The following is a 47,784-nucleotide window of genomic DNA, read 5'->3' as shown; positions in this document are numbered from 1 at the left end:
CCGGTCCGGCGGGCGGCCCCGGCGGCGGCCCGCCCGCGCAACGCCCGGACCGGAACGCGCCGGCGGCCGGGCCCGGGGAGCCCCGGCTCAATCCCAAGTACCTCTTCGACACCTTTGTGATCGGCGCCTCGAACCGCTTCGCGCACGCCGCGGCGGTCGCGGTGGCCGAGGCCCCCGCCAAGGCGTACAACCCGCTCTTCATCTACGGCGAGTCAGGGCTGGGCAAGACGCACCTGCTGCATGCCATCGGGCACTACGCCCGCAGCCTCTACCCCGGCACCCGGGTGCGCTATGTGAGCTCGGAGGAGTTCACCAACGAGTTCATCAACTCCATCCGGGACGGCAAGGCGGACGCCTTCCGCAAGCGCTACCGGGACATGGACATCCTGCTGGTGGACGACGTGCAGTTCCTGGCCAGCAAGGAGTCCACCCAGGAGGAGTTCTTCCACACCTTCAACACCCTGCACAACGCCAACAAGCAGATCGTGCTCTCCTCGGACCGGCCGCCCAAGCAGCTGATCACCCTGGAGGACCGGCTGCGCAACCGCTTCGAGTGGGGCCTGATCACCGACGTCCAGCCGCCCGAGCTGGAGACCCGCATCGCGATCCTGCGCAAGAAGGCGGTGCAGGAGCAGCTCAACGCCCCGCCCGAGGTGCTGGAGTTCATCGCCTCCCGGATCTCCCGCAACATCCGCGAGCTGGAGGGCGCGCTGATCCGGGTGACGGCCTTCGCCAGCCTCAACCGGCAGCCGGTCGACCTGGCACTGACCGAGATCGTCCTCAAGGACCTGATCCCGGGCGGGGAGCACGCCACCCCGGAGATCACCGCCGAGGACATCACCGCGGCGGTGGCCGACTACTTCGGGCTCTCCGTGGAGGACCTGGCGGGCTCCTCGCGCAGCCGCATCCTGGTCACCGCCCGGCAGATCGCCATGTACCTGTGCCGGGAGCTGACCGACCTCTCGCTGCCCAAGATCGGCCAGGCCTTCGGCGGCCGGGACCACACCACGGTGATGCACGCGGACCGCAAGATCCGGGCCCTGATGGCCGAGCGGCGCTCCATCTACAACCAGGTCACCGAACTCACCAACCGCATCAAGAACGGCGTCGAGTCCGACCCCCGCGGCCGCTGAGCCCTCCGTCCCGCCTCCGCGGGAATCGAAAAGCCCCTGAGACAGCTCAGGGGCTTTGTTCGATTCCGGCCCGGTGCAGGGGAGTTGTCCACAGAATCCGCGGGACTCCGGTGTCCACACCCTGTGCACGGCCGGAGTTGTCCATAATCCCGTCCACAGGACGCTTCCCGGAGGGGCATCCTCGCAGGTGGACCCCCTGTGGATTTGTGGAGAACGGAGATCCACAGGCTGTGGACCGGCAGCGGTGCACGACCGGTCGTGCATGATGTTGTCCACGGCCCGGAGGGGGTTTCCCACAGGGAAGGCGGGGTTGTACACAGCCGGTCCACAGCTTTGTCCACTGTTCGGCAACGTGAAGCGCCCTCTCACCGGCCGGAGTGAAACAGCTCACACAGATGTGACGAGGAGCCTGTGGGCAACTCCCCGGATTCTGGGGACGAAGCTGTGGGCAACCTGGGGAAGGCTGGGGACAGGGTGTGGACAGCCGCTCGTCATCCACAGCACCCCCTGTTTCGTCCACTGCCCCACCCACAGGGCATGTGGACAAAAAACCGGCTGTGACCAGGGGAAACGGAGTTATCCACGGTTTCCACAGGCCCTACTACTACCACTACAGATAGAGAGCGCCCCGATCGATTCGAAGTGGGGGCTGTGCACAACTCGGCCCGGCCACGGCATACCCCTCCCGACGCGACTTGACTCCTCCGGGCCCTGTCTGTCAGCGGTGTGCGTCAGACTGGTCCCTGGCAATCCAGAGCAGCCAGCTACAGCAGGAGGCGGCCGACGTGAAGATCCGGGTGGAACGCGATGTGCTCGCGGAGGCGGTGGCATGGGCGGCACGAAGCCTGCCGGCACGCCCGCCGGTTCCGGTTCTCGCGGGCCTGCTGCTGAAGGCCGAGGACGGCACGCTCAGCCTCTCCGGCTTCGACTACGAGGTCTCGGCACGGGTCTCCGTCGAGGCCGAGGTCGAGGAGGAGGGCACGGTCCTGGTCTCCGGGCGGCTGCTGGCGGACATCTCCCGGGCGCTCCCGAACCGCCCCGTGGAGCTCTCCACCGACGGGGTGCGGGTCTCGCTGGTCTGCGGCTCCTCCCGGTTCACCCTGCACACCCTGCCGGTGGAGGAGTACCCGGCGCTGCCCGAGATGCCGGCCACCACCGGCACCGTGCCCGGTGAGGTCTTCGCCGCGGCCGTCGCCCAGGTGGCCATCGCGGCCGGCCGGGACGACACCCTGCCGGTGCTCACCGGTGTGCGGATCGAGATCGAGGGGGACACCGTCACCCTCGCCTCCACCGACCGCTACCGCTTCGCGGTCCGCGAGTTCCTGTGGAAGCCGGAGAGCCCGGACACCTCGGCGGTGGCCCTGGTCCCCGCCAAGACGCTGCTGGAGACCGCCAAGTCGCTCAGCGCCGGGGAGACGGTCAGCCTGGCGCTTTCCGGCGCCGGCAAGGGCGAGGGCCTGATCGGTTTCGAGGGGGCCGGCCGGCGCACCACCACCCGGCTGCTGGAGGGGGACCTGCCCAAGTACCGCACGCTCTTCCCCACCGAGTTCAACTCCGTGGCGGTGCTGGAGACCGCGCCGTTCGTGGAGGCGGTCAAGCGCGTGGCGCTGGTCGCCGAGCGCAACACCCCGGTCCGTCTCAGCTTCGAGCAGGGCGTGCTCACCCTGGAGGCCGGCTCCAGCGACGATGCACAGGCTGTGGAGAGGCTGGACGCCCAGCTCGAGGGCGAGGACATCTCCATCGCCTTCAACCCCGGCTTCCTGCTGGAGGGCCTGAGCGCCATCGACTCCCCGGCCGCCCAGCTCTCCTTCACCACCTCGACCAAGCCGGCGCTGCTCAGCGGGCGCCCGGCGGTGGATGCCGAGGCGGACGAGGCGTACAAGTACCTGATCATGCCGGTGCGGCTCAGCGGCTGACGCCCGGCCGCCGCTCCGGGCGCGTCTGAGCAGCGGAACCCCACAGGTGAGCACGGGTGCCGGGGCGTAGTCTCGAAGGCCGGGAGTGACCCGGTCCCGGGCCTTCCCGCACCCCGTCCGCACCCTCCGCAGCGCCGCGGCAGCCCCGGGCCGGAACGGCGAGCAGCCGCATGCGGCCCGCGGGCGGCGCGGCGCTGCGGAGGGTGCGCTCACCCCAAGGAACCACCAGAAAGGCCCGTTTTCCATGGAGCTCGGTCTCATCGGCCTCGGCAGGATGGGCGGCAACATGCGCGAACGCATCCGCCGCGCCGGCCACACCGTCCTCGGCTACGACCGCAACGCCGACCTCGCCGATGTCCACAGCCTGAAGGACCTGGTGGACGGGCTGGCCGCTCCGCGGGTGGTGTGGGTGATGGTCCCGGCCGGAGAGCCGACCCGCTCCACCATCGCCGAGCTGGCCGGTCTGCTCTCCCCCGGCGATGTGGTGGTCGACGGCGGAAACTCCCGCTGGACGGACGACGAGACCCATGCCGCCCTGCTGGCCGAGCGCGGCATCGGCTTCGTGGACTGCGGCGTCTCCGGCGGCGTCTGGGGCCTGGAGAACGGCTACGCCCTGATGTACGGCGGCGAGAGCGAGCACGTGGCCCGGGTGCAGCCGGTCTTCGACGCGCTCAAGCCGGAGGGCGAGTTCGGCGCGGTGCACGCCGGGCGGGCCGGCGCCGGCCACTTCGCCAAGATGGTGCACAACGGCATCGAGTACGCCATGATGCAGGCCTTCGCCGAGGGCTGGGAGCTGCTGGAGGCGGCCGGCCCGGTGACGGACGTCCGCGAGGTGTTCCGCTCCTGGCAGCAGGGGACGGTGATCCGCTCCTGGCTGCTGGACCTGGCCGTCCGGGCGCTGGACGACGACGAGCATCTGACCGCGCTGCGCGGTTACGCCCAGGACTCCGGTGAGGGACGCTGGACGGTGGAGGCGGCGATCGACCACGCGGTGCCGCTGCCGGCGATCACCGCCTCGCTGTTCGCCCGGTTCGCCTCCCGGCAGGACGACTCTCCGCAGATGAAGATGATCGCCGCACTGCGCAACCAGTTCGGCGGCCACGCGGTCACCTCGGCCGCTCCGGAAGGCGGCGCCGCCGGGGACGCCGGGGACGCCGGAGAGCGCTGACGGCGGACGGAACAGAGACGGACGGAACAGACCGGAAGGAGGCTGGAGGGGCACCGTGCATGTGACGCATCTGTCGCTCGCCGACTTCCGTTCCTATGCGCGGGCCGAGGTGCCCCTCGGCCCGGGGGTGTCGGCCTTCATCGGTCCCAACGGCCAGGGCAAGACCAATCTGGTCGAGGCGGTCGGCTATCTGGCCACCCTGGGCAGCCACCGGGTGGCGTCCGACGCCCCGCTGGTGCGGGCGGGCGCCGAGCGTGCGGTGATCAGGGCCGCCGTGGTGGAGGGCGAGCGGCGTCAGTCCGTGGAGCTGGAGCTGCTTCCCGGCCGGGCGAACCGGGCGCGGATCAACCGCTCCGCGCCGGTGCGCCCGCGCGAGGTGCTGGGCATCGTGCGGACGGTGCTGTTCGCCCCCGAGGATCTGAACCTGGTGAAGGGCGATCCCGACGGCCGCCGCCGGTTCCTGGACGAGCTGGTGATGGCCCGCGCGCCGCGGATGGCCGGGGTGCGCTCGGACTACGACCGGGTGCTGCGCCAGCGGAACACCCTGCTGAAGACGGCCGCCATGGCCCGGCGGCACGGCGGCCGCGCCATGGATCTGTCCACCCTGGACGTGTGGGACCAGCATCTGGCCAGGGCCGGGGCGGAGCTGCTGGCGCACCGGCTGTCGCTGGTGCAGGCGCTGGAGCCGCTGACCGGCAAGGCGTACGAGCAGGTCGCGCCGGGCGAGGGCCCGGTGGCAATGGAGTACCGGGTCTGCCCGCCACCCGGCTCCGGTGCCGAGGGGCAGGGCGCGGGGGCGGGCGGCCGGGCGCCGTACGGCGAGGCGCCGGCCGTGCTCCACGAGCGGCTGCTGGCCGCACTGCGCGAGGCCCGGCCCAAGGAGATCGAGCGCGGGGTGACACTGGTCGGCCCCCACCGGGACGACCTGCTGCTGCGGCTGGGGCAGTTGCCTGCCAAGGGCTATGCCAGCCACGGTGAGTCCTGGTCACTGGCGCTGGCGCTGCGACTGGCCAGTTATGCGCTGCTGCGCGACGAGGGCCCCGAGCCGGTGCTGGTGCTGGACGACGTCTTCGCCGAGCTGGACACGCGGCGGCGGGAGCGGCTGGCCGAACTGGTGGCGCCGGGGGAGCAGGTGATGGTGACGGCGGCGGTCGCCGAGGATGTGCCCGCGGTGCTCGCCGGCACCCGGTTCACCGTCTCCGGCGGCCGGGTGGAGCGCGGCGATGGCTGAGGAGGTTCCCGGGCCCCGGCGGCCGGCGCGGCCTCCGGGCGGACCCGCCGGGGCCCCCGGGGCCGGGCCCGGACCTGCCGGGAACAGCGCCGCCGGAGGACCGGGCGGCACGGGCGGCGGGCCCTCGGCGTCCGCGCCGCCGGCGGAGCCCAAGGAGCCGGGGAAGGCGGGGGAGGCGGGGGAGCAGCGGCTCTCCGGGGTGGATCTGGCCCGGGTGGCCTTGCGGGCGGCCAAGGAGCGGGCGCGGGAGCGCGGCACCGGGTCCCGGCAGACCGGGGTGCCCCGCCGCGGCGGGCGCCGCTCGGCGGCCGGGGCCGACGGCCGCGATCCGCTGCCGCTGGCCGCCGCGCTGGAGCGGCTGACCGCCGAGCGCGGCTGGGAGCTGCCGCTGGCGGTGGGCGGGGTGATGGGCCGCTGGCCGGAGATCGTGGGGGCCACCAATGCCGAGCACTGGCGGCCCGAGCACTTCGACGAGGAGTCCCGCACCCTGACCGTGCGCTGCGACTCCACGGCCTGGGCGACGCAGCTGCGGCTGCTCGCCCCGCAGGTGCTGGCCCGGCTCAACCAGGATCTGGGCCGGGGCGCGGTGAAGCTGATCCGCGTGACCGGCCCCGGCGGGCCGGGCGGTCCCGGCCGGGGCGCGGGCGGTGGTGGCGGTGGCCGGTGGCGGGCGCCCGGCAGCCGCGGCCCCGGCGACACCTACGGCTGACCCCTCCGCACCTTCTCCTTCGCGTCCTCCGGACCACAGCCGTGCCGGGCCGGAGGAGGCCGGAGGAGGCCGGAACGCGGTGGCCGGACCCTGCCGGGTGACCCTTGGGCCTGGTGTGACGAAATGTGACAGAGGTCACCCTCCGTGGGCTTGCCGGAGGGCTTCCGAGCGGCAACATCCGGGGCGCTGTGTGCCCCGCTGAGCGTTTCCGGGGCACCTCCCGCATATAGGGAGTCGGTCCATGCCGGTTCAGGGCAGCACATCGGCCGCCAGGCCCCCGCAAACCGGCATTGTGTCGGCGCGTACCGGTAGACTGGGCGGGACCGCCTCACTGCGGACCATGTCGAGCGACACGGCCACTCCGGGCTGCCCCGTCGGCGGAACCGGAGCAGGGCGTGCTGTGCCAGAAAGGGCGCTTCGTGGCCGATTCCGGCAATATCCATGAGACCAACCCTGCCGTTCCCGCCGGCTCTCCGGAGCCCTCCCGGGCGGCGGAAGCGGCAGCCGACTCCGCAGCGACCGCAGCGACCGCGGCAGACCAGGCCACCGCACCGGGCACGGAGCAGGCCGGTCCCGTCGGCGCCGGCGCGTACGACGCCAGCGCGATCACCGTGCTGGAGGGCCTGGACGCAGTCCGCAAGCGCCCCGGCATGTACATCGGGTCCACCGGTGAGCGCGGTCTCCACCACCTCGTCCAGGAAGTGGTGGACAACTCCGTCGACGAGGCGCTCGCCGGGTACGCCGACACCATCTCCGTGACGCTGCTGGCCGACGGCGGCGTCCGCGTGGTGGACAACGGCCGCGGTATCCCGGTCGGCATCGTGCCCTCCGAGGGCAAGCCGGCCGTCGAGGTGGTGCTCACCGTGCTGCACGCGGGCGGCAAGTTCGGCGGCGGCGGGTACGCCGTCTCCGGCGGTCTGCACGGCGTGGGCGTCTCCGTGGTGAACGCCCTGTCCACCAAGGTGGCGGTCGAGGTCCGGCGGGACGGCTACCGCTGGACCCAGGACTACAAGACGGGCGTGCCCACCGCTCCCCTGGCCCGGCACGAGGCCACCGAGGAGACCGGCACCTCGGTCACCTTCTGGGCCGACGGAAGCATCTTCGAGAGCACCGACTACTCCTTCGAGACGCTCTCCCGCCGCTTCCAGGAGATGGCCTTCCTCAACCGCGGGCTGACCATCTCCCTCACCGACGAGCGGGAGGCGGCCAAGCAGACCGCGGGCGCGGACACCACCGCCAGCGAGGACGACAACCAGCCCCGCTCGGTGACCTACCACTACGAGGGCGGCATCTCCGACTTCGTCCGCCACCTCAACTCCCGCAAGGGCGAGCCGGTGCACCCCTCGGTGATCGACTTCGCCGCCGAGGACAAGCAGCGGATGCTGTCGGTGGAGGTGGCCATGCAGTGGAACACCCAGTACACCGAGGGTGTCTACAGCTTCGCCAACACCATCCACACCCACGAGGGCGGCACCCACGAGGAGGGCTTCCGCGCCGCGCTGACCGCCCTGGTCAACCGCTACGCCCGGGAGCGGAAGCTGCTCCGCGAGAAGGACGACAACCTCACCGGCGAGGACGTCCGCGAGGGCCTGACCGCGATCATCTCGATCAAGGTGGGCGAGCCGCAGTTCGAGGGCCAGACCAAGACCAAGCTGGGCAACACCGAGGCCAAGACCTTCGTGCACAAGGTCGTCAACGACCGGCTCTCCGACTGGTTCGACCGCAACCCCACCGAGGCCGCGGACATCGTCCGCAAGGCCATCCAGGCCGCGACCGCCCGGGTGGCCGCCCGCAAGGCCCGCGACCTGACCCGCCGCAAGGGCCTGCTGGAGACCGCCTCGCTTCCCGGCAAGCTCAGCGACTGCCAGTCCAACGACCCCGCCAAGTGCGAGATCTTCATCGTGGAGGGCGACTCCGCGGGCGGCTCGGCCAAGTCCGGCCGCGATCCGCAGTACCAGGCCATCCTGCCCATCCGCGGCAAGATCCTGAACGTCGAGAAGGCCCGGATCGACAAGGTGCTGCAGAACACCGAGGTCCAGGCGCTGATCTCGGCCTTCGGCACCGGCATCCACGAGGACTTCGACATCACCAGGCTGCGCTATCACAAGATCATCCTGATGGCGGACGCGGATGTGGACGGCCAGCACATCAACACCCTGCTGCTCACCCTGCTGTTCCGCTTCATGCGCCCGCTGGTGGAGGCCGGGCACGTCTACCTCTCCCAGCCCCCGCTCTACAAGATCAAGTGGGGCCGGGACGAGCACGAGTACGCCTACTCCGACCGCGAGCGGGACAGCCTGATCGAGCTGGGCCGGCAGCAGGGCAGGCGGATCCGGGAGGACTCGATCCAGCGCTTCAAGGGTCTGGGCGAGATGAACGCCGAGGAGCTGCGGGTCACCACCATGGACCCGGCCCACCGGGTGCTGCGCCAGGTCACCCTGGACGATGCCGCCGCCGCCGACGACCTCTTCTCCATCCTCATGGGCGAGGACGTCGAGGCCCGGCGCTCCTTCATCCAGCGCAACGCCAAGGACGTCCGCTTCCTGGACATCTGACCGCGGCCCGCCGCACCCCGCCGCGCCGCCTCCACCGCCCCGCCCCGCCCCGTCCCGCCGACGAGCATGTCCTGAAAGGAACCGGACGCACACCATGGCCGAGGACAACACTCCCGCCACCCCGCCCGAGGAGCCCGCTCCCGTCGGGGACGCCGCGGAGCTGGCCCCCACCGCGGTCGCCGACGAGCTGGTGCACCGGATCGAGCCGGTCACCCTTGAGACCGAGATGCAGCGCTCCTATCTCGACTACGCGATGAGCGTGATCGTCTCCCGGGCGCTGCCGGACGTGCGGGACGGCCTCAAGCCCGTGCACCGCCGCGTGCTCTACGCCATGTACGACGGCGGCTACCGCCCGGAGAAGGGCTTCTACAAGTGCGCCCGCGTGGTGGGCGACGTGATGGGCTCCTACCACCCGCACGGCGACTCCTCCATCTACGACGCCCTGGTGCGGCTGGCCCAGTCCTGGGCCATGCGGATGCCGCTGGTGGACTCCAACGGCAACTTCGGCTCCCCGGGCAACGACCCGGCCGCCGCCATGCGGTACACCGAGTGCAAGATGGCCCCGCTGGCCATGGAGATGCTCCGGGACATCGACGAGGAGACCGTCGATTTCCAGGACAACTACGACGGCCGCAACCAGGAGCCGACGGTCCTGCCGTCCCGCATCCCCAACCTGCTGATCAACGGCTCCTCCGGGATCGCGGTCGGCATGGCCACCAACATCCCGCCGCACAACCTCCGCGAGGTGGCCTCCGGTATCCAGTGGTACCTGGAGCACCCCGAGGCCGCCCCCGAGGAGCTGCTGGAGGCCCTGGTCGAGCGGATCAAGGGCCCGGACTTCCCCACCGGCGCCCTGATCGTGGGCCGCAAGGGCATCGAGGAGGCCTACCGCACCGGCCGCGGCTCCATCACCATGCGCGCGGTGGTCGAGGTCGAGGAGATCCAGGGCCGCCAGTGCCTGGTGGTCACCGAGCTGCCCTACCAGGTCAACCCGGACAACCTCGCCCTGAAGATCGCCGACCTGGTCAAGGACGGCCGGGTCGCGGGCATCGCCGACGTCCGGGACGAGACCTCCTCCCGCACCGGCCAGCGGCTGGTGATCGTCCTCAAGCGGGACGCGGTCGCCAAGGTGGTGCTGAACAACCTCTACAAGCACACCGATCTGCAGACCAACTTCGGCGCCAACATGCTGGCCCTGGTGGACGGCGTGCCGCGCACCCTCTCGCTGGACGCCTTCATCCGCAACTGGGTCGCCCACCAGATCGACGTCATCGTGCGCCGCACCCGCTTCCGGCTGCGCAAGGCCGAGGAGCGGGCGCACATCCTGCGCGGCCTGCTCGCCGCGCTGGACGCCATCGACGAGGTCATCGCCCTGATCCGGCGCAGTGACACGGTGGACACCGCGCGCACCGGGCTGATGGAGCTGCTCTCCATCGACGAGATCCAGGCCAACGCCATCCTGGAGATGCAGCTGCGCCGGCTGGCCGCCCTGGAGCGGCAGAAGATCACCTCCGAGCACGACGAACTCCAGGCCAAGATCGCCGAGTACAACGCCATCCTGGCCTCCCCCGAGCGGCAGCGCGGCATCATCAGCGAGGAACTGGCCGCGATCGTGGAGAAGTTCGGCGACGACCGGCGCACCGAGCTGGTGCCCTTCGAGGGCGACATGTCCATCGAGGACCTGATCGCCGAGCGGGACATCGTGGTCACCGTCACCCGCGGCGGCTACATCAAGCGCACCAAGACCGACGACTACCGGGCGCAGAAGCGCGGCGGCAAGGGGGTGCGCGGCGCCAAGCTGCGCGAGGCCGACATCGTCGACCACTTCTTCATCTCCACCACCCACCACTGGCTGCTGTTCTTCACCGACAAGGGCCGCGTCTACCGGGCCAAGGCGTACGAGCTGCCCGAGGGCAGCCGGGACGCCCAGGGGCAGCATGTGGCCAATCTGCTGGCCTTCCAGCCGGACGAGCGGATCGCCCAGATCCTGGCCATCCGGGACTACGCGGCCGCGCCGTACCTGGTGCTGGCCACCAAGTCCGGCCTGGTGAAGAAGACCCCGCTGAAGGACTACGACTCACCGCGCTCCGGCGGCGTGATCGCCATCAATCTGCGCCAGATGGACGACGGGCGGGACGACGAGCTGATCGGCGCCGAGCTGGTCGGTCCGGACGACGACCTGCTGCTGATCAGCCGTAAGGCACAGTCCATCCGCTTCACGGCCTCGGACGAGGCGCTGCGCCCGATGGGCCGCGCCACCAGCGGCGTCAAGGGCATGTCCTTCCGCGAGGGCGACGAACTGCTCTCGATGAATGTGGTGCGGCCCGGCACTTTTGTGTTCACCGCGACCGACGGTGGGTATGCGAAGCGGACAAAGGTGGACGAATACCGAGTGCAGGGCCGTGGCGGTCTGGGCATCAAGGCGGCCCGGATCGTGGAGGACCGCGGCTCGCTGGTGGGCGCGCTGGTGGTCGAGGAAAGTGACGAGATCCTGGCCATCACGCTCGGCGGCGGGGTGATCCGCACGCGGGTCGACGAGATCCGCGAGACGGGTCGTGACACCATGGGCGTCCAGCTCATCAATCTGGGCAAGCGGGACGCCGTGGTCGGGGTGGCCCGGAACGCCGAGGCGGGCCGCGAGGCCGAGGAGGTCGAGGCCGCGGTCGAGGCCGCAGCCGAAGCCGAGGCCGCGGAGCCCGCCGCGGGCTCCGCCCCGGACACCGCCGGGGGACCGGCGGCCGGTGACGGAACCGGGGCTCCTGCCGCGGAGTCCTGACCTGCAGCCCCCGCCGCCGCTACTCTCAGCCTCATCACCACCATCAGCAGCAGAGCACAGCCAGCGACAGCATCAAGGAGCATGCCGTGAGTGGAGCCGCGGGCGTCCCCGGGGGCGGTACCGGACACGACGGTCGGGGTGCCGACCCGTCGGCCGCCGCCGCGGGCGGCGGCACCGGCACCGGCTCGGAAGACCGGCGAGCCCAGGACACGACCCGTGGGGGGTCCACCATGACCAGTGCCAGGCCGGTCGATCCGTACGCCCAGGGCGGCGGCTATCCGGACCAGCAGCAGGACCAGCGGTACCACCCGCCGCAGGCGTACCCGGCGCCGCCCGGTTCGCCCCCGCCGGGGGCCCCGCCCCGGGCCGACGAGACCACCCGGCTGCGGCCAGCGGGCCCGTCCGGCCCGGGTCCGGCGTCCGGTGGCGGTGGCGGCGGCGGTGCCGGAGGCTTCTCCCCCGGCGAGACCCTGGGGCACGGCGTGCGCCGCCCCCGCACCGGGGCACGCACGGTGCCCCGGGTGCGCAAGGCCCGGCTCCGGGTGGCCAAGGCCGATCCGTGGTCGGTGATGAAGGTCAGCTTCCTGCTCTCCATCGCGCTGGGCATCTGCACGGTGGTGGCGGTGGCGGTGCTGTGGATGGTGATGGACTCCATGGGCGTGTTCTCGGCCGTGGGCGGCACCATCAGCGAGGCCACCGGCACGGAGAACTCGGCGGGCTTCGACCTGGAGGCGTTCCTGTCGCTGTCCCGGGTGCTGGCGTTCACCGGCCTGATCGCCGCCATCGACGTGGTGCTGGCCACGGCGCTGGCCACCCTGGGGGCCTTCATGTACAACCTGTCGGCCGGCTTCGTCGGGGGCATCGAGGTCACCCTCGCCGAGGACGAATGACCGCGCCCCTGCCCGGGCCGGCTACCGATTTGGGCGCCGCCCCGGGCATGCGCTAACCTTTGTGAGCAGCAGCGCGGGGCTATAGCTCAGATGGTTAGAGCGCATCCCTGATAAGGATGAGGCCACAGGTTCANCACCCTCGCCGAGGACGAATGACCGCGCCCCTGCCCGGGCCGGCTACCGATTTGGGCGCCGCCCCGGGCATGCGCTAACCTTTGTGAGCAGCAGCGCGGGGCTATAGCTCAGATGGTTAGAGCGCATCCCTGATAAGGATGAGGCCACAGGTTCAAGTCCTGTTAGCCCCACATGCAAAAGAGCCCCCGGCCGGTACCGGCCGGGGGCTCTTGACATCCATTGCTGACATCAGCCGGGCGGTGCCGAACCCCGCAACAGGTCCGCCAGCAGCTCGGCCGCCGCTCGCTGGTCGTCGTCCACCACGTGTGTGTACACGTCCATGGTCATGCTGATCTGGCTGTGCCGGAGGATCGCCTGAGCCACCTTGGGGTGGACCTTCAGGAAGGCCAGCAGCGTCCCGCAGGTGTGGCGGGCCAGCCGGACCGTGACCCGGCGGACCGGGGCGTGGCCGACCAGCGTCTCGAAGCTGCGGGAGAAGCCGCGCGGCTCGATCGGCCCGCCGTGCCGCTCGGAGAAGATCACGTCCTCGTCCGGCTCCTGGTGCCAGCGCTGGCCGGCCTTCCGCTTCTCCTCTTCCTGTAGCCGCTTCCGCTCCCGCAGGGCGTCGGCGCAGAAGGCCGGCAGGGGGAGCGCGGCCTGTGAGGACTCGGTCTTGAGCTTCTTCAGGACGAGCTTGCCGTTCTCCCGCTGCACCTGCCGCACCGGGGTGAAGAGCTGGTTGTCGAAGTCCACGTCCTGCCAGCGGAGCCCCAGGATTTCGCTCCGGCGCAGTCCGAGCACCAGGAGCAGCACCAGGGCGGCATAGAGCCGGTGCTGCCGCGCGGTTCTCAGGAAGGTGACGGCCTCCTTCGCGGTCCAGGGTTTCCGCTCCCGTTTTTCCACCCTCGGCATGTCCACCAGTTCGGCGACGTTGCGGGTCACCAGCTCCTCCCGCCTGGCCCGGTTGAGCGCGTTGCGCAGCACGCGCAGCGTCTCGGCCCGGGTGGGTGCCGGCACCCCGTCCCGGTCCATCTCGGCGAGGGCGGTCCGGACCAGCCCGGGGGAGAGCTTGGGCAGCGACTTCTTTCCCAGGTAGGGCACCAGGTACAGCCGCACCTTGCCCTCGTATTTGGCGTAGGTGTTGTACTCGCAGTTCGGGCGGACGATCTGACGGATCCAGTAGTCCAGCCAGTCCCCGACCGTCCAGGCCCGGGAGGGCACGGGAATGCCGTTCCGCTCCTGGTTCTGGAGTTCCGCCAGTTTCTCCGCCACTTCGTCCCAGGTCCGGCCGTAGCGGTAGACCCTCTTGCGGATGCCGTCGGTATCGGTGACATAGGCGGCCCCCTGGAAGCGGCCGTCACTGCGCCTGGTGATGGTTCCCCCGCCATTGGGGCGACGCTTGGCCATCAGGCGGCTTCCTCCATGCGCTTGCGGATGTACGCGGCGACCGCTTCGGCGGGCACCCGACGAGCCCGGCCGATGGTGAAGCTGCGCAGCTCACCGGAGCGGATCAGGTCGTAGAGCTTCGGGCGGCTGATCTTCAGGGCCGCCATCGCTTCCGGGACGGTCAGCACCAGGACACCGGGCGCGGGCTGCACGGCACTCCCTTCGGGGCGACGGGTACGGAGGGGCGCCGCAGAAACCGCAGAATCCGCAGAAAGGTGCGGATGTGCGGTCTGAGCTGCGGCGAGGGGCTGGGACGGGTGGGGGCCGCGGAAACCGGCGGAAGTCCCGCGGAAATCGGCGGCCGGGGTGCCGCCGCCGGTCGGCCGGTATTTGTGCGGCGGTTCCGCGGCTTTCCGCGGCGGGGCGGCCACCGGACCGCGGGGCCGGTGTCGCCCCTGGTCGGCGGACATGCGGCGGGTTTTCCGCGGATTCTGCGGTTTGTGCGGCGGGCCGCTGTCGGCCCGGCGGGACGATGCGTGGCTCATCGGCCGTCCTCCGACAGGCTGGGGTGGAGTACGTAGCGGGGTGCCGGCGGCCGTCCGCGCCGACCGGTCCGGGCGGGCAGTTCCTCCCGGAGCCAGCCGTGTTCCGCCAGCAGTTGCACCGCCGGTTCGAGGTCGGCGACGGTGGGGAATTCGCTGCGGCTGAGCGTGGCGAACAGGTCCCGCCGGGTGACCTCCCGCCATCCGTGGGTGCGCAGCACGTCCAGCAGGCTGTGCGCGCGGTCGACGGTGGGGTCGGCGCCCATGGCGTCGAACGCGGCCAGGGCGTGGGCGGTGAAGTACTGCCCGATGGTGATGGCGGCCTGCATGGTGGCCTCGGAGACGGGCCGGGTGTGGCCGCCTTCGAGGTGTTCGGCCAGGTGCAGCAGGGCCGCGATGCGGGCCACCGCCCCGGCGAGTTTCCCGGCCCATTTGGTGATGTGGCCCAGGGCGCCGCGGGGGGCGAGCTGCGGCTCGATGCGCTCCTGGCAGGCGATCAGCGCGGCGTCGGCCTCCGGGCTGAGCTGGAGGACGGCCGGGTCCGTCCAGTCCGCCAGGGTCAGCGTCAGATCGATCACCTTGCTGCGGTAGGCGGCGGCCACCGCCTCGGGCACGGGCTCGGTGACGACCTTTCGGCGGCCGACCAGGGAGGCCGGGACGGAGTACAGGAAGCGGGCCAGGAAGCCGCGCCCGTCGAAGCCGCGGACCCGGGCGATGTCGTCCAGCACTTGCGGCTGTACGGACAGGCCCATGGTCAGCGCGGGGCGCTCGATGTACTCGCGGCGGCTTTGCCGGTTCACCCGGAGCCGGTCGCCGGCATGGCCCTTCAGGAAGGGCTCCATATTGGGGGCGCCGGAGTACCGCCCGGCGATGATGTCGAAGATGCCGCCCTCGGCGGACATCACCGAGATCCGTCCGCCCTGCTCGGCCATCAGGGAGGAGACAGTTTCCGCGGTGGAGTCGTCGGCGAGCAATTGCGGTTCGGCCGGGATGGTCACCGCTTCGGCCGCCTGAGCCAGCCCCACGGCCTCTTCGACCAGGACGTCTCGCTGTTCGCCGCTCGCTGCGGCGGCCTTGGCCGCTGCCTTGTCGGCGGCGGACTGTGCCAGGCGGGCGGTGAGCTGCGCTTCCACGATCTCCGCCCGCCGGGCGTCCCGTAGCCGCTGCTCGGCTTCGTACAGGGGACCGGTCACCGCGGCGAAGACGGCGCTCTTGCGGTTGGCGGGCGGCAGGGCGACCACCACGAACAGGTTCGTGGGCTCGCGCCAGCCGCCCCGGACGTGTACCACCGAGCGCCCGCCGGCGGCCGTGGCGAGCACCGCCAGGGCAACGCAGGCGGCCAGGTCCACCGGCGTCTGGGTCTCCTCGGCCACCGCGTCCACGTAGTCCCGCAGCCAGCCGGGCAGGGCGGCCGTGGGGAAGGCGGGCAGTTCCCGGCGGCGGGAGAGGGGGATGGGCTCCTCCCACGCCGGTTCGCCCGGCTGCTCCTCCTCCCCCGTCCACAGGTCCGGCCGGTCGCTGGGAAGGCTTTTCAGGTGGGGGTGTCCCGGCCTCACACCGCCTCCCTGGGACGGGCGGTGCGGATGGACCAGTTCAGGGCACTGCGCAGGGTGGAGCGGCACTCGTGCGGTTTGAGGCCAGCCGCCTGCCCAGCCGCCTGAAAAGCCTCCTCGACTTCGTGGCGCGCAATGTCGCCCCAGGCCACGAACCGTCCCATGGCCCGGGAGGCGGTGAACAGCCGGCGCTCCCGTTCCCCCTCCGGTGCCGACGCGATGGCCTGGCTCTCCCTCTCCAGCGCGACCCGGGCGACTCGCCCGGCGTTGCGCGGCGCGGTGATGACGGGCCGGGCCACAGACCGGCGAGGCGGGGTGAGGGCCGTCATCAGCCAGCCGGGCAGCATGGCGGGCGGTGCGTCGTTCAGGACCGTGTAGGGGCGGCCGTCGACCTGGCTGCCGGCGGCCACGACATATCCGCCGTGTGCCCGGGTGTCGACCTTCCAGCCGAGCTGCCCGCTGGTGTTCCGCAGCTCCGCCCCGGCGGGCGCCGCGAAGTAGAGGTGGACGCCACCCCGCCGGGTCCGCACGGTGTACGTGTCGGCCGGGAACTGCTCGCCGTGCCTCTCGCAGAGCACCGCGAACACGTCCATGCCGTCGCTGACTCCGGGCAGCGTCCACTCGTCCCGGGGCCGGTCCCCCGGCCCCTTGGGCACGTCCAGGTCGACCACGACCAGCCCGGCCGGGCCGGTGGCGATGCCGACGTTGTACGGCCGCTGTGCCCAGCAGGCTTCGATCAGCGTCCGGTCGGTGGTGGCGCGCTGCTCCGGCGTGCGGTGCCCGGCGGCACAGCGGCCGGCGCGCGGGCAGCGGTCCTCCGGGTGCCCGGCCGGGCGCTTCCCGCCGGGCCGCAGCGGGATCACGGGCCAGCCGCGCGCGGCGGCGGCCAGGGCAGCCGCCAGTAGCAGGCTGCGGCGGTGATGCGACATAGTGGGAGGTCTCCTGTTCCTTCGATGGGCATGGAGAACCGGGAGCAGCGGCCGATCCGGCCAAGGAAGAAGCCCGCTGCTCCCGGGCGAAGTCAGAACGGCGGCTTGCTGTCTTCGGCCTGCCCGGCCGGGGCGGGCCGGGGCCGCACGGGCGGCCGTCAGTCGTCGCTGCCGAGGTGGGCGAGCAGCGCGGGGAGGTCCCCACCGAGAGCGGACATGCGCTGCTGAATGGCCTGCCAGGATTCGGCGTCGATGGCCATCAGGGCGGCGGCAGCGGCGGCGGCGTCCCCGCGCCGGTGGGCGGTGAGCGCGTCGCGCAGCTCGCCCGCGGCCATGAGGCTGATCCGGTGGGACATCGGAACGTCTCCTAACTTCCGAGCTGGGAAAGGGCATCGGCGACCGGGCCGATGACGGCGTTGAGGGGTTCGGCCACCGCTGGCGTCTGGGCGGCGAGGAAGCCGAACAGGAAGACCGTCACGAAGGCGGCGGGACCAAGCGCGCGGAACTTCAGCAGCAGCACGGCCCCGGCCGCGAAGACGGCGAGCAGGGACAGGGTGATGACCACGGCGGTTCTCCGTTCCGGGAGGTGTCAGCGGCTCCCGGCGCGGTACAGCCGGAGCCAGGCGTTGTAGGCGCGGCGACCGAGGCGCAGGCGGCGGCCGGTGGCCCGGCAGCGGCGGCAGTCCTTGCCCCTGCGGAGCGCTCCCCGCCGGGTAGTGCGCAGGGCGAAGCCGAGCCCTTCGCAGGTGCGGCAGCGGCCGAGCGGGCTGATCGCACACAGCGCGATGTAACCGAGAGTGATGAAGGTGAGGAAGGCTATAGCGGCCAGTTCCGGGGGCATGGCAGGCTCCGATCCGGGGATTCCGGCGTTTCCGCAGGTGGGCTGCTATCGGCTAGATCGCTGGCCGGAGCCCATAGGGGGCGCTAGCGGAGGTGCTACCGGTAGCAGGCGCGCCTGCTACCGGCAGCGGGGCGACGGGCTATCCGTCGCCCTGGTTTCCCTCACGCTCCGCAATCGCCTTGAGGAGGTGTTCGCGGACGATGCCGCGTCGGGTGGTGCGCGTTCCGTCGTCGGTGGTCCCGGCCACGTCCCGCGCCCGGACGCCGAACGGCTTCAGTGCGGCGGTGACGCTGGCCGCTTCCCAGCCGCCGTAGACCTCCGGCCGCAGCTCGGCCAGGCGGGCGGCGATCCGCTCGTTCCACACCCGTTCCTCCCGGGCCGGGACGACGCTGAGGACATCGGCCAGCAGGTCGTAGGACGGCCCGGCCTGCGCGGCGCCTTCTCCCAGCGCGTGGCCGGACAGGGTGCCGGCGGCTTCCCGCAGCCGCCGGGCGCGCTGGCCGATCTCCTTGGTGGCGTTCATGTCCAGGTAGGCGACCCGGACCACGGCCGGCGCCGACGTGGCGCCGACCAGGTAGCCGTTGCCCGCGTCGGCTTCCGGGCGGAAGATCGTGGCCCGGATGCCGTTCTTGTAGGCGGACGTGCCCAGGATCATGTCGTTCTCCACCTGGCCGCCCACCCGCAGGCAGAACCGGATGGAGACGTTGCCGGACACCCCGGTGGGAAGGCTGTCCTTGTCGGGGCGCTGCGTGGCCAGCACCAGCGTCACCCCGAGAGCACGTCCCACCTTGATGACGAACTCCGCGTCCTCCCCGGCCTGCTTGCCGTGGGCGGCGTGAGCAAAGACGTTCTGACACTCGTCGAAGACCGCCACCAGCGGCCACAGCTCCAGCGAGCGGCGGTCTGCGATCTCCCGTGTGATCCGCTTGTCCGGACACAGATCCCTCGGCAGCCGTTTCATGGCCGCGGCCCGCCGCATCACCTCCTGGCGAAGCCGGGCCAGGGAGTCCGCGGCGTAGCCGATCGACTCGTCATCGATACCGGAGACGAACCGGTGGGAGACGTGCTCCAGCTCGTCCAGGTCGCCCGTGCCCTTGTTCTCGTGCAGCCACAGCTCCACCGAGGGATCGAGGGCGGCGCCGCAGGCCAGCACCCGCACGGCGGAGGTCTTGCCCTGTCCGGGCTGCGAACCGATCAGGATGTTGTGCTGCACCATCGGCACGGACTGCCCGCGCCCTCGCGGATCGATCCCGAACGGAATCCGGGCGAAGATGTCGTGCCGCCGGGCCTGCGCGAGCTGCCAGCGCACCGCGCCCGCCTTGGACAGGTCCCGGTCGCCCACCCACAGGACCAGCCGTCCTTCGTGCTCGGCGGCGTTCGCCTCGGGCCAGACACAGCCCAGCGGCCGGCGGAGCGCCGATGCCAGGCGCGGGCGGCGGTCCAGCACATCGGCCGGAGTGACGCCCGGCGGCAGGTCGATATCCGCCCGCCAGCCCGGACCCTCCCGCACGATCGGGGAGACGAACCGGATGCCGTCCCGGCCTTTGGCCACTTCGGAAGTGATCTGCGAGATGCCGATGGAGGCCATCGCCTTGACCACCATCTCCGAGGTGAGCCGGGGTGCGTCGGCCGTCTCCACAGCCCTGTGGACGACGGGTGCGTCCGCCGGGGCACCTGCCCAGCCGAGCACCGCCACGCAGGCGGCAGCGGCGGCCAGCAGCCAGCCGGGAGCCAGCACCCACAGCGCCAATGCCAGCCCGGCGCCGGCCACCGAGGCCAGCAGGAACAGCATGGTGCGCAGCCGTACCCGGTTGTTCCGCAGCCCGGTCAGCCGGATGTAGGCGGCGGCATCGCCCTTCTCCGCCGCCAGCCGCCGCAGCGGGGCGCCCTCGGCGTCCCGCAGCCACCGGCCCAGCGCCCCGGCCAGCCGGGCCAGGCCGGCCGGTGAGCGCAGCGCCAGCCGTCCGCCGTAGACCGGCACCCGGACCGCGTGGAAGGCGGTGACGTGCCAGGCGTAGCCGCCCAGCCAACCGGCCGCCTCGATCAGCCCTGCCCGCGAACGCGCCCACGCCGGAACGACCGGCCGCCGCCGTGCCTGGCGCAGCCGATCGAACAGCGACGGATCGGCCGGTGCGGGACCGTCCACCAGGGCGACTGGATCGGCCGATCCGATCGGCCCGCGCCCGGCCGATCGGTCCGGTGACGGATCGGCCGATCCATCGCCCGACGATCGGGTCTTCACCATCTCGATCCGATCGGCCGATCCATCGGCCCGCATGTCTGCTTCGAGTCGGGCGAACAGTTCCCGCTCCTCGTCGCCGTCTTCTTCGTGTTTCACTGAGGATCGCTCCCTGATCTGCTGGATTGGGGCAGCCGGGGTCCGGCCTCAGCCGCCAAGCACGCGGCCGGACCCCGACAGATTCGTGAGAGGGCGGGATGTCGCAGCAGCAGCTCCCAGGCCGCCGCCGCCCGGCCCTCCGGGGAAGTGCTAGGACGGGATCAGGAAGCGCTCCCGGCGGCTGCCAGTTCAGCCGGGGCGACCTCCCCGGCCGTGGCGTCCGGGGCGGCGCGTTCCGCGCGCAGCATCTCGCGCAGCGCACGGGCGCGGGCCGGGGCGATCCGGAGCGCTTCCCGAACGGCTTCGGCGGTGATCCGCGTCTCCGGCCAGTCGGCGGTGATCTGCCGCGCTTCCGCAAGCAGCTCCGCATCCGTGCGGCGCCCGCGTCCCTTGGCGCCTTTGCTCCTGGTCGTCCTGCCGGCGGCCGGACGCGGCCGGGACCGGTTCTCGGCACGACGGCGGCCGGTCGGCACGGCGGGAGTCGGGAGCCCGCCGCCATCGCAGATGACGGGCGCTGGAGTACCGGTGTCGGTGGCGGCCGGTTCGGGGTTGGCTTCGCCCAGCTTGAGCAGTACCCGGGTGGAGCGGGGCGCGCGGCGGCGCCAGGCGCGGCCGTAGGTCTCGCGCAGCTCGGCGCGGGCCAGCAGCCGTTCCCGTTCGCGGGCCAGGGCGGTGGTGTAGGAGGTGGTCTCCCACAGCACCATCCGCCGCCACAGCGCGAACGTCGACAGCGGTGCGAGCAGCCAGCGGGAGCGGCGGATGCGTTCCATGCGCCGGCCGGTCACCGCGCCGATCCGCACCGCGTACACATGCGCGGCGATCTCGGACAGCACCACCCACAACAGCGGCATGGTGCCGTGCGCGAGCTTGGCCGCGAAGGACGTGCCCGCGGCGATGTTCAGCCAGCAGGTGACGGCGGTCAGCGCCCAGGGCACGATGCGCACCCATGCAAGGCGCATGTCCATCCGGATCAGCAGCAGGTGCGCCAGGGTGAACACCGGGATGGCCACGTCGATCCCGACCGGCAGCATCCACGGGTGCGCGAACCCCCACGCGCGTGCGGCGGCCGACAGGGCTTCGAAGCTGGAGGCCAGCCCCAGCGCCCCGACCGCCACACCGGCCGCGATCGCCGCACCCAGCAGCCACCTTTCCCAGCGCCCGAGTGCCGGCGGGGCGAGCATCGTCCTTTCGCTCATGCCGTCCTCCCGAACCAGGCGGCGGCCGCCCAAGCCAGCAGCACACACACCGCCTTGGGCAGCCCGCATGAGGGGCACACGGACTCGCTGGACTCCACACGGCACCAGCCGTTCGGGCAGGGGCTCACGGCACCTCACCGCCTTCGGCGTAGCCGAGAGGGGACAGGGCGCTGTGGGCGTCGGAGAGGGAGGCGTGCAGCAGCTCCGCGTTCTCCGCCGACCAGGCCAGAGCGCCGCGCAGGGCGGCCAGCGTCCCGGGCAGCCGGGCCGGGTTGCCGGAGTCATGCCGCAGCCGCCCGGCGCGGTCCAGGTGGTCGATCAGGGCCTGTACCTGGCCCATGGCCTGCGGCAGACGAATGGCCAGCTCCGAAAGGGCTCCCACGATGGCGTAGGCATCCCCGGGAAGCTCGAACTCCGCCTCGGCATCCGGACGCAGAGTCGCGTGATTCAAGCTGCGGACCGCCTCGGCGGCAGTGTGCGCCAACGCCGCGGCGGTGGGCTTGCCGCTCATGCCGTCACCGCCTTCCGGCCGCGTGAGCGGCGGCGGTGGGCGGTGGTCCGGGGCGGCAGGCCGGCGGCCGGGGCCGTGACCACCGAGACGGCCACGCGGACCGCCCGGACGACCAGGCCGGGATCGTCGGCGATGATGTCGCGCGCCGCGTCCAGCCGCGCCGCGCGCTCCTCCCCGGTTTCGTCGGACTCACCGAGCCACAGCTCCGGCGGGGTGCCGAGAGCCAGCTCGATGAAGTCCTCATCGGAGACGGCCTGATGGCCGCCGATGAAGCACTTCACTCGGTCTCCTCGATGGGCGTGGAGAGCCGGGAGCGGCGGCCGATCCGGCCAAGGAAGCCCGCCGCGCCCGGAGCATTCGGAAGGAACGGTTCGCACACGCGGCGAGCTGGTGCGGTGCGGTCAAGCGGAGCCCGGGACTGACCGGCTCCCCTCACCGCCCGGACCACGGGGTCCGGGCGGATCAGGCAGCCGTCAGAGCTGCGGGTGGGGCCGTGCCGGCGGTTCCTGCGCGGTGCGCGGGCGCTCATGGCGCGGCGGGTTCGGCGGCCGGACGGGCAGGGGCGGCCGGCCCGGTTCCTGCTGTGCTTCGGGGCTCTCGGAGGCCATCGGGGTCAGCACCCCCGGCGCGAGGCGGCGTTCCGCTCGCTCTGCTCGTTGGCCTCCTTGACCTTGCGCGACAGTTCCTCCCGCTCGGCCTCGGTCAGCCGTGTGGCGGCGATACGATCCACTGAGGATCACTCCCTAGGTGCATAGGTGAGCTGGTCTCAGGCTCCGGCCGGGTGTTGGCGCACCCACCGGAGCCGTTTTCACTGTTCGGAGCCGGTCTGAGGGCTCCCCGTCACCGCCGGACGGACGGCCCGGCGGATCAGGCAGGCATCAGACCTGGTGTGCTCGCGCCTCTGGCGAGCCGGCCGCCTTATCAGCGGAGGCGACAACCCGTATGCAGCCGCGTGACGTGCGGCGTTCTCAAAGAGCACTGCTCCCGGCCGTGGGCGCGCGGACATGCCGCCTTCCCGGGCTTCCTCCGGTGCGCGACCCGCCATGCGAGTCATGTATTACTTGTCTCGCACGATGGCAGAGCCGGGCAGCGCTGTCAAACCGTCAGTTTGTGTCCGGCGTCCGTTTCCGCCCTCGTTCGAGGCTGTGACCAGCTTCGCAACTGCCGCTTGGACGTTGAACTTCGCTGCTGTACGGCTCGGGGACGAGTCGCTAGAGTGCTGAGTCGTCCCAGAACGTCCCGGCGCGGGAGGGCGTATGGCAAACGAACGGCTCCGCGGGGCCATCGTTGAGAGCGGCCTGACGCTGGACCAGGTGGCGGCCCGGCTCGGGGTGTCCCCGAAGACCGTTGAGCGCTGGGTCTCGGAGCCCAGGCGCAAGCCGTACCGGCGCTTCCAGTACGCCGTGGCCTCGATGCTCCGGCAGGAGGTCTCCTACCTCTGGCCGGACGAACGGACCGCCGGCGAGGTCACGGAGTCCAGCGCGTCCGAGCTGGTGAAGCTCTATCCGCACCGCTCGGTCGTCCCGCAGGACACCTGGACCAAGCTCTACGCCAGCGCCACCATGCACTTCGACGTGCTGGTGTATTCCGGCTTCTGGCTCACCGAGGACCCGCGCTTTCACCGCCTGGTCAGGGAGAAGTCGGCCGCCGGCGTTCCGGTGCGCTTCATGATGGGCGATCCGGAGTGCCCGGCCGTTGCTGTCCGGGGCGACGACGAAGGCATCGGCCCCGCCCTGGCGTCCAAGATCCGTAACGCCTTACTCAACTACGCCCCGCTGTTCGGCCTGCCCGGTGTCGAGTTCCGCCTGCACAGCACCACGCTCTACAACTCCATCTACCGCGCGGACAACGAGATGCTGGCCAACGGGCACATCTACGGCCTCGGGGCCTACATGGCGCCTGTGCTGCACCTCCAGCGCGTTCCCGGTGGGGAGCTGTTCGACAGCTACGCGGAAAGCCTGGAACGCATCTGGGACGGCGCCCGGCGGATCACCTCACCGACCGACCTGGAAGGCTGCGGCTCATGAGCCGTACCGACTACTACCGCGACCCGGACGCGCCCCGGGCGAACTCCGTCGTGCCCTCGGTCACCGCCGTGGTGCAGGACGACGAAGGGCGTCTGCTGCTGATCCACAAGACCGATAACGACCGGTGGGCACTGCCCGGCGGCGGCCACGACATCGGCGAGAGCATCGCGCAGACCGTGATCCGGGAAGTCGAGGAAGAGACCGGTATCCGGGTCACCGTCGAGGGCGTCATCGGCCTCTACACGGACCCGCAGCACGTCATGGCCTATGACGACGGCGAGGTGCGGCAGCAGTTCTCCATCTGCTTCCGGGCTCGGCCGGTCGGGGGCAGCGTGCGCACCAGCTCGGAGTCGAAAGAGGTCCGCTGGGTGGAGCCGGCGGACCTCGGCAAGCTGGACATCCACCCGTCCATGCGCCTGCGCATCACACACGGCCTGGACGAAGCACGCACCGAGCCCTACATCGGCTGACCGGCCTCCTGTGCCACGGCCATCCGGTCGGACACCCGCTCAACGGCGGCGTGGATCTCCGGAGCGGCGCGCTGAATGAAGCGGCCCACGACGGTGTCCGGGCCGTAGCGGTTCACAATCTCGGAGAGCCGGGCGCGGGAGGTGGTGACGTCCCCGTCCGGGGTGGTGGTCATGTCGCAGAAAATCATGGCGTCCACCAGCGTCGGGCTCTCCAACGCGAACTCGGACTCCAGGTCCTCCCGCAGCCCGCGTTCCTCGGCTTCCAGCAGCGCGCAGGAGTGATGCGCCACGAGCCGCACCACCCGCTCATCGAACGCCTCCTGGTCTCGCAGGAAGCGGGCACCGTCAAGGGGGTGGAAGCCGGTGGCGGCGATGCGGGGCGAATAGCCGATGTCATGCAGGACGGCGGCGGCCTCCATCAGGCCGGCGTCGTCTCCGAGGATCGGCCGGAGCCACTGGGCGCGTTTGGCCACTCCGAGGGAGTGCGACCAGCGCCGCGGCAGCGGCTCGGCCAGCAGCGCTTCAGCAAGGCCATACGCCCGCTCGGTGACATCCATGCCGGCCAGGCTACGAGTCCTCCGACTCATCCGGGAGAGCCCGCACCACCCGCCGCCGCCCCGGCCCCATGGCGATCAGCCCCTTCCCCTCCAACTGAGCAATTGCCGACCGCACCGCAGTCCTGGAAACTCCGAAACGCTCACAGAGCGTACTTTCCGATGGGAAGACATCACCTACTGTGAATTCCTCTTCAAGGAGTAGAATTGTTACCCTTTCCGTCAAGGGGCGGCGGTCTCCTGTTCCTGTCACGTACCAACCGGAACCTTGCACTGACTCGATGATGCCTTCAGCTTTCAGTGCTCGTAGAGCGCGTCCGACTGTACTTCGACTAACGCCGAAAATTTTCATCAGGCGGGTTTCGGATGGAAGAGCGTCCTTGATGGCACCTCCACTGATTTGTTGGCGCAGCGAATCCGAGACTCGCATGTAAGTGTCTCGTGGGCTTGTTGGCACGAATTACCCCTTCCGTGCTGAGTGCACTGTTCCTGAAAGTATCACCTTGTGTAAGAATGCTATCAGTCTTCACTCTCCTGCAATTCATCATCGCGAGAGTTGCCAGGGGGAACCGGATGATTAGCAAGCCAATCCTGCAACTCGCGATGGCGGAATTGGTAGGCGTTTCCGGAGATTCGCAGAAGGCCGATTTCTTGTGTGCAGGAGAGGAATTTAACGAGACGCACCGGTAGCTCTTGGTGCCCCCAGAGAAGGAAAGTGAAGTACCTACGAAAAGCAGCCGACGGCATGGCCAAGGCAGTCAACAATCCCATTGTTGACCCCGCCCATATTCCCGCTTCTGAGCCGCCTGCAGTACCGAACACCACACCGAAGGCAATGGCCACGGGCAACGCACCGAGTACCTGATTCGCCACGTCCGCGTTGATCACATTCCCGGGCCTGGCCACCGTTTCACCCGGTGCCTGTAGGCCATCCCTAATGCCACGGGAAAGTCCAATGAGGAGCATCCCTGAAACCAGGAATAGGAATTCTTTCGGAGTTACAGAAGGCGGCTCATCGACGGTCGATCCGATGATCATCGTAATTTGCAGCATCACGGCAAGGAGCACTCCGATCACTAGCCCTCCCTCCAGATTGTGTCGGAAGCGCAGACGACCGGCTCGGGTTCTCAAGTGGTGCCATCCTAGATACGTCGGATGTCGTGTGAGCGGCAAAGCTGAAACTAGCCCTCCTGCTAGTCCCGAGAAGAAACCCAGAAGACATTCGGAGAGTTCGAGATTGTCAATGGTGGAAATGAGCAGGGTCGGACTGCAGATGATAAGGCAGGCCGTCACCGCGTCAATTGCGCGGATGCGGCCTGACGGAGCCGCAGTCCATAGTTCATCCAGCCGGATATCCGCCCGGGGAGTCAAGCTGGAGGACTGGGTTGCGTAAGGTGACGGCTCCTTAAGGGATCTCGCGATCACGGAAAGCGCTACATGTATTTCGCGCGGAGTGTACGCCTCGGCGGAAGGATATGTTCTCTGTGCGGCCGAGATCAAGTGAGACAGAAGGTGGTCGTCAAGCTTTTCCTCGGAGTCATGTAGAAGAAGCTCACACGGATCACCAAAGTCCCGATAGATTGTGGCGATTAGCGATAGGCGTCATGGTGTACTAATCGCGCGCGCAAGCAGAGTCTCGGGATGCAACTCAAGGTATCCTGTAAATTCTCGAATGCGTTCTCGATTTCCGCACCTCTCGGCAAGATAGCTCTTCGCGTCGGGAATTTCCACCGGAGAAATCTTAATGTGGGCTGCTTCACGCAGGCGATTATCTGCCAATGCGTGGTATGCTTGCGATCGGCAAGTCAATACAAGTGCGCCCGCTGCGCGACCGATACCGTATCCGTTGAGTGCTTTTACTGCCGCGCGAGCTCGATGAGTTCTATGCTCGAATGGGGCTTGGGTTTCGGTACCTTTCACTGTGGGGTCCATTTCATCCAATCCATCAAGCACTGGAAGGATTAGATGGTGCTCCACCAATTCGCGGGCGGTATGCTTGGGCCATCTGTAGGTGTCGACGAGTTGCCTCACGATTAGATCATCAAGTGCTTCCATGTGTGGGTCCCAGTTCGCCAATGGAATCATTATTGGCACGGGGTCAGTTTCTTCACGCCGCTCTATCAGGGCTAGGAGCAACTCCAGTGCCAATACGGTCTTACCGGCGCCAGGAGCCCCAGTGATGACCATACGGGATGGTGTGATGGACCGAAAGTAGTTAGCGATTCCGTAAACGCCCGATTCCTCGTCGGGGAAGAGTTTCCCAATGGATTCCGGCACGGTGGCGGATAGTCCCGCTTCTGGGTGCAGCCTGTAGCCCAGGTTGATGCGTTGCCGATCTCCACCCACGAGACGTCGCCATTGTTCCCCTTCTAGGGTCTCAACCTGACGGGCCAGCCTCTCAGCAGATTCCCTGATGGAATTGGTGTCGCTGGGTGCATGAAGCGGCCACGCAGCCATGGCTGTTAGTGCGAGAGCAGCAACTCCCAAAGGGAGGCCAATTAGCGTCGCTACATCCGCCCCCGTCGGACCATGACGTAGTTGCGCTACAGCCCAGACTCCGGCCCCAGCGATGCAGAACATCCCAAAGACGGCCGTCCACCGCCGAAGTCTCCATCGTCCGTCGCGCCTCATGCGGCCATCATCGCAAGCCTGCTTCGATCATGGGTCAGTCGCGTCGCACGTTCTTTGAACAGCGTTGCGACGCTCCTGCTTCAAGGCCGACCAGTTGACATCAGTGGGTGACATCAACGGGGGGTGACGGGGGCTGATGGTGGGGGGTGGGTGTGGGGTGCGTATATAGAGGACAGGGGCGGCGTGCCGTGGTGGGGTGGTGTGGGTGGTTTGACCTGATAAGGATGAGGCCACAGGTTCAAGTCCTGTTAGCCCCACATGCAAAAGAGCCCCCGGCCGGTACCGGCCGGGGGNGGGGTGCGTATATAGAGGACAGGGGCGGCGTGCCGTGGTGGGGTGGTGTGGGTGGTTTGACCTGATAAGGATGAGGCCACAGGTTCAAGTCCTGTTAGCCCCACATGCAAAAGAGCCCCCGGCCGGTACCGGCCGGGGGTTTTCGTGTGTGGGGGGCCTGCTGCTTCTCCGCAGGATCGACGAGCGGCCGGTGGGCGCTGCGCGGTGGGCGGCCACGGCATGGGCGGGAGCATGCGCGCAGACCGTGGTGCGGGAGGCGGAGAATGGGGCACCCATGGCGTGGACGAAGCGCACACCGAGCGCGGCACCGGCCGGCCTCCGCGCAACGGCGGCGTGGATCTTCGGGCCGGTCTTCAGTTTCCGCGGCCGGAGAGGGCGTCGGCGACCGGGCCGATGACGGTGTTGAGCGGATCGGCCACCGCCGGTGTCTGGGCGGCGAAGAAGCCGAAGAAGAAGACTGTCAGGAAGGCGGCGGGCCCGAGCGCGCGGAACTTCAGCAGCAGTACGGCTCCGCAGCCGAAGACAGCGAGCAGGGAGAGCGAGACGATCACGGCAGTTCTCCGTTCCGGGAGGTCGCAGCGGCTCCCTGCGCGGTGCAGTCGGAGCCCGTACGGGCCGGCAGCGACCGCGTCCGCTGCCGGTAGCGGATCAACGGATGTCCGCGGTTCCCGTTTCGGTGCCGCCGGCTGCCGCTGTGCGCGGCTGTGCGCGGGGGCAGCGCGCGGGGCGCGCAAGCGGCGGTGAGGTTGCAACGGACCGGTATCATCGGCCGCCAAGAGGTCCCGACAAGTGGTCCGATCCGTCGAGGAAAAGAACGAGGTAGCGCGGTGAAGAAGCTCCTCCTGGTCGCGCTGGTGGCAGCGGGCGGCCTTCTGGTGTACCGGCAGATCCAGCAGGGCAAGGCCGAGCAGGACCTGTGGATGGACGCCACCGACCCCGTCCCGAGCGGTGCGGGCGGCGAGTGACGCCGGAGAGGTCTTCAGAGTTCTGTCCGCCTCCGGGCCCCTGACCTGGTTTCCGGTCGGGGGCCCGGAGGCGGTGCCGGGGGACGGAAGCCGGGGAACCCGGAGAAGGGGAAGGGCGCGGCATGGGCGGGGTGCGAGGTTCGCGTTCGCGGAGCGGGCTGGCGGCGGGGGTGTGCGTGCTGGCGCTGGCCGCCTCGGGCAGCGCCGCCCCGGCCTGGGCGGCCGAGGAGGAGTCCGGCGCGCCCGGCGCGGCGAGCTACCGGCCGGCGGAGGACGCGGTGGCGGTGGAGGGCACCGCCAGTACCGCGGACGCCCCCTACCTTGAGCCGGGCGGCATCTACACCGACAGCATCGAGCCGGGCGAGGAGCTCTACTACAGCGTGGTGCTGGACGACACCGGCTCCTACTTCGCCTCGGTGGTGGCCGCTCCGGAACCGGGCTCCGCGGTGGCGTACGGCGACGGCATCGCGGTGCAGTTCCACAGCACCGGCGGGGACAACTGCGTCGCCGAGCAGAGGTCGGCCTTCGGTTCGTCCGTGGCCGCCCGGCCGATCAGCGCCTGGTCCACCCGGATGATCGCCGAGGACCGTTCCTGCCAGACCGCCGGAACGTATCTGCTGCGGGTCTCCCGGGACAGCGACGAGGAGTCCGACCAGGCTGCCTGGCCCACCGAGATCCGGGTGATGCGGGAGCCGGCGGTCGCCGGCGGGCAGACCGCGGCGCCGCCGGAGAGCTCCTGGCTGACCGAGGTGCCCACGCCCCCCGCCGGCCAGGCCCGGGTGGTGACGGGCGGCACCGGCTTCAACGACGCCCAGCCGGTCGGGGAGGGCGTCTGGCGGGACGACATCGCGCCCGGCCAGACCTTGTTCTACCGGGTGCCGGTGGACTGGCACCAGCAGCTTGCGGTCACCGTGGAGCTGGGCAACGCTCCGTTCGCCGGGCAGGACTACGCGTACATCGGCGACGGGCTGCTGGTGGAGGTGTACAACCCGGCACGCGGGGAGGTGACCGGCTTCTCCCGGGCGTACACCGGCGATCCCCTCCGGGTGCAGGAGGTGCTGCCGCCGGCCGCCTACGACAACCGGACCGACGCGCCGAGCACGACGGCCGGCACCATGCGCTTCGCCGGCTGGCACTATCTGGCGGTCCATCTCAAGGACGACGTCGCGGAGCTCACCGAGGCCGGGACCATCGGGCTGCATCTGCGGATCTCGCTGGAGGGCGAACCGGCGGACGGACCGGTGTACGAGGAGGACCCTCGGGAGGCGGGCTTCGGGGTCACGGAGGAGGACCGGCAGCAGGCCGACGAGGGCAAGACGGACGAGGCGGTGGCCGCCGAGCAGCGCGGCGGCCGGGTGGCCCTGGGCGTGGGCTCGATCGGGGCGGGCGCGGCCCTGCTGCTGGCGCTGGGGCTGTGGACGCTGCTGGCCCGGCGCCGCAGGGCGCGGTGACGCCGGGGCGGTGATGCCGGCGTGGTGACGCCGGGGCGCTGACGGTCAGGCGGTGACCAGGGTCCAGACGCCGAAGGTGATCAGGGCCAGGGAGAGCAGCAGCATCGGCACGGCGGCGGCGAGCGGCGGCCCGGCCCGCCGGCCGGCGGCCGGTGAAGGTGCCGGTGCCGGTGAGGGTGTGGCGGGGGACGGTGCGGGTGTGGCGGGGGACGGCGGGGCCGCGGCCGTCGGCAGATAGGCGTCCGCCGTGCTGTGCGGCACGGCCGGTACGGCGGCAGCGGCGGACGGCCGGGGCGGGGCGAGGTGGAAGCTGCCGGTCTCGGACTCGGTGGCCGGCCCGGTGACGGCAGCGTTGACCGGGCCGTCCGGCCCGAAGCCGGCGGGCAGCGGCCCGAGCCGGTCGGTGACGGCGATCACCGGGGCGTCGCCCGGTGGCGGTCCGGGCAGTAGCTCGGCAGCCTGTGCGAGGGCCTTGCGGGCCCCTGTGGCAGTCCGGAAGCGGACACCCGGGTCCGGCTGCAGCAGGGCGCCCAGCACCTGCCACAGGGCCTCCGGGACGCCTTCCGGGGCGGGCGGCAGACCGGCCTGCCCGTGATCCGCGTAGCGCGCGAACAGCGCCTGGGCGTCGGGCTGCCGGCCCGTCAGCAGATACAGCCCGACCAGCCCGGTGGCGTAGAGGTCGGCCGGGAAGTCCGGCTCGGCGCCCAGCATCTGTTCCGGGGCGACGTAACCGGGGGTGCCCACCACGAAGTTGACCTCGGTGAGGCGGGGCTCGCCCTTGCGCATGGAGATGCCGAAGTCGGACAGCCGCACATGCGGGCGGCCCGTTCCGGTGGCCTCCAGCAGGATGTTGGCGGGCTTGATGTCGCGGTGCACGATGTTCTCGTCGTGCACCGCCTGGAGTCCGGACAGCAACTGGTCCAGCAGCCGGCAGACGTAGCCGGGGGGCAGCGCGCCCCACTCGCCGACCAGGTGGCTCAGCGAGCCGCCGCGCACCAGATCCATGGTGAACAGGACCTTGTCGTCGTCGGCGGCCCAGCTGCTCGGGGCGAGCACGTGCGGGTGGTCGATCCGCACCGCCTGCTCCCGCACGAAGCGGAGCAGGGCGTGCGCGTCGGACTGCTGGAGCACCTTGGCGGCCACATAACGGGTCCGGCGGTGGTCCCAGGCACGCCAGACCGCGCCCACGCCGCCTCGCCCGATCGGGTCGACCAGCTCATACCGCCCGGCGAAGATCTCACCCATCGAGCCTGTCCCCGTCCCCGTTCCGTCTCGTTCCGTCTCGTTCTGTTTCGTTCCGTTCTCTTCCGCAGTCCCGCGGTGTGCCGGCGGACCTCAGGTCTGGTGCTGTTCGTAGTGGGCCACGGCGTCGCGGGTGCGGGCCACGCCGTAGACCCGGAGAAACTCGGCCAGTTCCGGGTAGGTGTCGGCGAGCATCTTGGCGGCGCTCTGGATCTCGCCCGCGTCCGCGACCGAGCGCAGCAGCGCCTGGATCTCCCGCACCACCCGCTTGGTGGGGTTGGCCGGCACGGTCACCGGCCCCCCGGTGCGTATCGGCGCGGGGTGGTGGCTGAGCACGCTGCCGCCCGCCGAGCGGCGGATCTCCTCCATGGCGGTGGTGGCCTCGGCCGCGCTGATCCGGCCGTCGCGCACCTCCTGCGCCAGCTCCTGGAGGGCGCGGACCCGCTGCACCACGGCCGGGTTCCCGATCTTGGCGCGCTGGCCGCTCATGAGCTGGGAAAGCATCGGGGCGGAGAGGCCGAGCACCCCGGCCAGCCGGGCCTGATTGAGGCCCAGATCAGCGATGAGCCGCCGGAACAGCGTGCCCAGCGGCTCTCCGTACCAGGTGGTCTGCTGCTGTCTGGCCTTCTCGGCCGCCTCCTGCTGGGCTGCGTCCATGATTCCTCCCCGGCTCTCCCCTTGACTTCACGTGCTTCACGTGCGCGAAGTTGCGCGCCATCCTACGGAAACCGGCGTCCTTGCGGCGATACCGAGTTCGTCCCAGTTGGCCGTTGTCCGGGGGAACGGGTCCCGGCCGTGCGGCCCTGCCGGGGCCGCAACCCGTCCGGGGGCGGCAACCCGCTCGGAAGCAGGCCGCCGGATTGGGTACCCTAGGGCACGGCACGGGGCGTTAGCTCAGTTGGTAGAGCGCTGTCTTTGCATGGCAGATGTCAGGAGTTCGACTCTCCTACGCTCCACGGTCGTCAGGGGCCGTCTCCCGGACGGGAGACGGCCCCTGTGCCGTGTCCTGCCCGCCGGTCCGGAGGGCCCGGCGGGGCTGCGGCGGGGCTCCGGCTGGGCTGCGGAGGACGCCTGCCCCGCCCCGATGGGCCGGGCCGGTCCCGCCGGGGGTCAGTCCAGTTCGGGGGGCGGCGTGCGGTTCTCGTCCACCGGGACGGTCCGGTCGAGTTCGCCCCACACGATGTACCGGTACTTCGAGGTGCGGATCGGGGTGCAGGTGGTCAGGGTGATGTAGCGGCCGGCCTCGGTGGCGCCGGACTCCTCCGGGACCGGGTCCAGCACCGCGGTGTTGAACCGGGAGGTCTCCGGCAGGATCGCGTAGACCTTGTACACGTACCAGGTGTCCTTGGTCTCGAAGACGATCGGATCGCCTTCCCGGAGCTTGTGGATGTTGTGGAAGCGGGCGCCGTGGCCGTCGCGGTGCGCGGCCAGGGAGAAGTTCCCCTCCTCGTCCCAGGGCATGGCGGATTCGACCGGCTCGCCGTTGTAGTAGCCGGCGACGCCGCCGTTGAGGACGTCGTCGTCGGTGCCCTCCTTGACCAGGATGTCGGTGCGGGTCATGGCCGGGATGTGCAGGAAACCCAGGCCGTCGGCGGGGTCGAAGACCGGCGGCGCCTCCTCGTCCCGGCCGCCCGGCTCGTCGTCCCGCTGCTCCTGGCGCTCCCAGATGTCGCGGACGGCGTCGCTGTCCCGCGCGGCCTCGCGGTCGGCGATCACATTGGTCCACCACAGGGAGTAGACGACGAACAGGGCCAGCACCACACCGGCGGTGATCAGCAGCTCGCCGAAGAGGCTGACGGCGCCGGCGACGATGCGCACCGTGCGGGACGGCCGGCGGCGGGCGGGGGCGTCGGACCGTTTCTGCTCGCTCTCCCCGTCCGGTTCGCCGGGCCGGCCCCGCCCGTCCCGTTCCTGGTCCTCGCCGGCGGCGGACGCCTCGCGGTCGGACTCAGTTGACGAGGGCATCCGGCTCCCCTTCGCTGCGCGGGTGTTCCTCCACCAGCTCTCCCCAGACGATCAGCCGGTAGGTGGAGGTGAACTCCGGCGTGCAGGTGGTCAGCGTGACGTAGCGGCCGGGGGCGGTGAAACCGCCCTGGGTGGGAATGGGATCGAGCACCTGGATATTACGCGGTGAGGTCTGGTCCAGGCGGCTGCGCATCTCGTAGATGTAGTAGACGTCCTTGGTCTCGATGATGATCGGGTCCCCGGGCTGCATCTTGTTGATGTAGCGGAACGGCTCGCCCTTGGTGTTGCGGTGCCCGGCCAGGCCGACGTTGCCCTCCTCGTCCCAGGGCATGGCGGTGGGCAGGCCGTCCTCCTCGCCGTAGTGGCCGACCATGCCGCGGTCCAGCACGCCCTCGGGGTCGATGCCCTCGGCGATCGGCACCCGCACGTCGAGCGTGGGCAGGTGGAGGAGGGCGAAGCCCTCGCCGGGGGAGAAGGCGGCGGGCTGCTGGTCCTCGGAATCCCCCTCCTGGCCGCCGTTCCGCGCCGAGTCCTCCCACTGCTCGGCAAGGCTGTCGGCCTCCTTGCTGGCGAAGGCCCGGGCCTGCACGTTGGTCCACCACAGCTGGTAGGCGACGAAGAGCATCAGCAGGACGCCGAAGGTCATCATCAGTTCGCCGACCACGTTGGCAATCTTGTTCATCCGGGTGGACTTGCGGGCCTTCTCGGCCTTGCGGCGGGCCACCCGGCCGCCCGGCACGGGTGAGGCCGGGGCGGAGGAGCCGGACCGGGAGGCGGAGGAAGCGGAGGAAGCTGAGGAGGCGGCGGCACCGGCGGCACCGGCGGAGCGCCGGGCGAGGTCGTCGGGGCGGCGCAGGCCGATGGTCTCCGGGTCGTACTCGTCCTCGAAGTCGGTGTAGGAGGAGAGCAGGGAGGCAGCCGCGGGACCGGCCGTGCTGCCGCCGGCCGCGGGCTCCGGCTCAGGCTGCGGCTGCGGCTCCGGGGCGGTGGCGGCCCGGCCCACCGGGGTGAGGAGCTCGGTGGCCGGGCCGGGCTCCTCCGGCGGGCCGGCCTCGTAGGAGTATTCGCGGTACGCGGCGCCGTCGGATATCGGGGGCGGGTCGTACGACTGCCCGTCCCGGCCGGGAGGGCGGTACTCCGGCAGCGGGTCGTTGAGCGGATCGTCCATGGACTGGATCGCCGCCTCGAACGCGCCCGGAGCGGCGTAGGGGTCCTCCCCGGACCCCCAGGCCGCCGCCCCTGTCTCCTCCGGGCGCTGCGGGGTCACGCCGCCGGCTCCAGCCGGCCGGGACGTCCGGGCCGGTCGGAGTGGCCCGAGTGGCCCGAGTGGCCGACCACCGGGGCCAGGCCGTCCGAGCGGGGCACGGCTTCCGGGTCGCCGCACACGGCCAGCCAGTTGGCGAGCATCCGGTGGCCGCCCTCGGTGAGTACCGACTCGGGATGGAACTGCACGCCCTCGACGGACAGTGTGCGGTGGCGCAGGCCCATCACCACCTCGCCGGTGCGCGCGGTCACCGTGAGGTCGGCGGGCAGGGTGGGTTCCACCGCGGCCAGCGAGTGGTAGCGGGTGACGGTCAGCGGGCTGGGCAGCCCGGCGAAGACGCCCTCGCCGTTGTGGTCCACCGGGGAGGTCTTGCCGTGCAGCAGCTCGGGGGCGCGGCCGACCACGCCGCCGTACGCCACCGCCATGGCCTGCATGCCCAGGCAGACGCCGAAGACGGGGGTGCCGGACGCGGCGCAGTGCCGCACCATGTCGATGCACACCCCGGCGTCCTCCGGGACGCCGGGGCCGGGCGAGAGCAGCACGCCGTCGAAGCCCCCGGCCGCGACGTGGTCCGTGCCGACCGCGTCGTTGCGGAGCACCTCGCAGTCCGCACCGAGCTGGTAGAGGTACTGGACGAGGTTGTAGACAAAGCTGTCGTAGTTGTCCACGACCAGAATCCGCGCGCCCATCAGCCTGCCGCTCCCTGCTGCTCGCCGCCGCTGCCGGCCTCGCCGTCGACGGTCACGTCACCGAACGGCAGCAGCGGTTCGGCCCAGGGAAAGACCCAGGTGAACAGGGCGTACACCACTCCGAGGAGCAGAACGAGGGAGATCAGCGCGCGCACCGGCGTATTGCCCGGCAGGTGCCGCCAGATCCAGCCGTACATGCCGACGCTTCCTTCTCTCGTCTCCCGACTGCCGCGTACCGCCCCAGGGTACGATGCGCGGCCCCCGCCCCGGGGTACAGCGGGCGCGAATGCGCGCCCCGTCACGCTCCCGAGCGCCGGCTCGTCACTACCCGCCCGGTTCCGGTCAGTACCGGCCAGGTCCCGGTCATTCCCCGATCAGGGCACGGCCAGTCCACGGCCAGGGCATGGTCAGTCCTTGCTCCCGACGCCGGTCCCGTCCGCTCCGGCGGGCTCGGCGTACTGGAGCTCCACGCTGCCGGTGTAGCCGGGCACGGTGACCTCGGAGTGTTCCTCCACCTCCCAGCCGAGCCCGTACGCCTCGACATAGCGCTTGTAGATGCGGATCGCGTCGGACTCCTCCATGGCCTGCTTCAGGGCCTCCCGGTCGCCCACGGCGGTGATCACGTAGGGCGGGGAGTAGAGCTGGCCCTGGAGGATCAGGGTGTTGCCCACGCAGCGCACGGCGCTGGTGGATATCAGGCGCTGGTCCATGATGCGGATGCCCTCGGCGCCGCCCGCCCACAGCGCGTTGACCACCGACTGCAGGTCCTGCTGGTGGATCACCAGGTCGTCCGGGCTGGGCTCGGGCGCCCAGGAGACCAGCGGCACGGCGTCCGGCGGGGCGTCGTCCAGGGTGACGGTCAGGCCCTCTCCGGTGAGCTCGTGCAGCCCGGCGGCCCGCTCCACCGCTGCGAGCCGCTCCTGCTCGGCCGGGTCCAGGGAATGGTCCTGCTCGCGGAGCTGTTGTACCTCGGCGCGGAGTTCGGCGGCGGACGCCTCCTGCCGGGCGTTCTCCTGGCCGCGCTCGCGGATCAGATCGGACAGCCGCAGCAGTGGATCGTCCTTGCGGATGTTGCTTCCCTGCGAGACGCTGCAACTTGTCCAGAAAATCAGCCCGGCCAGCACAAACACGCCCGCGGTGCCGAGCTGCGCGGGACGGATCCGGAAGCCGGTCACCGCACCCTGCTCCCTTCATCGACCATGGAAGCACTACGCTAACGGACGATCCCCGCACCTTGTCCCGCTGCGCCTGGTGCGCAGCACCTCGTCAGGAGAACCCGTCGTGCCGATTTCCCGGATCCGAAAGAAGAAGGACGGTACCCCGGCCAACCGGTCGGCTGCACAGAAGCAGGGCGGCGAGAAGCGGACGCCGACCAAGCTCGACATGGTGGGCGGCCGTCGCTGGGTGGCACCGCTGATGCTCGCGCTCTTCGTCCTGGGGCTGTGCTGGATCGTGGTGTTCTACATCACGCAGGGCGATCTGCCGGTGAAGGCGCTGGGCAACTGGAACATCGTGGTGGGCTTCGGCTTCATCGCGGGCGGGTTCGTGGTCTCCACGCAGTGGAAGTGACGTCCGGCCGGCTGCCGCAGCCCGGCGGGGGCGGCCCGGCGGAGTTATCCACAGCTCGCAGGAACATCACAAGATCTGTGGATAACTCGCTGCGGCCCGGGCTTCGGCGGCTCTCGGCCGCACCCCTGTTCGCCTGGGGAAATGCGGCCCGAACAGGGGTCCGGCCGACGCCGTGAACCTTGTGCACAAGATCCGCCACCGGCTGTGGAAAACTCCGCCTCTGACCTGCACGGCAGACCCCCGGAAGCGGAGCGGGGGCCACCGCTCGCGGCAGGCGGGGGGCCGCGGGAGGCGCCGCCGCCGGAGCGGCCGGTGCCGGGCGGCTCACGGAAGCAGCTGCGAGGTCCGGACCACGCACATGACCACGATCGCGGCCACCACCAGTGCGCAGACCAGGAACTGGACCAGGGTGCGCCCGCGGCGCGGTGCGTGCACCAGCCCGGCGGTGATCACCGCGCCGGCCGCCAGTCCGCCCAGGTGCGCCTGCCAGGCGATGTTGAGCCCGGGCATGAAGGTGATCACCAGGTTGACCGCGAGCAGGGCCAGGATCGGCCGCATGTCCGCGCGCATCCGCCGCACCAGCACCGCGATCCCGCCGAACAGCCCGTAGACGCCGCCGGAGGCGCCGAGCGCGTAGACGTTCGGCTCGGCCAGCAGATACTGCAGGGCGCTGCCGGCCAGCGCGGAGACCAGGAACAGGGCGGCGAACCGGATCCGCCCCAGCATCGCCTCCAGACTGCCGCCGAGCACCCACAGCGCCAGCATGTTGAAGCCGATGTGCCAGAACTGCTCGTGCAGGAACGCGGCGGTGATCATCCGGTACCACTCGCCGTCCGCCACGCCGATCGTCTCGAAGGCCTCGGTCCGCGCGAAACCGATCATCGCCAGCTCGGTGACCAGCCGGTCGCCGGTGGCCAGCACGGCCAGGAACACCGCCAGATTGATGCCGACCAGGATCTTGATGACCAGCCGCTGGTCGGACCGGACGGTGCCGCCGGCCAGGGTGCGCGGCCGGGGTGCCCGGCCCGCACCGCGCACGCACTGCGGGCACTGGTAGCCCACCGCCGCGTCGATCATGCACTCGGGGCAGATGGGGCGCTCGCACCGGGTGCAGCGGATGCCGGTCTCCCGGCCCGGGTGCCGGTAGCAGACGGCCAGTCCCGGGGGCGGTCCCTGCTGTTCCTGCTGCGCCATGACCGTCCTCTTTCCGGTGTCCGGCAGATGCCCGTACCAACGCGACAATACGAAGTCCCCCCGATCCTACGGACCGGGGGGACCGGGAGCTCCCGTGCGGCGGGCCCGGGGGGCGGAGGGGCCTTTCCGGGCCCGTTGTCGGGGCCGCAGACCGGGCCGCAGACCGGGCCGGGGCCCGGGCTCAGCCCTGGGTGCGCTCGATGGTGACCGACTCGATCACCACGTCCTGCACCGGGCGGTCGGTGCGCGGGTTGGTGGAGACGCCGGCGATGGCGTCCACCACCTTCTGGCCGGCCTCGTCCGCCACCTCGCCGAAGATGGTGTGCTTGCCGTTCAGCCAGGTGGTCGGCGAGACCGTGATGAAGAACTGGGAGCCGTTGGTGCCGGGACCGGCGTTGGCCATCGCCAGCAGATACGGCCGGGTGAACGCGAGGTCCGGGTGGATCTCGTCGCCGAAGGTGTAGCCCGGGCCGCCGGTGCCGTTGCCCAGCGGATCGCCGCCCTGGATCATGAAGCCGCTGATCACGCGGTGGAACACGGTGCCGTCGTAGAGCCGGGCGGTGGTCTTCCGGCCGGTCGAGGGGTCGGTCCACTCCCGGGCACCCTCGGCCAGCTCGGTGAAGTTCCGCACCGTCTTGGGGGCGTGGTCCGGGAAGAGCCGGATCCGGATGGCGCCGTGGTTGGTGTTGAGAGTGGCGTGGAGCTGCTCGGCCACGTCGTCCCTTCCGTTGTGAGCGTGGAGCGAGCCTGATGATCGACTCGTTCGTCCGTGACGATCACCGATCCTGCCATGCCGCCGCGACACGCCGCGCCCCGGATGCCCGGATTCGCGTGCCCATCGGCCGGGAACGCGGCATGATTTGCGTACGAGTGGATAAAACCAGACAGAGTATGGCAGACCGCCACCAACGGAAGGATCGAACGTGACCCGCAACGGACGTGTCCGCGCGGCGACCGGGAGTGCCAGGGAGAACATGTGGCGCGCGGCGCAGGTGGTGGGGCCCTACGCCGTGACCGCCAGGGACACCGCGACCCACTACGCCCACCAGGCCGGTGCCTACCTCAGGCCGCGCGCCCAGCGGATGGCTCTCCAGGCCCGGACGAACTACGACATGCATCTCGCACCACGGATGGGACAGATGCGCGCCTCCCTGCCGGAGGGCATGGACCAGGCCGCCACCCGGGCGGCGGAGCGCGCCCGGATCGCCGCCCGGCGGGCGCGGGAGGCGGCCGGCCCCCGGATCGACTACGCGCGCACCGCCATGGGCCCGGCCCGGGAGGAGGCCGCGGCCCGCTCGGCCGCCGCCATGGCGGCCTTCCGGGGCGGGGTGACGGCACAGGAGATCACCCGGCTGGCGCGGCGCAAGCAGCGCCGTGCCCGGGCCGGCCGGGTGGTGAAGTGGCTGGGCCTGGGCACGCTGGTGTCGGGCGGCGCGCTGGCCGCCTGGCGGTGGTGGGAGCGGCAGACCAACCCCGACTGGCTGGTCGAGCCCGCGCCGCCCACCGAGGTGGTCGAGGTGACCGAGGAGAGCGAGATGGTGGACGGGGTGCCGATGGAGCGCCGCGGCAGCTCCGAGGACGAGCCCCAGAGCTGAGCCGGGACCGGCGGCACACCCCGCGGACCGTGGCCACCCTCCCCGGACGGCCACACGGGTGAGGGCCGGGAACCCCGACGGGTTCCCGGCCCTCACGGCCTTCCGGACGGACCCGCGGACGGACCCGCGGACCGGCTAGTCGCCGATGCCGCCGGTGATGAAGCCGTTCTCGCCGCCTCCGTCACCGCCTCCGCCGCCGTCGCCGCCGGAGTCGCCCCCGCCGTCGCCCCCGCCGTTGTTGTTGCCGCCGTTGTTGTTGCCCTGGCTGCCGCCCGAGTCCCGCAGCTGGGTGAACACGACGATCTGATCACCGGGCTTGACCGTGGAACCGGCCGGCGGGTTGGTGCCGGTCACCACGGCGTCGTCCCCGGCCGGACCCTGGATGGTCACCGAGAGCCCCGCGGCCTGCAGCTCCTCGCTCGCCTGCGAGGGCAGGTACTGGTTGTAGTCCTTGAGCTGGAACTCCTGGGACTGCGGCGAGGGCTTGGCGACCTTCAGGTGGACCGTGCTGCCCGGCTTGATCTTCTCGCCGGTCAGCGGCTCCTGGGCGATGACCTCGTTCTCCGGCCGGGAGTCGTCGGTGACCTCCTCGGTGGTGACGGTGAAGTTGTACGGGTCGGCCTCCAGCTTCGCCCTGGCCTCGTCGAGCGGCATGCCGTTCACCCCGGGCATGTCCACGGTCGCCTCGGCGATGGCCACCGTCAGGGTGATCGTCTGGCCGGAGTCCCGCTCCAGCTCCGTGCCGGCCGGCGGGTCCATGGCCAGCACCGTGCCCGGGGCCTCGTCGTCGGTCTCCTCTTCCTTCTTCTCGACCTCGAAGCCCATCCCCCGCAGCTCGGTCGAGGCCTCGTCGAAGGTCTCGCCGACCAGGTCCGGCAGCGTCACCGGCCCCTCGCCCTCGGACATGATGAGGTCGATGACGGTGCCCTCTTCCACCCGCTCCCCCGCCTCGGGGTCGCTGCGGCAGACCGTGCCCTCCGGCTGGTCGCAGGTATCGCTGCCGGCCTCCCGGACGGACAGGCCGACCCGCTCCGCGCTCTGCTCGGCCTCCTCCAGCGTCTCCCCCGCGAACTGCGGCACGGTGCGCAGGGTGTCCGCCTCGCCCGCGAACAGGGCCCGGCCGATGAAGATCGCGCCGACCAGCACCAGGATGCCGGCCAGCACCAGCAGCACGGTCGAGGTGTGGTTCCGCTTCGGCTGCCGGCGGTCCGCACGGCCCCCGTAGCCGTCGTCGTAGTCGTCGTCGTACCGGTCGCCGCCGTAGCCGCCGCCCGCGGAGGGCATCATCGCGGTGGCCGGGCCGCCGCCCTGCGGACGCAGCGCCTGGGTGGGGGCGTCATAGCCGCCGTAGCCCACCGCGCCCATGGCCGCGGTGGCCGCCACCGGCCGGCCCTCCAGAAACGCCTCGATGTCCGCGCGCATCTCGTCGGCCGACTGATAGCGGTAATCCGGATCCTTGACCAGCGCCTTCATCACGATGGCGTCGATCTCCGGCGGAATCTCCGGATCGAAGACGCTGGGCGGCTGCGGCTCCTCCCGGACATGCTGGTACGCCACCGCGACCGGGGAGTCCCCGACGAACGGCGGACGCTGCGCCAGCAGCTCGTACAGCAGGCAGCCGGAGGAGTACAGGTCCGAGCGGTGGTCCACGGTCTCGCCCTTGGCCTGCTCCGGGGAGAGGTACTGGGCGGTGCCGATCACCGCGGCGGTCTGGGTCATGGTCATGCCGGAGTCGCCCATGGCCNCCCTTGGCCTGCTCCGGGGAGAGGTACTGGGCGGTGCCGATCACCGCGGCGGTCTGGGTCATGGTCATGCCGGAGTCGCCCATGGCCCGGGCGATGCCGAAGTCCATCACCTTGACCTGGCCGTTCCGCGTGAGCATCACGTTGGCCGGCTTGATGTCCCGGTGCACGATGCCGTTGCGGTGCGAGTACTCCAGCGCCTGGAGGATGCCGATGCACATCTCCACGGCCCGCTCGGGCAGCAGCTTGCGCCCGGTGTGCAGCAGCTCCCGCAGGGTGGAGCCGTCCACGTACTCCATCACGATGTAGGGGACGGAGATCCCGTCGATGTAGTCCTCGCCGGTGTCGTACACGGCGACGATCGCGGGGTGGTTCAGGGACGCCGCGGACTGTGCCTCGCGGCGGAACCGGGCCTGGAACGTGGGGTCACGGGCGAGATCGGCACGCAGCGTCTTGACCGCCACCGTGCGGCCCAGCCGCGTGTCATGGGCGATATACACCTCGGCCATGCCGCCGCGGCCGAGCACCTGGCCCAGCTCGTACCGCCCGCCAAGGCGACGCGGCTCATCCATGATTTCCAGCCCTCTCCCTATGTCCCGCTGGTCCCGGCCTCCTCAGCCGGGCGGGGGGTCTGCGCGGGCCAGGGTGGCCCGGGCCTACGGTACCCGGCCCGGTCAGGAGCACCCGGCCCCGGTGCCCTCGCCGATACCCAACCGGTATGGGCGCCGGGTGGGGTGGCGGCTGCCCTGCGCCTGCCCCGCGCGGCACACGGCAGTCACCGGTTAGACGTGTGAGCTTCCTCTCCGGTTGCCCCTGTCATGCGCGGGGTGTGTGAACCTTCGCGGACCGTGCCCCGCGCGCTCACTTCGCGTCCTCCAGCACCGCCTCCATCACGGCCCTGGCGATCGGGGCGGCCAGGCCGCCGCCGGAGATCTGGTCGCGCTCGTCGCTGCCGTCCTCCACCACGACCGCCACCGCGACCGGCGACTCGTCGTCCACGATCGCGTACGAGATGAACCAGGCGTAGGGGAGTCCGGAGTTGTCCTCGCCGTGCTGCGCGGTACCGGTCTTGCCGCCGACCCGCACGCCGTCGATCCGGGCGTTGCCGCCGGTGCCGTCCTCCACCACGCTCTCCATGGCGTCCTGCAGCGCCTGCGCGGTCTCCGGCGACATCGCCCGGCGGAACTCGGTGGCGTCGTGCTGCTCCACCACGTTCAGATTGGGCGCCACCAGCTGCTCCACCATGTACGGCTCCATCAGCGAGCCGTTGTTGGCGACCGCGGCGGCCACCATGGCCATCTGCAGCGGGGTGGCCTGCACCGACGCCTGGCCGATGCCGGCCATGGCGTTCTGCGGCCGGTCCGCCTCCGGGTAGGCGCTGGCCAGCGCCCGGACCGGGACGAACAGCTCCTCGTTGAAGCCGAACCGCTCGGCGGCCTCGATCATCTTCTCGTTGCGCAGATCGTCGCTGATGCCGGCGAAGACGGTGTTGCAGGACCACATCAGGGCCTCGCGGATGCTCGCCTCCTCGCACTTGCCCTTGATCTGGTTGTCCAGCTCCTGGCCGTCGGTCTGGGGCAGCAGGTAGGGCTCGGGGTAGTCCGTCTCCTCGTCGACGTCGTCGACGAGGGAGCCGTCCTCCAGGGCCGCGGCCGCGGTGACCACCTTGAAGGTGGAGCCGGGCGGGTAGGTCTCGCGCAGCGCCCGGTTGAGCATGGGCTCGTCCGGGTTCTGCTCCTTCTGCAGCGCCTCCCACGCCTCGCCGTCCTCGCTGGACAGCCCGGCGAAGCTGCCCGGGTCGTAGGACGGCTTGGAGACCAGGGCCAGGATGGCGCCGGTACGCGGGTCGATGGCGGCCACCGCGCCGGTCTTGTCGCCCATCGCCTCCCAGGCGGCGCGCTGGGCGTCCGCGTTCAGCGTGGTGACCACATTGCCGCCGGTGCGGTCCTTGCCGGTGAGCATGTCGATGGTGCGGCTGAAGAACAGCCGGTCGTCGTCACCGGTGAGGATGGAGTCGTAGACGCCCTCCAGCAGGCTGGTGCCGAACGCCTGGGAGGCGAAGCCGGTCACCGGCGCCCACATCGGGCCGTCGGTGTAGGTGCGGCGGTACTTGAACAGCGCGCCGTCGGTCTCCTCGGAGCCGGTGATCGGCTCGTCCTCGACGATGATGTCACCGCGCGGGTTGGCGTAGCGGGCGATGTCCACCCGCTTGTTGTTGGGGTCGGTCTGCAGTTCTTCCGCCTGGACGAACTGCACCCAGTTGACCCGCAGCAGCAGGGCCAGGATCAGCAGGCCGCAGAAGACGGCCACGCGTCGCATCGGCTTGTTCACGGTCGGACCACCTGGGTCGGTTCGGCGTCGGCGGGGTTCGACGGCTGCGGTGCCGGCCGTCGGGCGGTGTCGCTGATGCGCAGCAGGAGCGCGACGAGCGCCCAGTTGGCGATCACCGAGGAGCCGCCCTGGGCCAGGAACGGCATGGTCATGCCGGTGAGCGGGATCAGGCCGGTGACGCCGCCCGCCACCACGAAGACCTGGAGTGCGAAGGTGCCGCTCAGCCCGATGGCGAGCAGCTTCCCGAACGGGTCACGGGCGGCCAGCGCGGTGCGCAGTCCGCGCTCGATCAGCAGCGCGTAGAGCATCAGCACGGCCATCAGGCCGACCAGGCCCAGCTCCTCGCCCACGGTGGCCAGGATGTAGTCGCTCTTGGTGGCGATGCCGCCGATCAGCCAGGAGTAGCCCTGGCCCAGGCCGGTTCCCAGCATGCCGCCGGAGCCGAAGGAGTACATCACCTGGGCGCTCTCCTTGACGCCGCCGTTGGGCGCCAGGGCCAGCGGGTCCAGCCAGTTGTCCACCCGCTCGCCGACATGGGCGTTGACGCTGGCCACCGCGATGGCGCCGGTGGCGGAGAGCAGCAGGCCGAAGACGATCCAGCTGGTCCGCTCGGTGGCGACGTAGAGCATCACCACGAAGACGCCGAAGAACAGCAGCGACATGCCCAGGTCGGTCTCGAAGACCAGGATCATCAGGCTGACCGCCCAGACCACCAGGATCGGCCCGAGGTCCCGGCCGCGCGGCCAGTGCAGGCCCAGGAAGCGGCGGCTGGCCAGGGCCAGGGCATCCCGCTTGACCATGAGGTAGCCGGCGAAGAACACCGCGATGATGATCTTGGCGAACTCGCCGGGCTGCAGAGTGCCCACGCCCGGGATGCGGACCCAGATCCGGGCGCCGTTGACCTCGCCGAAGAACAGCGGGGAGATCAGCAGCACCATCGCCACCAGCATGGAGATATAGGTGTAGCGCTGCAGGATGCGGTGGTCCTTGAGGAAGATCAGCACGCCCAGGAACAGCACCACGCCCAGCGCGGACCAGATCAGCTGGCCGGGGGCCAGCTCGCCGCCGAGCTCCGGGGTGGTGACCCGCGGCTCCTGGTCCAGCCGCCAGATCAGCACCAGGCCCAGCCCGTTGAGCAGGGTGGCCAGCGGCAGCATCAGCGGGTCGGCGTAGGGCGCCCAGCGCCGCACCACCAGGTGCGCGACGCCGGCGATCGCGGCCAGGCCGAGGCCGTAGCCGATCATGCCGGCCGGCAGCTCGTCGTGCTTGGCCAGGCCGGCGTTGGCATAGGCCAGCACGGGCACGAGCACGGCGAAGACCAGCATGGCGAGTTCGGTGTTCCGCCTGCTGGGCGGGGCGAAGGTGCCCACGGTGGTGTTGCCGGTGGTGCTGATACCGCTCATGGCTGGTTCCGGCCGTCCGTGCCGTCCCGGGCCGTCACTGGGCCGCGGTCGGGCACTCGGCCGCGAGTTCCTCCTGTTCCTCGGTGAGAGCCGGCAGATCGCGGGCGGCCGGCTCCTCGGAGTTGGCACCGGAGGTCCCGCTGCCGTCGTCCGGCTGCTCCGCGGCGGGGTCCCCCGGCTGTCCGGTCTCGTTCTGCTCGTTCTGCTCGTTCTGCTCGTTCTGCGGCGGGTTCTCGCTCTGCAGGTCCTCGGCCGGGGCCTGTTCGCCCTGCTCGGCGTCCTGCCGCTCCCGGAGCCGGTCGGCCAGGTCGCAGGCCACTTCCGCACGGAGCTCGGAGACCTTCTTCTCGGCCTCCGGCAGGCCGCCGACCGAGATGGTCTTCTCCAGCTCGGTCTTCTTGAAGTCCTTCAGCAGCTCCAGCTTGAGCTCCGGGTACCGCAGGTGGACCTCGCGCAGCGACAGCGGGCCGAGATCCTGGCTCAGCCCCCGGTAGATGGCGACATGGTCGTCCTCCACCCCGATGTAGTACTGGCTCTGCGTCCAGCGGTAGCCGGCGAAGCCGCCAGCGCCGAGCAGCGCCAGGGCCACCAGGATCAGCAGTGAGCGGCCCAGCCAGCGGCGGCGCGGCCGCTGCGGGTAGGGCTCGTCGTGGTAGGCGCCGAAGGTGCCCAGCACCCCGTCGTCCTCGCCGCCGCCGGACGGCGGAGCGGCCGGCTGGTGCTGGGCGCGCAGCTCGGCGGCCCGGGCGGCCGGGGTCAGCGGGTGCTGGCCGGTGGTCTGCGGCCCCTGCACCTCGGCGACCGCGCCGACGATCTGCGGGTTGTCGTGCAGCTGGGTGGCCAGGGTGTCGCCCTCGCCGTAGCCGGTGTCGACGACATCGGCCACGATGCAGGTGATGTTGTCCGGACCGCCGCCGCGCAGCGCCAGCTCGATCAGGTCCCGCACGGTGTCCTGCGGAGGTTGGAAGGCACCCAGGGTGTGTTCCAGGGTCTCGTGGCTGACCACCCCGGACAGGCCGTCCGAGCAGATCAGATAGCGGTCCCCGGCGCGCACCTCGCGGATGGACAGGTCGGCCTCGACGTGGTCGGCGCTGCCCAGGGCGCGCATCAGCAGGGAGCGCTGCGGGTGGGTGGTGGCCTCCTCCTCGGTGATCCGGCCCTCGTCCACCAGGCGCTGCACCCAGGTGTGGTCCTGGGTGATCTGGGTGAGCATGCCGTCGCGCAGCAGATAGGCGCGGGAGTCGCCGATGTGCACCAGGCCCAGGCGCTGGCCGGTCCACAGCAGGGCGGTCAGGGTGGTGCCCATGCCGTCGAGCTGCGGATCCTCTTCCACCATGGCGCGCAGCCGGGCGTTGGCGTGCTGGGCGGAGCTGCCCAGGGAGGTCAGGACGTCGGAACCGGGGATGTCCTCGTCGAGCCGGACCAGGGTGGAGATGACCTCGGAGCTGGCCACTTCGCCGGCCGCCTGGCCGCCCATGCCGTCGGCGACGGCCAGCAGCCGGGGACCGGCGTAGCCGGAGTCCTCGTTGTGGTCACGGATCAGACCCGTGTGGGATCCGGCGGCGAATCGCAGTGCCAGGGTCATGCTCGCCTCGCCCATGGGTTCAGGGGAACTCCGGGAATTCCGCACGGTGCCCGCCCTCCGGTCGTCATGTCGGTCCGACCCTACTTCCGCAGCTCGATGACCGTCTTGCCGATCCGGATCGCCGAGCCCGGCGGGATCGGGGTCGGGACGGTCAGCCGGGAGCGGTCCAGATAGGTGCCGTTGGTGGATCCCAGGTCCTCGATGATCCACTGGCCGTCGCGGTCCGGGTAGATGCGTGCATGCCGGCCGGAGGCGTAGTCGTCGTCGAGCACGATGGTGGAGTCGTGGGCACGGCCGAGCGTGATGGTCTGACCCTGGAGCGCGACCGTGGTGCCGGTGAGCGAGCCCTCGGTGATCACCAGCTTGGTGGGCGCGCCGCGGCGCTGGCGGCCGCCGCGGGCCGGGGCCTGCTGCCGGCCGCGCTGCGGCTGCCGGTCACGGGCGTCCGCAGCGCGGCGGGCGGTGGCGCGCTGGGTGACCCGGGTGCCGAACAGGTCGCTGCGGATGACCTGGACGGCGACGATCACGAACAGCCAGAGCACGGCGAGAAAGCCGAGCCGCATGACGGTCAGGGTCAGCTCTGACATTGCCCCCGATTCACCCCTCGGCTTGCCGGTAGATAACAGTGGTGGAGCCCACGATGATCCGCGAGCCGTCGCGGAGCGTAGCGCGTTTGGTGGGCATTCCGTCCACCACGATGCCGTTCGTCGATCCCAGGTCCCGGATCGTTACCGGTTCGGTGACCTGGATCTCGCAGTGCCGCCGGGAGACCCCGGGGTCGTCGATGCGCACATCCGCCTCGGTGGAGCGGCCCAGTACCAGGCTGGGCCGGGAGATCTGGTGGCGGGTGCCGTTGATCTCCACCCAGCGGCGGATCCGGCCGGAGGTGCCGTAGCGGGCGGCACCGGGGTAGGCCGGTGCTCCGGCGCCCGGGGCCGGGGCGGCGGGCTGCGGCGGATAGCCGTATCCCCCGGCGGCGGGCGCGGCGGGAGCCGCGGGGCCGGGCGGGGAGGGGGGCGCGGCGG

At 70.9% G+C, this 47,784-nt stretch carries 44 protein-coding genes, 3 tRNA genes and 1 pseudogene; 17 read left to right on the top strand and 31 right to left on the bottom strand.

Features of this window, described 5'->3' with window-relative positions; genetic code table 11:
• The 10 genes from dnaA to GQS09_RS06535 all read left to right on the top strand — a co-directional run.
• On the top strand, positions 1-1,133 hold a 1,133-nt coding region (dnaA, locus tag GQS09_RS06580), incomplete at its 5' end, for a chromosomal replication initiator protein DnaA (RefSeq protein WP_165985036.1).
• Between the two features lie 785 nt (positions 1,134-1,918).
• Positions 1,919-3,049: a DNA polymerase III subunit beta gene (gene dnaN / locus GQS09_RS06575; protein WP_165985035.1), complete on the top strand. Its 1,131-nt coding sequence runs from the start codon at positions 1,919-1,921 to the stop codon at positions 3,047-3,049.
• An 85-nt stretch (positions 3,050-3,134) separates the two neighbouring features.
• Positions 3,135-4,217, top strand: coding sequence for a phosphogluconate dehydrogenase (NAD(+)-dependent, decarboxylating) (gnd, locus tag GQS09_RS06570; protein WP_399552430.1), 1,083 nt, complete (start codon positions 3,135-3,137; stop codon positions 4,215-4,217).
• Between the two features lie 55 nt (positions 4,218-4,272).
• Entirely contained in the window at positions 4,273-5,448 is a 1,176-nt protein-coding gene (recF, locus tag GQS09_RS06565) for a DNA replication/repair protein RecF (protein ID WP_165985033.1), read from the top strand.
• Positions 5,441-6,157 (top strand): DUF721 domain-containing protein, encoded by a 717-nt coding sequence (locus GQS09_RS06560; protein ID WP_165985032.1) that lies wholly within the window; start codon positions 5,441-5,443, stop codon positions 6,155-6,157. The genes recF and GQS09_RS06560 overlap by 8 nt, the downstream gene beginning before the upstream one ends.
• A gap of 395 nt (positions 6,158-6,552) precedes the next feature.
• The gene (gene gyrB / locus GQS09_RS06555) at positions 6,553-8,712 is read left to right on the top strand and encodes a DNA topoisomerase (ATP-hydrolyzing) subunit B (RefSeq protein WP_165985031.1); all 2,160 of its coding nucleotides are present in this window, start codon (positions 6,553-6,555) and stop codon (positions 8,710-8,712) included.
• Between the two features lie 94 nt (positions 8,713-8,806).
• Positions 8,807-11,488: a DNA gyrase subunit A gene (gene gyrA / locus GQS09_RS06550; RefSeq protein WP_165985030.1), complete on the top strand. Its 2,682-nt coding sequence runs from the start codon at positions 8,807-8,809 to the stop codon at positions 11,486-11,488.
• 86 nt (positions 11,489-11,574) lie between these two features.
• Positions 11,575-12,378: a DUF3566 domain-containing protein gene (locus GQS09_RS06545; RefSeq protein ID WP_399552428.1), complete on the top strand. Its 804-nt coding sequence runs from the start codon at positions 11,575-11,577 to the stop codon at positions 12,376-12,378.
• A gap of 77 nt (positions 12,379-12,455) precedes the next feature.
• Positions 12,456-12,554 (top strand) — tRNA-Ile (locus GQS09_RS06540).
• Between the two features lie 55 nt (positions 12,555-12,609).
• Positions 12,610-12,683: transfer RNA gene (locus GQS09_RS06535), tRNA-Ile, on the top strand.
• A 58-nt stretch (positions 12,684-12,741) separates the two neighbouring features.
• Here the strand turns inward: GQS09_RS06535 and GQS09_RS06530 are convergent.
• From GQS09_RS06530 to GQS09_RS06480, 11 genes are all read right to left on the bottom strand, one after another.
• A complete protein-coding gene (locus GQS09_RS06530) occupies positions 12,742-13,899 on the bottom strand; it encodes a site-specific integrase (RefSeq protein WP_165985028.1) in 1,158 nt (385 codons plus the stop codon).
• On the bottom strand, positions 13,899-14,090 hold the full coding sequence (locus GQS09_RS29140; protein ID WP_313896015.1) for a helix-turn-helix domain-containing protein: 192 nt from the start codon (positions 14,088-14,090) through the stop codon (positions 13,899-13,901). The genes GQS09_RS06530 and GQS09_RS29140 overlap by 1 nt, the downstream gene beginning before the upstream one ends.
• 329 nt (positions 14,091-14,419) lie before the next feature.
• A complete protein-coding gene (locus GQS09_RS06520) occupies positions 14,420-15,976 on the bottom strand; it encodes a YfjI family protein (RefSeq protein WP_313896014.1) in 1,557 nt (518 codons plus the stop codon).
• Positions 15,973-16,902, bottom strand: a complete 930-nt coding sequence (locus GQS09_RS06515) for a bifunctional DNA primase/polymerase (protein WP_165985026.1) — start codon at positions 16,900-16,902, stop codon at positions 15,973-15,975. Before GQS09_RS06515 ends, GQS09_RS06520 begins: the two co-directional genes overlap by 4 nt.
• 158 nt (positions 16,903-17,060) lie before the next feature.
• Entirely contained in the window at positions 17,061-17,258 is a 198-nt protein-coding gene (locus GQS09_RS06510; RefSeq protein WP_165985025.1) for a hypothetical protein, read from the bottom strand.
• Positions 17,259-17,269: 11 nt separating this feature from the next.
• Positions 17,270-17,467: a hypothetical protein gene (locus GQS09_RS06505; protein WP_165985024.1), complete on the bottom strand. Its 198-nt coding sequence runs from the start codon at positions 17,465-17,467 to the stop codon at positions 17,270-17,272.
• Between the two features lie 24 nt (positions 17,468-17,491).
• Positions 17,492-17,743, bottom strand: coding sequence for a hypothetical protein (locus tag GQS09_RS06500; RefSeq protein ID WP_165985023.1), 252 nt, complete (start codon positions 17,741-17,743; stop codon positions 17,492-17,494).
• 139 nt (positions 17,744-17,882) lie between these two features.
• A complete protein-coding gene (locus GQS09_RS06495) occupies positions 17,883-20,081 on the bottom strand; it encodes an FtsK/SpoIIIE domain-containing protein (RefSeq protein ID WP_313896013.1) in 2,199 nt (732 codons plus the stop codon).
• 161 nt (positions 20,082-20,242) lie between these two features.
• Positions 20,243-21,277 (bottom strand): DUF2637 domain-containing protein, encoded by a 1,035-nt coding sequence (locus GQS09_RS06490; RefSeq protein ID WP_165985022.1) that lies wholly within the window; start codon positions 21,275-21,277, stop codon positions 20,243-20,245.
• Positions 21,278-21,401: 124 nt separating this feature from the next.
• Entirely contained in the window at positions 21,402-21,788 is a 387-nt protein-coding gene (locus tag GQS09_RS06485; RefSeq protein ID WP_165985021.1) for a hypothetical protein, read from the bottom strand.
• Complete coding sequence (locus GQS09_RS06480) at positions 21,785-22,069, bottom strand: hypothetical protein (RefSeq protein WP_165984999.1); 285 nt, start codon at positions 22,067-22,069, stop codon at positions 21,785-21,787. Before GQS09_RS06480 ends, GQS09_RS06485 begins: the two co-directional genes overlap by 4 nt.
• Positions 22,070-23,044: 975 nt before the next feature.
• Between GQS09_RS06480 and GQS09_RS06475 the strand changes: the two genes are divergently transcribed.
• On the top strand, positions 23,045-23,815 hold the full coding sequence (locus GQS09_RS06475) for a helix-turn-helix domain-containing protein (protein WP_165985020.1): 771 nt from the start codon (positions 23,045-23,047) through the stop codon (positions 23,813-23,815).
• Positions 23,812-24,285, top strand: a complete 474-nt coding sequence (locus tag GQS09_RS06470; RefSeq protein WP_165985019.1) for an NUDIX domain-containing protein — start codon at positions 23,812-23,814, stop codon at positions 24,283-24,285. Before GQS09_RS06475 ends, GQS09_RS06470 begins: the two co-directional genes overlap by 4 nt.
• Here the strand turns inward: GQS09_RS06470 and GQS09_RS06465 are convergent.
• From GQS09_RS06465 to GQS09_RS06445, 5 genes are all read right to left on the bottom strand, one after another.
• A complete protein-coding gene (locus tag GQS09_RS06465; protein ID WP_207957527.1) occupies positions 24,273-24,842 on the bottom strand; it encodes an HD domain-containing protein in 570 nt (189 codons plus the stop codon). The genes GQS09_RS06470 and GQS09_RS06465 overlap by 13 nt on opposite strands.
• A gap of 10 nt (positions 24,843-24,852) precedes the next feature.
• Positions 24,853-25,269: a GntR family transcriptional regulator gene (locus tag GQS09_RS06460; protein WP_207957526.1), complete on the bottom strand. Its 417-nt coding sequence runs from the start codon at positions 25,267-25,269 to the stop codon at positions 24,853-24,855.
• Between the two features lie 89 nt (positions 25,270-25,358).
• On the bottom strand, positions 25,359-25,916 hold the full coding sequence (locus tag GQS09_RS06455) for a hypothetical protein (RefSeq protein WP_165985017.1): 558 nt from the start codon (positions 25,914-25,916) through the stop codon (positions 25,359-25,361).
• Between the two features lie 525 nt (positions 25,917-26,441).
• Positions 26,442-27,296 carry an NACHT domain-containing protein gene (locus GQS09_RS06450; RefSeq protein WP_165985016.1) on the bottom strand — a complete coding sequence of 285 codons (855 nt, stop codon included), beginning with the start codon at positions 27,294-27,296 and terminating at the stop codon, positions 26,442-26,444.
• 821 nt (positions 27,297-28,117) lie between these two features.
• Complete coding sequence (locus GQS09_RS06445; RefSeq protein WP_165985015.1) at positions 28,118-28,315, bottom strand: hypothetical protein; 198 nt, start codon at positions 28,313-28,315, stop codon at positions 28,118-28,120.
• Between the two features lie 276 nt (positions 28,316-28,591).
• Between GQS09_RS06445 and GQS09_RS29135 the strand changes: the two genes are divergently transcribed.
• Together GQS09_RS29135 and GQS09_RS06435 are read left to right on the top strand one after the other, a co-directional pair.
• Positions 28,592-28,729, top strand: a complete 138-nt coding sequence (locus GQS09_RS29135; protein WP_313896012.1) for a DLW-39 family protein — start codon at positions 28,592-28,594, stop codon at positions 28,727-28,729.
• A gap of 122 nt (positions 28,730-28,851) precedes the next feature.
• Positions 28,852-30,180: a hypothetical protein gene (locus GQS09_RS06435; RefSeq protein WP_165985014.1), complete on the top strand. Its 1,329-nt coding sequence runs from the start codon at positions 28,852-28,854 to the stop codon at positions 30,178-30,180.
• A gap of 45 nt (positions 30,181-30,225) precedes the next feature.
• Here GQS09_RS06435 and GQS09_RS06430 read toward each other — a convergent pair whose 3' ends face one another.
• Together GQS09_RS06430 and GQS09_RS06425 are read right to left on the bottom strand one after the other, a co-directional pair.
• Positions 30,226-31,425: a serine/threonine-protein kinase gene (locus GQS09_RS06430; RefSeq protein ID WP_165985013.1), complete on the bottom strand. Its 1,200-nt coding sequence runs from the start codon at positions 31,423-31,425 to the stop codon at positions 30,226-30,228.
• 90 nt (positions 31,426-31,515) lie between these two features.
• Positions 31,516-32,079 (bottom strand): DNA-binding protein, encoded by a 564-nt coding sequence (locus GQS09_RS06425; protein WP_165985012.1) that lies wholly within the window; start codon positions 32,077-32,079, stop codon positions 31,516-31,518.
• 226 nt (positions 32,080-32,305) lie between these two features.
• Here GQS09_RS06425 and GQS09_RS06420 point away from each other — a divergent pair.
• Positions 32,306-32,378 (top strand) — tRNA-Ala (locus tag GQS09_RS06420).
• A gap of 154 nt (positions 32,379-32,532) precedes the next feature.
• Here the strand turns inward: GQS09_RS06420 and GQS09_RS06415 are convergent.
• From GQS09_RS06415 to GQS09_RS06395, 5 genes are all read right to left on the bottom strand, one after another.
• The gene (locus GQS09_RS06415; protein ID WP_165985011.1) at positions 32,533-33,387 is read right to left on the bottom strand and encodes a class E sortase; all 855 of its coding nucleotides are present in this window, start codon (positions 33,385-33,387) and stop codon (positions 32,533-32,535) included.
• Positions 33,371-34,654 (bottom strand): class E sortase, encoded by a 1,284-nt coding sequence (locus GQS09_RS06410; RefSeq protein WP_313896011.1) that lies wholly within the window; start codon positions 34,652-34,654, stop codon positions 33,371-33,373. The genes GQS09_RS06415 and GQS09_RS06410 overlap by 17 nt, the downstream gene beginning before the upstream one ends.
• Complete coding sequence (locus GQS09_RS06405; RefSeq protein ID WP_165985010.1) at positions 34,651-35,340, bottom strand: aminodeoxychorismate/anthranilate synthase component II; 690 nt, start codon at positions 35,338-35,340, stop codon at positions 34,651-34,653. Before GQS09_RS06405 ends, GQS09_RS06410 begins: the two co-directional genes overlap by 4 nt.
• Entirely contained in the window at positions 35,340-35,537 is a 198-nt protein-coding gene (locus GQS09_RS06400; protein ID WP_165985009.1) for a hypothetical protein, read from the bottom strand. Before GQS09_RS06400 ends, GQS09_RS06405 begins: the two co-directional genes overlap by 1 nt.
• Before the next feature lie 210 nt (positions 35,538-35,747).
• The gene (locus tag GQS09_RS06395; protein WP_165985008.1) at positions 35,748-36,515 is read right to left on the bottom strand and encodes a DUF881 domain-containing protein; all 768 of its coding nucleotides are present in this window, start codon (positions 36,513-36,515) and stop codon (positions 35,748-35,750) included.
• Positions 36,516-36,621: 106 nt separating this feature from the next.
• Here GQS09_RS06395 and GQS09_RS06390 point away from each other — a divergent pair, with 106 nt between their 5' ends.
• Positions 36,622-36,909, top strand: a complete 288-nt coding sequence (locus tag GQS09_RS06390; protein ID WP_165985007.1) for a cell division protein CrgA — start codon at positions 36,622-36,624, stop codon at positions 36,907-36,909.
• 324 nt (positions 36,910-37,233) lie between these two features.
• Here the strand turns inward: GQS09_RS06390 and GQS09_RS06385 are convergent, their stop codons facing one another.
• Positions 37,234-38,103: a rhomboid family intramembrane serine protease gene (locus GQS09_RS06385; RefSeq protein ID WP_165985006.1), complete on the bottom strand. Its 870-nt coding sequence runs from the start codon at positions 38,101-38,103 to the stop codon at positions 37,234-37,236.
• 181 nt (positions 38,104-38,284) lie between these two features.
• Entirely contained in the window at positions 38,285-38,818 is a 534-nt protein-coding gene (locus GQS09_RS06380; RefSeq protein WP_165985005.1) for a peptidylprolyl isomerase, read from the bottom strand.
• Positions 38,819-39,026: 208 nt separating this feature from the next.
• Here GQS09_RS06380 and GQS09_RS06375 point away from each other — a divergent pair, with 208 nt between their 5' ends.
• On the top strand, positions 39,027-39,698 hold the full coding sequence (locus GQS09_RS06375; protein ID WP_165985004.1) for a DUF5324 family protein: 672 nt from the start codon (positions 39,027-39,029) through the stop codon (positions 39,696-39,698).
• Between the two features lie 135 nt (positions 39,699-39,833).
• On the opposite strand, the pseudogene GQS09_RS06370 reads toward GQS09_RS06375, so the two are convergent.
• The 6 genes and pseudogenes from GQS09_RS06370 to GQS09_RS06345 all read right to left on the bottom strand — a co-directional run.
• A pseudogene (locus tag GQS09_RS06370) lies at positions 39,834-42,012 on the bottom strand (PASTA domain-containing protein).
• Positions 42,013-42,301: 289 nt separating this feature from the next.
• Positions 42,302-43,771 (bottom strand): penicillin-binding protein 2, encoded by a 1,470-nt coding sequence (locus GQS09_RS06365; protein WP_165985003.1) that lies wholly within the window; start codon positions 43,769-43,771, stop codon positions 42,302-42,304.
• Entirely contained in the window at positions 43,768-45,174 is a 1,407-nt protein-coding gene (locus GQS09_RS06360; protein ID WP_165985002.1) for an FtsW/RodA/SpoVE family cell cycle protein, read from the bottom strand. The genes GQS09_RS06365 and GQS09_RS06360 overlap by 4 nt, the downstream gene beginning before the upstream one ends.
• A 34-nt stretch (positions 45,175-45,208) precedes the next feature.
• Positions 45,209-46,774, bottom strand: a complete 1,566-nt coding sequence (locus GQS09_RS06355; RefSeq protein WP_243761159.1) for a PP2C family serine/threonine-protein phosphatase — start codon at positions 46,772-46,774, stop codon at positions 45,209-45,211.
• A 65-nt stretch (positions 46,775-46,839) separates the two neighbouring features.
• The gene (locus GQS09_RS06350) at positions 46,840-47,346 is read right to left on the bottom strand and encodes an FHA domain-containing protein (RefSeq protein WP_165985001.1); all 507 of its coding nucleotides are present in this window, start codon (positions 47,344-47,346) and stop codon (positions 46,840-46,842) included.
• A 10-nt stretch (positions 47,347-47,356) separates the two neighbouring features.
• The coding region (locus tag GQS09_RS06345) for an FHA domain-containing protein (RefSeq protein WP_165985000.1) at positions 47,357-47,784 on the bottom strand (428 nt) is incomplete at its 5' end.

Source organism: Streptomyces sp. YIM 98790 (assembly GCF_011421595.1).
Lineage (GTDB): Bacteria > Actinomycetota > Actinomycetes > Streptomycetales > Streptomycetaceae > Streptomyces.
Note: the sequence above shows the minus strand (reverse complement) of the source record. Positions and strands in the feature narration are given on the sequence as shown.

Coding starts and splice junctions, on each gene's coding strand:
- GQS09_RS06430 (WP_165985013.1), bottom strand. CDS start 31,425: ATGGGTGAGATCTTCGCCGGGCGGTATGAGCTGGTCGACCCGATCGGG.
- GQS09_RS06470 (WP_165985019.1), top strand. CDS start 23,812: ATGAGCCGTACCGACTACTACCGCGACCCGGACGCGCCCCGGGCGAAC.
- GQS09_RS06435 (WP_165985014.1), top strand. CDS start 28,852: ATGGGCGGGGTGCGAGGTTCGCGTTCGCGGAGCGGGCTGGCGGCGGGG.
- GQS09_RS06530 (WP_165985028.1), bottom strand. CDS start 13,899: ATGGCCAAGCGTCGCCCCAATGGCGGGGGAACCATCACCAGGCGCAGT.
- GQS09_RS06425 (WP_165985012.1), bottom strand. CDS start 32,079: ATGGACGCAGCCCAGCAGGAGGCGGCCGAGAAGGCCAGACAGCAGCAG.
- GQS09_RS06385 (WP_165985006.1), bottom strand. CDS start 38,103: ATGGCGCAGCAGGAACAGCAGGGACCGCCCCCGGGACTGGCCGTCTGC.
- GQS09_RS06355 (WP_243761159.1), bottom strand. CDS start 46,774: ATGGGCGAGGCGAGCATGACCCTGGCACTGCGATTCGCCGCCGGATCC.
- GQS09_RS06415 (WP_165985011.1), bottom strand. CDS start 33,387: ATGCCCTCGTCAACTGAGTCCGACCGCGAGGCGTCCGCCGCCGGCGAG.
- GQS09_RS06400 (WP_165985009.1), bottom strand. CDS start 35,537: ATGTACGGCTGGATCTGGCGGCACCTGCCGGGCAATACGCCGGTGCGC.
- GQS09_RS06450 (WP_165985016.1), bottom strand. CDS start 27,296: ATGGCTGCGTGGCCGCTTCATGCACCCAGCGACACCAATTCCATCAGG.
- GQS09_RS06515 (WP_165985026.1), bottom strand. CDS start 16,902: ATGTCGCATCACCGCCGCAGCCTGCTACTGGCGGCTGCCCTGGCCGCC.
- GQS09_RS06510 (WP_165985025.1), bottom strand. CDS start 17,258: ATGTCCCACCGGATCAGCCTCATGGCCGCGGGCGAGCTGCGCGACGCG.
- GQS09_RS06475 (WP_165985020.1), top strand. CDS start 23,045: ATGGCAAACGAACGGCTCCGCGGGGCCATCGTTGAGAGCGGCCTGACG.
- GQS09_RS06465 (WP_207957527.1), bottom strand. CDS start 24,842: ATGGATGTCACCGAGCGGGCGTATGGCCTTGCTGAAGCGCTGCTGGCC.
- GQS09_RS06360 (WP_165985002.1), bottom strand. CDS start 45,174: ATGAGCGGTATCAGCACCACCGGCAACACCACCGTGGGCACCTTCGCC.
- GQS09_RS06460 (WP_207957526.1), bottom strand. CDS start 25,269: ATGCGAGTCTCGGATTCGCTGCGCCAACAAATCAGTGGAGGTGCCATC.
- GQS09_RS06485 (WP_165985021.1), bottom strand. CDS start 21,788: ATGAGCGGCAAGCCCACCGCCGCGGCGTTGGCGCACACTGCCGCCGAG.
- gyrA (WP_165985030.1), top strand. CDS start 8,807: ATGGCCGAGGACAACACTCCCGCCACCCCGCCCGAGGAGCCCGCTCCC.
- GQS09_RS06560 (WP_165985032.1), top strand. CDS start 5,441: ATGGCTGAGGAGGTTCCCGGGCCCCGGCGGCCGGCGCGGCCTCCGGGC.
- GQS09_RS06490 (WP_165985022.1), bottom strand. CDS start 21,277: ATGAGCGAAAGGACGATGCTCGCCCCGCCGGCACTCGGGCGCTGGGAA.
- GQS09_RS06500 (WP_165985023.1), bottom strand. CDS start 17,743: ATGCCCCCGGAACTGGCCGCTATAGCCTTCCTCACCTTCATCACTCTC.
- GQS09_RS06350 (WP_165985001.1), bottom strand. CDS start 47,346: ATGTCAGAGCTGACCCTGACCGTCATGCGGCTCGGCTTTCTCGCCGTG.
- GQS09_RS06405 (WP_165985010.1), bottom strand. CDS start 35,340: ATGGGCGCGCGGATTCTGGTCGTGGACAACTACGACAGCTTTGTCTAC.